This window comes from Rheinheimera maricola, assembly GCF_016918075.2.
GTDB classification, from domain to species: domain Bacteria; phylum Pseudomonadota; class Gammaproteobacteria; order Enterobacterales; family Alteromonadaceae; genus Alishewanella; species Alishewanella maricola_A.
The window spans coordinates 1-57,034 of record NZ_JAERPS020000008.1 but is presented as its reverse complement, the minus strand read 5'-3'; the positions used below and the strand labels follow the sequence as shown (position 1 = coordinate 57,034).

The window sequence follows — 57,034 nt, the reverse complement described above, 5'->3', positions numbered from 1 at the left end:
TTCTTTTTCTTTAGTAATTACGGCTTCAGACACGTTTGACGGACACGGTGAGTAGTGTGAGAACTCCATAGAGAACTGACCACGGCCTGACGTCATAGTACGCAGTGTACTGATGTAACCGAACATTTCTGAAAGTGGTACGTCAGCTTTGATACGTACACCAGTAACACCGGCTTCCTGACCAGAGATCATGCCGCGACGACGGTTTAAGTCACCGATAACATCACCTACGTGATCTTCCGGGGTAAACACGTCAACTTTCATGATTGGCTCAAGCAGTTGCGCGCCAGCTTTTGGAATTGACTGACGGAAAGCGCCTTTAGCCGCGATTTCGAAAGCGATAGCTGATGAGTCAACAGCGTGGAAACCACCGTCGAATACTTCAACTTCAACGTCTAATACCGGGAAGCCAGCCAGAGTACCGGTTGACATCATAGACTCGAAGCCTTTTTCGATTGCCGGCATAAATTCTTTTGGTACGCTACCACCAACAACAGTTGATTTGAACGTGAAGCCTGAGTTCTGCTCGCCCGGACGAATGCGGTAATCGATTTTACCGTACTGACCTGAACCACCAGATTGCTTCTTATGGGTGTAGCTGTCTTCGATTTCACGGGTAATAGTTTCGCGGTATGCAACCTGTGGCTGGCCTACAACTAACTCAACGCCGTAAGTACGTTTTAAGATGTCTACTTTGATATCTAAGTGTAATTCGCCCATACCTTTAAGGATGGTTTCACCTGAGTCAACATCAGTTTCAACACGGAAAGTTGGATCTTCAGCCACCATCTTACCGATAGCGATACCCATCTTCTCAACTGAACCTTTGTCTTTTGGCGTAACAGAGATAGAGATTACCGGCTCTGGGAATACCATTGGCTCAAGCGTACAAGGGTGCTTAGGATCACACAGCGTGTGGCCAGTCTGGGTGTTGTTCTTCATACCAACCAGAGCAATGATGTCACCGGCCTGAGCTGAAGTCAGGTCGATACGGTCATTGGCATACATTTCAACCATACGGCCGATACGCTCGGTTTTACCTGTGAAAGAGTTCAGGATGGTATCACCCTTGTTCAGTACACCTGAGTAAACACGTACGAAGGTCAGAGCGCCGAAACGGTCATCCATGATTTTGAACGCTAAAGCGCGGAATGGCTCGTCAGCAGAAACAACTGCAAACTGGCCGTTCTCGTTACCTTCTTCGTCAGTCAGTGGTTGAGGAATTACTTCAGTTGGGCTTGGCAGATAATCGACAACGGCGTCTAACAGTAACTGCATGCCTTTGTTTTTAAAGGCTGAACCACAGTATGTTGGGAAGAATGCCAGGTCACGTGTACCTTTACGGATACAACGCTTGATGTCTTCGATTGAAGGCTCTTCACCTTCCATGTATGCCATTAACAGGTCGTCGTCTTGCTCAACAGCAGTTTCGATCATCTGTTGACGATACATTTCAACGTCGTCAGCCATGTCAGCTGGTACGTCTGTTACGGTATAGTTTTCTGGCTGGCCAGTTTCATCCCACACGTAAGCTTTTTGGGTTAAAAGGTCAACAACACCAGAGAACGTATCTTCACGGCCGATAGGTAAGGTCATGATAAGTGGGTTAGCACCTAATACTTTCTTAACCTGTTCGGTTACGCGGATAAAGTCTGCACCGATACGGTCCAGCTTGTTTACGAAAATAAGACGTGATACTTCAGCGTCGTTCGCGTAGCGCCAGTTGGTTTCTGACTGAGGCTCAACACCGCCTGAACCACAGAATACGCCGATACCGCCATCTAATACTTTCAGTGAACGGTAAACTTCAACAGTAAAGTCAACGTGGCCCGGGGTATCAATAACGTTAAAACGGTAGCCTTTCCAGAAACAGCTAACCGCTGCTGATTGGATAGTAATACCGCGCTCTGCTTCCTGTTCCATGAAGTCGGTAGTTGATTCACCTTCGTGAACTTCACCTAACTTATGGATTTTACCGGTCAGTTTCAGGATACGCTCGGTAGTAGTAGTTTTGCCGGCATCAACGTGCGCGAAGATACCAATGTTTCTGTATAAGGATAAATCTGCTGACATAGTAGTCTCTATAAGCTAGGGTTTGAAAATAGTGCGGTAATATACAGGATTTCAAAACGTTTTGCAGGAAAAAAAATGTTGTTGTTAGCTAATTTTTTAGTCACGCTGTCAAAGCAGCGATACAGCCGCCTGTTAACAAATAGCAATTAGTTCCGAGCTGCAACATTTCGGCTGCTTTAGCGAGAAACCGAATAATATTTTTTATTTGATGTTGGCGGTCGCAACTCATCTTTCACTTAGACTATAGGCTAGTATGATGGAAAAAATGTCCATGCTAAGCTGCTGAGGTTTACCTAATATTGCCTGCTTTGCTTTAAGCTGGCAGTTAAAATACAAATAAAATGAAGGACCTGCGTAATGCTACTCTTCTTTATCAGTATCACGATACTTATTCTCGGTTACAAACTATATAGTCCATTTGTTGAAAAACAGGCCGGAATAGACATTCAGGCTGTAACACCACAAGAACGCCTGCACGATGGGGTTGATTATGTCCCGATTCATCCCGTAAAAGCTTTTTTAATACAGTTTCTGAACGTTGCCGGTGTTGGCCCTATTTTTGGTCCTATATTGGGTGCTGTGTATGGCCCGGTCGCGTTAGTTTGGATTGTTATTGGTAATGTTGTCGGTGGGGCAGTACACGACTATTTTTCGGGTGTGATGAGCCTGAAAGAAGATGGCAAAAGTTTACCTGAAATTGCCGGTCATTATTACAATGTTATTTTTAAAGGAGTTATGCTGGTATTTACCGCCATGCTGCTATTTTTTGTCGGCGTGGTATTTATTATGAGCCCGGCAGGGCTATTAAGTAATTTATCTTTTTTCGAAGGAACAATATTAGCTGGCAATACATTTTGGGTGTTAGTCATTTTAGCCTATTACTTTTTAGCAACCTTATTGCCAATAGATAAAATAATTACCAAGTTATACCCGGTGTTTGGTGCCCTAATGATTGTGATGACCAGCTTAATTGCTATTGCCATATTGATGGATGCGCCACATTTACCGCCGGTAAATGACGTTTTTGCCTATTTTGACGCGCATGAACATAGCGATTTTTTGCAGCCAAATCCAGACGGTGCACCTATTTGGCCATTGCTGTTTCTAACAATAACCTGTGGTGCCATAAGTGGTTTTCATTCTACCCAATCGCCGATGATTGCCCGTTGTTTGACCAACGAGAAATATGCCCGTCCGGTGTTCTACGGTGCAATGATGTGTGAAGGCATCGTGGCTTGTGTATGGGCATTAGCGGGCATGGCGGCATTTCCGGGTGGTTATGTAGAATTGAAAGCCATGTTAGCGCAAGGTGGACCAGGCCTAGTGGTTAACCATATTGCTAACAGCTATCTTGGCGTATTTGGTGGTGTAATGGCTATTCTTGCGGTGGCGATATTCCCGATTACCTCTGGTGATACAGCTTTTCGCTCATTACGTTTAACTATTATGGATGCGTTTAACATTTCACAAACTACCAAGCATCGGTTGGCCTTGGCAGTGCCGTTGTTGGGTATAGCGTATTTAATGACCTTCCTCGATTTCTCATTGATCTGGCGTTATTTCGCTTTCTCTAACATGTTGCTGTCAACCAGTGTGTTATGGCTGGCGACTAAGTACTTATTCGACAGAGGTACCTTCCATTGGATTACCAGTATCCCTGCCGTAATTGGTACGGCTATAACAGTGGCGTATATTGCAACTGCCGGTATTGGCTTAAACTTACCATCGACTTACAGCCAGCCAATAGGTGTGGTTATTGCTGTGTTGTGTTTAATTGGTTTGGCAACTGCACATAGCAAGCGCACTGTCATTGCGTAATATCATCATCTTAAAAATAGCAAAGCAGCTTAAAGCCGCTTTGCTATTTTAAGCCAGACAGATAAGGCTAATCTGACTCTGGGCTGACAACCACCCGGTTACGCCCTGCCGCTTTGGCCTGATATAACGCATCGTCGGCGCGTGCTAGGCTAGTATTTAGTGCTTCGTCCGGTAGAATTTGTGATACGCCCAGGCTGCAGGTGATATTAAGCGCTTGCGGTCCGTCGGCAAAGCGAATGGCTGCGATGGCCAGCCGCAGCCGCTCTGCAATGATTACCGCCTGCTCTGCGTCAGTATTGGGCAGGACAATTAAAAATTCCTCGCCGCCCGTGCGGCCAAAATGGTCTTGTTCGCGCAGCATTGCGGCGACTGTCATACACATTTGTTGCAACACGGTATCGCCGGTGTCATGGCCATAACGGTCGTTAATTTGTTTAAAATGGTCCAAATCCAGAATTAAAAAACACAGCGGCTCTAACGTGTCTATTGCTTTAACCCGTTCTTTATCTGCCTGCATCATAATGCGCCGACGGTTAGCAATCTGTGTCAGCTCATCGGTCATAGCTAATCGATGCAGTTTACGGTTGCGTTTTTTCAATGATACGGCAAAGGCTAGTAGAATAATCACCAGCAATACGATTAGTGTTAAGGCGGCATATTGCCAGCGCTGTGCCAACTGCAAGGTACTGACATGTTGCTGGGCCAATTGTTTCTCTGCTTCGAGTTGTTTGTTGCGTTCTTGCTGGCGGACGGAGTCAAACTGGAAGCGCAATACATTACTTTGCTGTTCGCGAGATAACTGCAGCTGTTGGTGATTAAGGCCAACATATTGACGTAACTGCTGATATGCCTGACGGTACTGTTCTGTTTCTGCCAGTGCGGTGGCTTTAGCGTTGTAAAGCAACAGCATATAGCGCGGGTTATTGTCTATCTGCAGTTGCTGCTCTGCTTCTGCTAATTTGTCCAGTGCTTGTTCTGCTTCGCCTGTCGCCACCAGTGCTTCAGCAGTGTATAGCGCCAGTAGGCCCTGATAAGTTGCCAGCGCAGATAGATCAGGTGCGTTAAGCTGGCTAAGTTCTGCTTTAGCTTCTGTTGCCAGTTGCAGGGCTTCAGGGTAGCGCTGCAGCAGATTGTAAATCCATACCATATTGACCTTGGAATAGGTGCGCCATAACGGTTCGTCTAGCTGTTGGTATACTGTCATTGCTTGTTCAAACAAGCTTAATGCCTGCTCGAATTGCCCAAGTTCGGCATATGAGTAGGCTTTTTCATGCATAATCAGCGCATTGCGAAACTTTTCATCTGGTTGGTTAAACTCCAGCTCGGCTTGCTCGATATAGCTCAGTGCATCCTGATACAGCCCCATCCGGCGATAGGTGGCTGCGATAGCCATGACTAAATCACTGATATAGGGTTTGTAACCCAGGCCACGTTGCAGCTGATAGGCCATGACATAGTGTTGCATGGCATCGGCATAATTACCGCGGTAGGAGGCAATATTGCCAAGTAAACTTAAACTAATAGCAATGCTAAGCGGATCTTCGCTGTCACTGGCAGCCTGATAGCTAAGCTGTACCTGTTGTTCGGCAAGCTGTGTCTGGCCTAACTGGCTGTAAAGGTAGTAGCGGCAAACATAGTAGTCTGATAGCGCTGCATGGTCATTGCGTTGTTTGGCTTGTTGTATTTTGGTATCGCTGTAGGCAATACCGGCTATCGCATCAGCAGAATAACCAAGCTGACAGCGTAAACGGTCTAACATATGCTGGCGCTCGGTGTCGCCGGGTGGCAAAGCGGCCTCTAATTCGAGCAGTGCTGTCTTATAATCGGCAATAGAAAAGAAGTAGCGTTGTCCGCTTTCTATTTCATGCACCATGATGTCAAACGGCTCTGGCTCAGCGGCCAGAGCCGTGTTGATCAAAAGCACCATACCTAACAGTTTATACAATGATATTTACCTGATAAAACAATGCCTTTATCAGCATAGCTGAAGCTGGCTACATTCGAGCGCTAAATAGCAACAGCGATCAGGGTTTTTTTACCCAGTTACCGTCCAGTAAAATAAAATGGCCAGCACTGGTGCGCTCCAGTGCTTTTTTGCCCGCCATGGCTTCAACATCGGCAACAGCGATATTATTTTGCTGTGCCAGCCGGGCATACTCCGCGCGTCGCGCATCATTAATCAGTTTTACAATGTCGGCGGTGTCGGCACTGTTTTGTACTACGCCGAGGTAGCCATTGGCTTGCTCACCTACCAATCCCTGGGCTTTAGCAGGGCCCAGGGCGGCCATCGCTTGTTGTAAATTCATCGCCAACACCGGCAGACTTAGTGCGAACAAGGCAGGTAATAGTAACAGCTTGATATGTTTGACCAGTTTCATAGTGTGCTCCTTAGAATAAACCACTGTCGTCACTGAATAACTCATCCAGCTGCTTATCGACCTTGATATAAATTTCATGCTGAATTTTTACGTTCAGATTGATGTTGATTGGCTCCGATGGCAATGCCACTTGTACCTTGGGCGTGCAAGCCGCAAGAAACAGTGTCAGCATGGCTGTACTGCCCAATTGTTTGATCATGGTTTCACTCCGTTAACGCGTTTTGCGCCTGACTGTTGTAGTTTCTGTTGCACTCGCTGTTTTATTTTGTCACTAATTTGGCTGCTAAGTTGCAAGCTGGTGATAAGTGCCGGTATATCTTCTTCCAGATTGATCGTTAAATTGATTGGTCGGCCGGCCTCCAGCGCCGGATTGCGCCCCTGCAGTTGCAACGCCAGTAATAATTTACCGTTAGTATCATAGCTAACATTACTGGACAGCACCGAGTAGTGAAAATCGTCCAGCGCGTCCAGTACTACCTTCATACCCGGATTAGTTGCAGCCATGCTTTGCGCAGTAGGCGGGCGGTATTGCAATTTACCGCCGGGACTTTCGGCTGCGATAAAACCTCGCTCTACACTGACGCCGTTGCGTGCCAATAATACCGGAATAGTACCTGAGATGCGGCCGTTACCACTGATATCGCTACTGGGGTGTTGTTGCAGTATTTGGCTGATGTCTATGCTGGTTAGCTCGAGTTGTATCTTTTGTTCCGCCAACGCCAGATCTAGTATTTGTGGTTGCAAGCGTACCTGCCCACCCATTGCTTGCAACTGCAGATGTTCAACCGTCAGTTTACCGGATGTGGTAGCATCGCGATTGGCTTTATACTCTGCACTGAGTGTTAATGGCCCAGCGACTATGCCATGGTTAATTTCTGCAATTTGCAGCTTTTCGGTGCTCAGCTGCAGGTTATCGTGATGATACTGCAGCTGCAGTGTGCCGGCTAAATCTTTAAACAAACTGCGATCATAAATACCATTTACACCCGATAGCACTAGCGTTGCATCAACAGTTACCGTCGGAAGCAGTGTCAGTTCGCCGTTTGCGCTCAGCCTGCCGCGGTTAAGTTCTAGTAGCGCTGGCCAGGCGGTGATAGTGCCTGCTAGCGGGTTGCCTGCCAGTAAAAACATGTCGTCTAACTGCCAGCTAAGCTTTGTGTTGTCCGGTTTATAACGCAGCTGGTGGTTAATAGTCAGGCTAGTGCTGTTGCTAAGTTTGCCATCTATACTCAATGCGTTTGTGGTGCCAGCTAGCTTACCTTGCCATTGCCAATTTAACGGCTTTAACTCTGAGTGTGTGAGCCCGCTTAGGCTAAGCTTTGGCTCAGAAGATAGCTGGATGTTAGTGAATGCCTTGTCGCCGCTGACACGGCTGCTGCCTAACGTCAGGTTTATATTCTGCGCTGAAATATCCGCGGCGTTTAGCTTGGCAATAGTGCTGTGGCCGTTTTGTAGATCCAGTTGCCAGCGATCAGCTAGCCAGTAAGCATTAAATTGGCTGCTAAGTGTTAGTTTATCCAGTCTGATGTCAGCGCTGGGCGTTAATTGTTGCTGTACTATGTCCAGTTTGGCATTGCGAAGCTGAGCGCTGAGTGGTGGCGTTAGATTTAGTGTGGCATCGCCAGATAAACTTAGCGTGGTCGCACCTTCAGTGGACATGGCTATACGCAGTGGCAGGGCAGTGAGCTGAGGCTGGTTTTGGCCATCAGCAGACAGCGTTATATTCACTACATTGCTATGAATGCCCAATTGCACTAATTCTGCCGGGAACTGCGGCTGGGCTAACTGTAATTTACTATCAAGCTGATAACGGCTGAGTTCGCCTTGCACTAAGCCCAGCTCTGCCTTGACACTGCCTTGTAGTTGACCTATGCCGGGCAGTGAAAGCGGTGACGGTAGCTCAACAAACAATTGCCAGTTGCCACTCGCCTGTGCGGCAATATTTGCCAGCGTAGGTTGCTTGGGCAGTTGCAGCTGCCAGTTGCTATGCGCAGTTACCGGTGTAGTAAAGCGTGCTAAAGCCGACTCGGGTATTGCAACTTGCCACAAGGAAAGTTGCTGTAGCAACCAAGGTGAGGGCGGTGCTATAACCAAGGTCAGCTCGCCGCTGGCGTTAATATCGTCCTGGCCGCTAAGCTGTTGATGCAATTCTATTTGACTGTTGTTATCAAACCTAAGGTTAGCGTTCAATTGCGGCAGCTGTTGCACGGTGCGGTAATCGCCGCTAAGGCTTATACGCGGTGTATCGGCCGTATTGCTGTCTACCAGTGTTAGCTGATATTGCAGTTGTTGCGCAGTATTGCCAAGTGCCGCCGACAATAGATAACGGCAACGTTGTTGGCCGCACGGCAGTTGTACGCTCAACGCGTCGAGATTTACGTTGTCAGGTAACGCAGCCGGCAGTTGCCAATTGCTGGGCAGTTTAAGCGTAGCTGGCGCTGAACTGTTATTTGTATTGTTATCGGTGGTCGTGGGCCAGGTGAGTACATTTATACTGCCGCTGCCCAAGTGTATTGCGGTCAATTTAGCTTCAGCAAAGCGCCAGTTAAGCCGGATATCGTTAAGCTGAACCTGCACATTGGGTTGCTCAAGGCTAAAACTTACCTGGCTAAGGTTTAGTTGACGCAGGCTAAAGCTGCTGATTTGGTATTGCAGGTTGTTCAGCGGCAGGGCGGCAAGCGTTTTTTGCAGATACCAATACGCGCTTGCTGTTAACAGCAATAACAAGGCTGAAGCTGTAAGCAGCACTTTTTGCCAGCGACGCATAGGTAATCCTTTAGGTTGTTAAGCCGACACTAAACCGAAGCTACTGAATATACAATGAATATATCACGTTGTTTAACGTGCTGTTGCGCGGCAAAATACGTTGCCATAAAAAAGGGCAGCCAACGCTGCCCTTGTATTATTTAGCACTGTTACGGCTGGCAAGTTATTGTTTGCGGGCACCTGCTGAGGCATCGCGCAGGGCGCGGAACTCATTGCCTTCGTTCCAGTTTGGCCAGCTGCGGCTGCTGGCCAGCTCGTTACCTACCTGATAGAACAGGAACAGGTCTTGCTGCGCGCCGCGTAAGTCCCAAGCGTCATTCCACTCATCGCCCACTTTGTGATAGCAGCACTTATTATATTCAGCACGCTGCGCTTTGCCCCAATCTGCACCGAGTTCAAAGTGGTCGTTACCGCCTTTAGCGTACAAAATAGGCACGCCTTTTTTCGACAGGTTAAAGTGATCTGACCGATAAGCAATACCCGCTTCCGGGTTGTGCTCGCGTACCGCATAGCGGCCTTGTTGTTCGGTGTATTTAATTAAAATGTCTTCGGCGTTGTTGTTACCCAGACCAACAATGACCATGTCTTTCATCGGGCCGTAAACGTTCATTACGTCCATATTGATACCGACGACGGTCTTTTCCAACGGGAACACCGGGTTAGCGGCATACCAGGCTGATCCTAGTAAGCCGCGCTCTTCGGCAGTAACTGCCACAAACACTACTGAACGCTCAGGCTTTGCTTGTTGCGTAAAGTATTCAGCCAGCGCCAGTAAACCACCGGTGCCGGAAGCATTGTCCTGGGCGCCGTTAAATACCTTGTTGTCCGGGTTGGAGAAATCCATGCCAAGGTGATCCCAGTGTGCCATATACAGCACATACTCATCCGGGTATTTGCTGCCTTCGATATAACCCACCACGTTGCTGGAGGTAAGCTCGCGCAAATTGTTTTGTACACTGACCGAGGCAGTGGCATTAAGCGCTATGGGTGCAAAATCTTTTTCCAGCGCTTTTTTATGCATAGCGGCTAAATCGGTGCCGATATTGGCAAACAGCTTTTCGGCCGATTCAGTGGTGATCCATCCTTCAACTTTGGCACGGTCCATGTTTTTGTTTTCGTTGATTAAATCAAATTTAATTGGCGAGCCATGCGCGACTACGCCCCAGCCATAACTGGCGGCATCGGTTTCATGAATAACAAGCGCCATAGCTGCGCCCTGACGGGCGGCTTCTTCATATTTGTAGGTCCAGCGGCCATAGTACGTCATTGCGTTGCCGTTAAATAACTCAGGATCTTGAGTGGCAAAGCCCGGATCGTTAACAAACATTACTACGGTTTTGCCTTTAACATCTAAGCCTTCGTAGTCGTTCCAGTTGTATTCCGGTGCGACAATGCCGTAGCCAACAAACACCATCTCACTGTCGGTCACCTCTACCTGTTCAGTTACCCGGGTCGTCCAGGCGGTCATATCGTCGCGGTAGTTAAACTGCGCCGGTAGCTTGTCGCCTTTTAAGCTCATGGCTGACACTTGTTTCGGGTCAATTTGTACCAGCGATACCGGCTGTTTGTAGCTGTCGCCATCTATTGGCTTTAAGCCGATGCGGCGAAAGTTGTCTTCTAAAAAGGCTACGGTTAACTCTTCGCCTTTAGTGGCGGGAGCGCGGCCCTGAAACTCGTCTGACGACAGCGTTTTAATGTATTCGCCCAAGCGTGGATTAACGTCGGCAAATTGCAATTCAGTATTTTTAATGGCAGTGTCAGCTAGCTCTGGTACTGTTACCTCAGCCGTTTTTACCGCTGCGGGTTGCTCTGAACACGCGCTTAGTAAAGTACCTGCAGCTAAGGCGCCGGCAAGTAGCGTAAACCTGGAAAGGGTAATCATAGTCACTCCGTGGTTTTTATCGTTATATATCGCTGTAGTCTCAGCGTTTAGTGTAAAAGCACGTTATCTTAACGCAGCAAAAAGTTTGCGGCCAGTTTAGTGGTCGCAGTAGCAGTGCGGTTAGTCTTTATAACCCCAAGGCGTCGGCGGTAATGCCACCGGTTTGGTTAAATCAAAGTCAACGCGAAACTCACGACCGTCGCGTACCAGCCGATAGCTAAAGGTTTTAGGATAAATATACATTTGCCAGGTATTGCCATTAGATTGTGGGTTGCCTAAACGGGCAAATAATTCTTTCGAGTATTGGTCGGCCGGAAAGCTCTGCACTGTCGGCCAGCCGGCATCCAGCGTATGGCCGCCATACATAGTGGAGGCATCATGGCTACCATCTTTATTACGATGGTCATGCTTTAAACTCAGGCCAGAGCCGGTTTTAGTGATGATCCAGGTGCGGGAATGATTGTCACCAACATGGAACGGGATCTGTAATTGACTGTCTGTACAGTGACGTACATGCATAACTAGCCGGGCGTCAAAGCCGTCACTTTTTGGGTTGTCCATTACCACTGTGCCCTCAAAGGCCTTACCGCAGAGTGCGCGCAAATTATCAAAATAGGCATCGTGGCTGGCAATTGACACCAGCGGTGCTGGCTGCACAACATCAGCGGCGGAAGTGGCTAAAGCAACCAGGGAGAAACTCAGTGCAATAGTGGTTGAGAGCAAGGTCGGTTGCATATATTTTCCTTATTGTTTTTATATAGCTGCGCCGGACTATAACCTTTGTACGTATTCGCTGCAAACCGGTGTTACGCACAGACTAATGAAACAGGAGCATGACAAATGCAGAACGAATTAGATGGTAAATTTCTCCTTAGCGTGTTTGGCAAAATAGAAAAACACGGCAACGCTGTTAACAATGAATTGGGTGCCGGCTTTGTGTTGGATGGCATAACGGTAAATTCCGGTTTTGACGGCTATGAAGTGTATTTCAGTGATGGCAAGGTGCAGTTAACACTGGGCTTTCACAATAAGTGGCACAGTGATGCGGCTAATGAAGCTGATATGGATGCCTTTGTGGCACAGCTTAAAAAAATTAACCGTAACTACTGATTTATTTCATAGTTGCTAAGGATTTGTTCAGCTTAAACCGCTACCATAGCGCAGTTTTATAAGCGCAGGCAGCGATTGCTGTTGGTGTCACCTAAATAAATAACTGTTTAGACGGCTAAAAGGCTATTGCCTGAGAGGCCAAAACAGGATAAGGTGTCGCCCGTCAATCATATCTGATAGACCAGAAGAGGTGCGTTAGCCAGGTAGTTCAGGATAGATGTCTATACATCGTAGCCTGAATAAGGGGGACTAACGCCGAGGGATAAACCAGTTATAGAGCTGCTTATCCCGGTCGTTAAGGCTGAATCCTTACGACTGTCACCTGAATTTCGGTGGAGAGCTTCTGGCCTTTGTTAACTACAGTTTACAGAAATTACAGAAGTAGTCTGTTTCATTCTCGTTTTGCTGTTAGCAAATGCCATGCTCTGCTTATTATGTTTTATAAGGAGAGGCACCCTTGTCCAATCTTATTGTTGCAAAATTCGGCGGCACCAGTGTCGCAGACTTCGATGCGATGTCGCGCTGTGCCGACATTATTCTCGCAGAACCCGCCATTCGTTTAGTAGTGGTAAGCGCCAGTTCCGGCGTTACTAATCTGTTGGTCGATATTACCAAACATACTGATGTTACCGAGCGCTATGCCTGCTATCAGGGCATTGAACGTATTACGCTGGCAGTATTAAACCGCTTGCAGCAGCCTGACATAGTAGCAGCGGATATCGCGCAGTTACTGGCGGCACTCAAAGCGCTGATAGAGCAAAGCGGTGCGGTGTATAGTGCGGCGCACAAAGATGAAATTCAATCCTTTGGCGAGCGTTTAAGCTCGGTGTTATTTGCGCAAGTGCTGCGTGAGCGCGGGGCGGCCGGTTTATGTTTTGATGCCCGCCGCGTTATGCGCACCGACAGTCGCTTTGGTAAAGGTGAGCCACACATCCAACAGATCAGCGAGTTGTGCGCGATACACTTACAGCCGTTACTGGCCGACAATGTCGTAGTAACCCAGGGCTTTATTGGTGCTGACGACGTGGGCCAAACCACGACCTTGGGCCGTGGGGGCTCAGATTACAGCGCTGCGCTGCTGGGCGAAGCGTTAAGCGCGTCGGTAGTCCAGATATGGACTGACGTGGTAGGCATTTTTACTACTGATCCGCGCTTAACTGAACAAGCACGCTGCATTAAAGAAATCAGCTTTGATGAAGCGGCCGAAATGGCTACCTTTGGCGCTAAAGTATTGCATCCTGCTACATTAATACCGGCAATGCGCTGCAATATCGGAGTCTTTGTCGGTTCCAGCCGTGAGCCACAAGCCGGTGGTACCTGGATTGCCAAAGAGGTAAAAGAACGGCCGCCGTACCGGGCTATTGCGCTGAGAAAGTCGCAAACGCTTATCACAGTAAAAAGCCCGGCCATGTTGCACGCTGCCGGTTTTTTAACCCGGGTGTTTGATATTTTAAGCCGGCATCAAATATCAGTAGATTTAGTGACTACCTCAGAAATCAGCGTGGCCTTAACCCTGGACGAAGGCGGCATGACCAGCGCCTTTAGTGCTTCGGTAGAACCGGCCCTGGCAGAACTGCGCAGTTTTTGTGAAGTAGCAGTAGAGCAGGGCTTAAGCCTGATTGCCGTTATCGGCAATCATTTACACAGCAGTAAAGGCATTACCGGCGATTTATTTAGTACGCTGGAGCGCATTAATATGCGGCTGATTTGCCACGGTGCCTCTAAGCATAACCTATGCTTTTTAGTGCAGGACGCCGATGCGCCAGGCGTAGTAAAACAGCTGCACCAAAGCTTGTTTAGTGCAGCATGAGTCGGTGCCGGCAGAAATCGGTTTGCTCACGTCAACGCGCCGTGAACCCATCCCTGGGGGCTCGACTATAAACTTCATCCATGAAGTTTATCCTGCGGACCAGCACAGCTGTTCAAATTCGATCCCGGCGAATTTGTCAGCATCCATGCCGTCAACGGTTGACTTAGAGCAAGCCGTTTCCTGCGCAGGAGTTACGCTGTAGCATAAAGTAACAAAAACGCCCTGATTTATCAGGGTGTTTTTGGATGGATAGCCGTTATTCGTAAGGTAGCGGGTCAGTGGTGTTATTCAGCGTAAAGGCTTCAAGGCGCTCCTGACAGGAACCGCATTTACCGCAGGCTTTTTCGCGGCCGTTGTAGCAAGTCCAGGTTTTGCTGTAATCCAGAGCCATGGCCAGGCCATCGGCGAGAATTTCAATTTTAGTTTGCGCTAAGTACGGGCTGATAATATCGACCGGCTCGTAGTTAGCTATTTGACAAACGTCATGCATTTTTTGCACAAATTCCGGCCGGCAATCGGGGTAAATAAAGTGATCGCCGCTGTGTGCGCCGTAATATACCTGATTGGCACCAATAGACACGGCATAGCCCACCGCTAATGACAATAGAATCATATTGCGGTTGGGTACCACGGTCGATTTCATATTTTCGGCGGCATAATGGCCTTCCGGGATATCGATATTGTCGGTAAGTGATGAGCCGGCTAACAGCTGGTTTATGGCGGAAATATCGACAATTTTATGCTTGATGCCCAGCTCCTGACACACCTGTGCGGCGCATTCGAGCTCTTTCACATGGCGCTGGCCGTAGTTAAACGACAGCGCATAAACATCATGACCGGCCTGCACCGCTTTGTGTAACACGGTGAAGGAGTCCATCCCACCGGAATAAATCACCACAACTTTGTTCGGCATAGCAGGCTCTCTCTTGTATAATACAGCTCAAATTTCGCGACATGGCCCGCTAAGCATTGCGGGGCGCGCATTGTACAGTAAATCAGCCGCGGGCTAAAGGGCAAAGCACAGAGTGTATAAAGTTAACGAGGTTTTCGAAACTATTCAGGGCGAGGGCAGTTTTACTGGCGCGCCAGCCATTTTTATTCGCTTGCAAGGCTGCCCGGTAGGCTGCAGCTGGTGTGATACCAAGCACACCTGGGAAATTAAAGACGAGCTGCGACAGCCGCTTGGCGATATCGTGATTAAAACCTCAGAGACAGAGCACTGGGCTGGTGTAAGCGCTGAGGATTTGATGGCATTGTTTAGCCGTGAAGGCTATCAGGCCAAACATGTGGTGATTACCGGTGGTGAGCCTTGTATGTATGATCTTAATCCGCTGTGTGAAGTGCTGCACAGTAAAGGCTACAGCACGCAAATTGAAACCAGTGGCACCTTTACCATTAAAGCCCCGGCGCAAACCTGGGTTACGGTATCACCGAAAGTGAATATGGCTGGAGGCTATAAAATGCTGCAAAGTGCACTGGACAGAGCGAATGAGATAAAACACCCGGTTGCCATGCAAAAGCATATCGACGAGCTGTTGCAGTTATTGCAACATACTGATACCACAGCTAAGCTAATTTACTTACAGCCAATAAGCCAGCAGCGCCGTGCCACCGAGTTGGCTATTGCCCTGTGCAAACAACATAACTGGCGTTTAAGTGTGCAGGTGCATAAATATTTAGGGATCAGCTAAATGCAAACAGTAGAGCGTTTTTTTCAGGACTATGCCCAGGCATATATTTCCGGCGACTTGGCTAGCTTTGAGCAGCTGGTTGCTACCCCCAGTTTATTGTTGGCTGGTGAACAAAAAACCTTACTGATAGATAGCGATAGTTTACGCCAGCATGTACTCACTACTGTAGAAAAGTATCGCGATTTAGGTGTTGTGAATGTCGATTTCGTACTACAACATCAGTTACGGTTGTCTGAACAGATGCAGTTTTCCAGCCTGTATTGGCGCTTTTATGCTGGCAATGGCAAAGTTTTGTTTACTTGCCATACCTCCTACACCTTACAGAAATGTGATACGCAGTGGCAGGTGGTGTCGATTATTATTGACGACGAACAAGCCGCCTATAACCGCGTAGCAGCTAGTCAGGCTTGATGTGACATCCAGGCTTGCAAACTGTCCAGACAGGGTGCTGGGCTACTCTGCAATGCCAGTTGCTGCCTTAGTGCCGGTTGCATTGGTAAAATCTCCAGATAGCGTGAGGCCAGCCAGGTTGCATTGCTGTATTTAGGGTAGGGATACAACTGCTGTAATGCGGGGTACTGCTGCAATAGCTTTTGAAGCTGCTGCACCAGCGGTTGATATTCCGCCGTTAGGTCGACATCTGGCCAGCTATCAAGCTGTTCGACGTCGGCAATATGTAATTGATCTGCTTCCTGCCAACGTTTAACAATTTTTACTTTCTCTACTCCGGCTATGGTAATGCCTAACAAGCCATGATCCAATTGCTCAAAATCTTCAATCTGCACCTTGGTTGCCAGCGGTAGTATGCGGTCGGGGTGTGTTTGGCTAACGTAGGGGTTAACCTGAGCCATGGCGAAATCGCGTTTGCCGGCACTTGCCTCTGTAACCAATCGTACATAGCGGGGTTCAAACACGCGCAACCGCATGCGCCCCTCAGGTAAGATAAAGCTGTTTAACGGAAATAATGCCAGTTGTTTCATTGTACTGCTGATAAAGTTGTATAGTTGGCTCTTTATACGCAGGGTGTCTGGCACTGGATTGCTGCCACAGGAGTTTTATGACGACAGAATATTGGTTTTTTTTGCTTACCGGTTTATTAGCGTTAAATGGGTTGCTATTAGTATGGTTACTGCTGCGTCGTGCAGACGTGGGCGCGCAACTGGCGCAGTTTAGATTAGAGCAAGTGCAGCAACAAGGGCAACTACAGCAGCAGTTGCTTGAACAGTTACATCAACAGCGCCAGCAGCTACAACAGCAACAACAGGAACATTTACTGCAGCTGCTACAAAAAATAACTGACACTCAGCAATCAGCTCGGTTTGAGCTAAGCAAGAATTTACAGCAGCAAGCAGCCATATTGGCTGAGCAGGTTAAACAGCTTACGGTGAGTATCGATCAGCGTTTAAAAGACATTGCCGGCCAGGTCGAGAAGCGTTTAAGTGAGGGGTTTGAAAAAACCAACCAAACCTTCACCGACATTGTAAAGCGGTTAGCGCTGATTGATGATGCGCAGAAAAAAATTACTGAGTTATCTACCAATGTCGTGAGTTTGCAGGAAGTTCTGGCCGATAAACGTTCTCGTGGTGCCTTTGGTGAGGTGCAGTTAACTGCACTTATCCGCAATGTGTTACCCGAACAGCACTTCTCTATACAGCACACGCTGAGCAATGGCCGCATTGCCGATTGTATGCTGTTTTTACCCAAACCCAGCGGTGATATTGCTATAGATGCTAAGTTTCCGCTGGAAAGCTATAAAAAGATGACAGATGTGCAGCTATCAACTGATGAGCGTAAACAGGCTCAGCGGCAATTTAAGCTGGATATTAAAAAGCATATTAATGATATTGCTGACAAATACATAATTGCCAACGAAACTGCTGATGGCGCCATTATGTTTTTGCCGGCTGAAGCTATTTTCGCTGAATTACATGCCTATCATGCCGATATTGTTGAAGAGGCATATCGGAGACGGGTGTGGTTAACGTCACCAACAACATTGATGGCAGTGCTGACTACAGCACGTAGTGTATTAAAAGATGATGCAACCCAGCGTCAGGTGCATTTAATTCAGCAACATCTGGTTAAGTTAGCCGAAGACTTCGACCGTTTTCGTGGTCGTTTTGACAACCTTGCCAAGCATATTGACCAGGCCGCCGTAGATGTAAAACAAATTCATACCTCGGCCACTAAGATAAGTAGTCGTTTTAGCCAGATAGAAAAGGTGGAATGGCTGGAAGAAAGTGACTAGGCTGTATTAGGGCTTGTTAAACTACATTGATGGGGTTCTGTGCTTAAAGGGCGATTATGCGAGTAGTTACGTTGATGTTGATGTTGTGCTCGGCGGCAGTTTTAGCGCAGGAGCCCAAGCCACTGCGGGCAATTGTCAGTGACAGCAACACAGCGCCTTATGCCATCTTTGCTGCCGATGCTTCGCTGCAAGCCGGTTTAAGTAAAGATATTATTGATGAGCTGGGCCGCCAGTTGGGCCGGCCTGTGCATTATTTAAATTTACCGCGTACCCGGGTCGAGCCCTGGTTGCTTGAGGGTAAAGCTGAACTCGGCTGTTTTTTAAATCCCGACTGGGTTACTGCAGCGGAACAGTTATTATGGACTGACGCGCTGTTTACCACACAACAATTACTCATACGCCGGCATGATAGTGCACCGCTAACGGGCATTCAATATCTTGCTGGTAAGCGGGTTGGAACGACCTGGGGTTTTACTTACCCGGAACTTGAGCAGGTATTTCGCTCCGGGGATGTGATACGTGATGATGCGCATTCACTGGAAAGTAATTTGCAACGGCTGCTGCAGGGACGTTTAGATGTGGTGATGACAGTAGATTTGTCTTATCACTTTTACCAGAAAACTGCCGGTGATCTGCAGTTAGCCGCGGATCCATTGTGGTCAGAGCCGCCGGCTGTATATTGTGCTTTAAGCCGATATGATATGGATGCTGCTGCTGAGTTAAAGCAGCAGTTCCGGCAGTTGGTGCAGTCAGGTTTTATTGCACGACAGTTAGCGTTTTATATGGGGCGCTCAGCCCGGGATTAAGGCCTGGGATCATCTTTAAGTTTAGGAATTTTCAGCCCAAGCTCCTGGCCTCGGTAGCGGGCATAGTAAGTGCAACCGATAAACATCATGCAAGCCAATACCAACTCGAGCAGCGATAACATTCTATGCGCACCAGTGCTTACCCAAAGATTAGTTAAGCTGTGCAAAAAATATATCATCACAATAAAATTAGCCCAGGCCATAGTGTAGGCGTGGCCTTTGACAATGCCATAAAACGGTAGCCATAACGGCAGCCACAATAAACCTAGCAAAACGTAAGGGCTACCCAGTTGCGGCGGCGCTAGCCAGAGGATCCAAAGTGGCTGCAGTAGCCACAAACCAAAAAAGCCCAATCGACCCAGTAATAGATAACGTACCGTATTTAACGCCATTGGAACTGAACTGCTGTGAACCATGGTTATACCTTGTGTTGTTTTAGTTTCTGGCTTAGAAGTGCCAGACGTTTACCAAAGCCGATAGCCAAACGCTGTTCGTCGACACTAAGCTTGGTGTCCGCGTGATGGCCACTGACATGACTGGGGCCATAAGGCGTGCCTCCAGTTTGAGTTTGGTGCAGTTCAGGCTCGCTATAAGGTATGCCCGTGAGCAACATGCCATGATGCAGTAACGGCAAGCTCATACTCAAGAGTGTGGTTTCATTACCGCCGTGCATACTACCGGATGAGGTAAAGACGCCGGCCGGCTTATCAATAAGCTCGCCTTTTAACCACAGGCTAGTGGTGCTATCCCAAAATGCTTTAGCATCGGCGACCATATTGCCAAACCGTACCGGGCTACCAAATGCCAGGCCATCACATTGGCTTAGTTCGTTGATGCTGACAATGCTGTGCCGGCTGCTATGTTGTTGCTCCAGTGGTGGGATACAGCGAACCCGGGCTTCGGCGCCAGCTTGCTGCACACCAATGGCGATTTTGTCTGCTAAGGCTGCCACCGCACCATGGCGGGAGTAATATAGCACCAGAATAGAGCAATTCATGACAACAGTGACATTATATTGCTAACCGGACGCCCGATAACCGCTTTGTCACCTTTTACGATAACCGGCCGTTCAATAAGTTTAGGCTGTGCCACCATAGCTTCAATCAGCTGTTGTTCGCTAAGTGTGGCATCATCAAGCCCAAGCTGGATAAACTCGCTTTCTTTTTCGCGTATTAGTGCGCGAGCTGGCACACCTAATTGTTGCAGCAGTATCGTCAGCTCGACAGCAGACAACGGCGTTTTCAGGTATTCAATAACGTCAATGTCATCATAATGTTGTTGCAGTAAAGCCAGCGCTTCGCGGCTTTTTGAGCAGCGCGGGTTATGTAGAATTTTAATCATCAGAGTGTTCCTATTGCTTATTTGCGCTTACATGCGTTGTAGGCGATTGAATTCAGACTGAAGTTGATTTTTTTTCGCTTCAAGCCGTCTGTTTTCCAGCTTATCTTCCTGTTTCAGCTGGTTTAGTGCTTCATTCAAATCGTCTATAGCCTTGGGGTAGTTTGCCAGCTGATAGCTAAGATCAGCTCTTGCCTCATAAAACTTGGCCAGGTCGCCCAACGCTTTATAAGCGTCAGAGAGCATGTCATAAGCAATAATGTTGTCATTTTTGTAAAACAGTAAACTTTTCAATAAATGCACCGCCAGTCGATGGGCGCCTGCCTTTAACGCTGCATTGGCATAATTTAATGTAACCACCTGATTATTAGGCCGCAATAGGTATTGTTTTTCTAACATTTCCAAGCACATTTTGTACTCTTTTTGCGCTAGTAAAATGTCGGTATACACATCTATGTAATACAGATTGTGTTGGTCTGTTTCCAGCAATTGCTCTGTTAGCTGGCGTGCTTGCTCCAAATTGCCATTGTCCAGCAGGGTAATGGCCAGACCATATTGGTTCGCCTTGGTGTTGCCACCCGGTTCGCGCAACATCCGCCGAAATACTTGTTCCGCGTCTTTGGCATTATATTGATAGCGGGCCAACACTCTGGCTTTGCTTAAGGTGAAGTCCTGGCTGTCCGGAATAAAGCGGCGTTGAAATTGCTCTGCTCGCAAACGGGTGTCGCTAACACGGCTTTGTGATAACGGGTGTGTTTGCAAGAATGACAGTTGTTGGTTAATAAAACGGTTTTGCTCAGTCAGCTTACGAAAGAAATCTGGCACGGCGTAGGGGTCAAAGCCAGCATCAGCCATTACTCTCATGCCAATACGATCGGCTTCTTGTTCATTGCTGCGGGTAAAATTTATCGAGCTTTGCTGGGCAGCGCCCTGCGTTGCCATCATTGCGGCCATGCCAGCTTCCGGGTTTACGGTCGCCAGCACAATAGCACCAAGAATACCGGCCAGTGTAAGAGGGGCTTTTTGGCTTTGAGCTTCGACAAAACGTGCGATATGGCGCTGCGTTACGTGCACTACCTCATGCGCCATTACAGATGCGAATTCACTTTCATTATCAGCAACGGCCAGCGTGCCGGTATGAGAGGCTACATTGCCGCCTAATGTTGCGAAGGCGTTGATGTTTTTATCCTGTACCCAATAAAACTTAAACGGAAACCGCACATCTGCAGCGTGCGCGACCAGACGGTTGCCGATAGAATTAATATACTCATCCAGTAATGGGTCGTACACCATAGGTAAGCTACCACGGGTTTGCCGCATCATTACATCACCAATTTGTTTCTCTTTTTCTGGTGTAATAACGCTAAAGCCGTTGCTGCCCAAATCGGGCAAGGTGCTATGCGATTTGACGGGTGTAACTAATAAAGCCAGAAACAGGCCATATACTAAAGGCTGGGTTACAGCTGAGAATTTCATGATTTAAAATACCCGGGCTTGTTTATGCTCGATAAGTAACGTGCAGACTTTGGCTGTAATTCTGCGGTTAAGTTCCATTGGAAATGCAGCGTTAATTTAGCATAAATTTTGTCTGCTCAGACAGTTAAGCGCCAAATTATCTGCTATCTCCGGTATACTCGGACAATAGATAAGCAGATCGCTGTTAATACGGAGCAGAAGATGCTGGACTGGTTGAAAAAATGGTATGTGCATAAGTTCTCTGATCCACAGGTAGTGACACTTTTTTTGTTACTGCTAATAGGGTTTATGTCGATATATTGGTTAAGTGGCATTCTGGCGCCCGTGTTGGTGGCCATTGCGTTTGCGTACCTACTGGAGTGGCCGGTAGTCAATCTAACCCGCTTAGGCTTGTCACGTGCCGTCAGTACCGTAGCGGTAGTGGCTGCTTTTGTCGGCATTGCAACGTTAACGTTAATGTGGATTATTCCTATTGTGTGGTATCAGGGTCGTAATTTGTTGCGCGACTTACCGCAAATGATAGAGCAGGGTAAAGCTTATTTGCTGGAATTGCCGGCCGCATTTCCTGGTGTAGTTAGCGTTGAACAGATTAATACTTTGATGCACTCTGTTGATGAGCGTTTAATGAGCTTTGGCCGCGACATGCTGCAACTGTCGCTGGCGTCTATTGTAGATTTGGTCGCACTGTTGATTTATTTGGTATTAGTGCCAATGATGGTGTTTTTTATGCTAAAGGATAAAGCCCAACTTAGCGCCAGTTTTGTGCAGTTGCTACCGACAGAGCGCAAACTGATAGGCCAGGTATGGCATGAAATGAATGCGCAAATTATGAATTACATTCGCGGCAAAATTCTTGAAATTTTGATTGTCGGTACGGCCAGTTATATCGTATTTGCCTTGTTTGGCCTTAACTACCCATTGTTACTGGGTGTGTTAGTGGGTTTGTCGGTTTTAATCCCCTATATCGGTGCGGCGGTAGTAACGTTGCCGGTGGCGCTGGTTGCGTTTTTCCAGTGGGGGCCCACAGCTGAGTTTGGCTATTTAATGCTGGCGTACGGCATTATTCAAGCGCTTGATGGTAACTTGCTGGTCCCGTTGCTGTTTTCTGAAGTAGTAGATTTAAACCCGGTATTTATCATTATTGCGGTGTTGTTTTTTGGTGGCCTGTTTGGTTTCTGGGGGATTTTCTTCGCTATTCCGTTGGCTTCATTGGTCAAAGCTACCGTTAACGCCTGGTCAGCCAGAGTGTACCCACAAGCGGGTGTCACACAGGACTGACCATGTGGTGTTAAAAGGAATAATGTGCTGCAATGCCGGCGCTAAGCTGCCGGCCCGGCGCGGGTTCAATAGCACGGCCATTGCTTTGGTTAACAATCACCGAGCCGACATAAGCTTTGTCCGTTATATTGTCCAGCGCCAGCCAGTAATCTAGTGTTAATTGCGTAAACTGTTGGCTATGTTTTGCGCTTAAAGCAAAGGTGATGGCGCCGGGTGAGTGGGCGCTATTGGCATCATCCAGATACACTTTGCTGCGATACTGACTATGCAAACTAATCTCACTGTTATGCTGCCATGGCAGGTAGGCCAGCTGCCAGTGTAATTGGGTGCTGGCAATGCCAGGTAAGCTATTGCCCTTTAAGCCGGCATCGGCAAACTCTGCGCTTAAGTAATGTCCATTAAACCGATGCCGAAGGTAAGGATTTTGTTGCCAGCTAAGTTGTATCTCCAAGCCATGCCGCTGAGTTTTAGCTGCATTACGGTAACTGGTTCGTCCTCCGGTGGCACTGTCTACCAATAGTTCATTTTCGGTGCTGACATTAAACAAACTGATACTGCCGTTACTGTTAGAGTCTGCGTTGTCATGGAGTTGCCATTTCAGACCAGTTTCCCACTGCGTGTTGGTACTGGCATCCAATGCCAGGTTGACACCACTGCCGTCACGTTGATAGGCAATCTCAGCCAGGGTGGGGGTTTCAAAGCCTCGGCCAGTGCTAAAGAACGTACTTAAACTATCACCGAGCCGATAACTTAGTCCTAATGCCACAGCGTGGTTATAAAAACGTTTGCTACCGCTATCATCGGGATTGACGGCGTTAATAAAACGGTCGTCAACTAACAAAGCCAAATCACTGTAGCGCCAGCCACCTTGCACCTGCCAGCGTGTTGCCGGTTGCCAGTTAAAGCGCAAAAAAGCATCTTTGTTTTCCGCGCTGTCGGTTTGGTTGCGCCGTAATTCGCCTCGTTGACCAAAGTCATTAACGTAACCTTGTCGGTCATCATCACTTTGTACCATAGTAGCGCCGATACGCAGCTGATAATTATTGCCTTGCAGCAGGCGAATATCGCCACTGATACCGCTAAATTGTCGCTGCAAGACGACCTCACCACCGGCCGATGTTAGTGCGCTTCCTGTGAAAGCCAGGCGCTGGCCGATATGCCGGTCGCCAAGCCAGGTATTTAGCTGCCACAGATCTGCCTGCTGGTAGTCACTCAGGCTTAGACTAAGCTGGCGCTGGCGGCTGTTTTTTTCCGTATCAAATCGTGTGGCTGCAGCATCGGTTTGGTTTGGCTGTGTTTGCCAGCTTTGCAGGCTTAATCCAAGTGGATCTTGTAATTGCGGATCTCGGGCGTAATCCAGCCGAGCTGTTAGCCGGGCGGTTTGCACCACTGGCGTACGATATAGAAATTGGGCTTGCTGCTTTTTTGCTGCAGAATGCTCGCGGTAACCTGCAGTATCGAAGTGTTTAAGGCTCGCACTTAAACTGTTATCACCCTCTACCCAGTCCGCATAAAGTCGGTATTGCCGGTGCTGTTCACTGCCGGCGATTGCTGCACCAGCGTTGCTTTGCAGTGGTGTTTTGCTGTAAAGCGAAATAACCCCACCAGATGCATTGCCGTACAAGGCGGCCAGCGGGCCTTTTAACACTTCAACTCTGTCGATATTATCCAGTAAAATACTGGATAGCTGGCCCTGTCCGTCAGGTGTTGATATTGGAATGCCGTCTTGCTGCAAGTACAACGACCGCACGCCAAAAGGACTGCGGCTGCCAAAACCACGAATGCTAACACGGGTGTCTTGAGCAAAGTTAGCCCGGCTGTCTGCCTGAACACCACTAATGCTGTTGAGCAATTGGGCGCTATCAATAATAAGGCCTTGCTCAGGGGCAAAGGCAAGTTCAGTAGACGTTGGACTGCTCAGCCAGGACTCACGTTGCTGAGCCGCACTAATGACAATAATTTCGGTTTCCGCGCTGCTGTTCTGGGTTTGCGCTATGACATTATGTTGGCAAAGTGGTAGCAGCACTACAAGGGCAGTGCTGCTGCGATTTATTGCGCGCGACAACGTATTATTGCACCGGCGTTAAGCGCAGTACCTGACCATCAGAGCTGTCGGTTAACAGATAAACCGCACCGTCTGGCCCTTGTTCCACATCGCGCACGCGCTGACCAATCATGATGCGCTCTTCATGGCTGACTTTATCGCCATTTACCTCAAGCCGCACCAGTTGGCCGAATTTCAATGAGCCAACCAAGATGTTGTTTTTCCAGCCGCTGAATACCTCAGCGCCGTAAAACAGCATGCCGCTAGGTGCGATAGACGGGACCCAGTAATGCAACGGTTGTTCCAGGCCATCCTGAGTGTTTTTACCTATGACACCACCGCCGTACTCTTCACCATAGGTAATCAGTGGCCAACCATAGTTTTTCCCTGGCTGGGCGATATTAATTTCATCGCCACCTTGTGGGCCGTGTTCATGGGTCCATAATGCGCCGGTTTGAGGGTGCAGTGCTGCACCCTGAATATTGCGATGGCCGTAAGACCAGATCTCAGCTTTGGCATTGGCCTGGCCGATAAAAGGGTTGCCTTGTGCTGGCGCACCGTCGCGGGTGATGCGTACTACACTGCCAACATGGTTCGCCAGGTTTTGTGCTTCCTGTCGCTGGCTGCCACGATCGCCTAAGGTAACAAATAAGTTACCATCGTTATCAAACACTAGCCTGCTGCCGAAATGGTGACGGCTATCAAATTTTGGCTGCTGGCTAAACACCAGTTGCACGTCTGTCAGTTGATCATTCTTCAATACGGCACTGGCAACTGCAGTGCTATTACCACCGTCGCCGGGCTCGCTAAAACTAACATACAGCTGTGCACTAATGGCAAAATCCGGTGCCAGTACAACATCAAGTAAGCCGCCCTGACCACGGGCGTCTATGTCTGGTAAACCGCTAAGCGGTGTTTTACTTTTGCCATCAGCACTAATTAACAGCAAGCCACCGTTACGCTCTGTCACTAACATTCTACCATCTGGCAAAAATGTCATTCCCCACGGATGCTTGAGGCCAGACACCAAGGTATCCATTTGCAGCGTGGCTTTTTCAGTTTTGACTGTATCCGCGATGGCAGGGAGGGACAAAGTCGCTGCTACTGCAGCGGCAACAACCAGATTTTTTGCAAGAAATTTTTGCATAGTAGACTCCGGATAATAATCAGTGGTTAACGATAACAGCAAGCTAGCACAGCTGCTTAGTGCAATAAGACAAGCTGCTGTTATATCACGTCGTGTGGTGTCGTTGGCCAAGCCCACATGACCCTGGTTCAGCGCCGCCTACGTAGCGTTAGTTCAGCTTATGTAGTTCAACTTAAATAGTTCAGCACAACCTGGTGATGATCTTTAGTTTTAAAGTCATCAAATACTTTTTCTACTGTGCCATCTTGTGCAATTAAAAAACTGATACGGTGCAAACCATCGTAGGTTTTGCCCATAAACTTTTTCTCTCCCCAGACACCAAACGCATCCGCGACCTTATGGTCTTCATCAGATAACAGCGTAAAATTTAATTGATCGCGCTGCGTGAACTTGTCCAGTCTTGCCGGCGAGTCAATGCTAATCCCTACAACGCTGACACCTTTAGCGGCGAGCTCGGCTTTCACATCACGCAAGTTGCAGGCTTGCACCGTACACCCCGGTGTCATAGCTTTGGGATAAAAATAAACCAGTACCCGGCTTTGCTTTAACAGTGCAGATAAGCGAACTGTATTGTTGTGCTGATCTTGCAATGTAAAATCGGGTGCGGCTTTGCCGGCCGGTAGATAAGTCATTATATTCTCCGTAGTCAATTTAAGTCTGTGCAGTAAAACTACCCGTTAAATTCATCTCAGCTAACAGCGCCATAATCGCCGCGTTAATTTTTTCAGGCTGTTCGCCAGCGGGCAGCTCCAATGTCATTAAAGTATGCATTTCACTTTGCTTGCCATCAGTTTCCGCCCGGGTTTGTGATTGCAAAGAGCCGATATATATCTGGTGGCTGGCTAGTAATCCTGTAATAGCGCCAAGTGTACCCACCCTGTCCTGGCCGGTGTATTCAAGCACATAATGTGCAGCGACCGGCTTTGGCTGGTGGGCTCTGGTACGCTTAGTCATGGTGGTTAGATCAAGTTCCAAGCCAAGACCCGGCAACAAGTGTTCGATGCGGCTGATAGCAGCAGGATCTCCGGAAAGCAACATGATAAACGTAAATTCACCACCGAAAATGGCCATCCGGCTGTCAGTAATATTGCAATTACAGTCGGTAACTAAACGCGCTAATTTACTCACAATACCGGTGCGGTCTGTGCCAATAGCGGTTACTACAAGTTGTTGTGGCATAATATAAAAATCCTGAAGACCAAGCGGAAATAACGGATGCTTAAAAGCTGATATTAAGTGTACCACACCAATAGAGGATGTCATCCGTCAGCCGTTACCCGTTAGAACAGCATAAGGATTCTTGTGTTTAGGTCAGTGTCTCTTTAACATAGGCGCCCTTAACGGTTAATGGGGCTGTATTAGAGATGTTCAGAGGAAGTTGGGTTGCGCTTATCACACCTATGACTGCCAGTGGCGAGATTGATTATAGCGGCCTGAAGTTACTGGTCGATTTCCACTTGCAAAATGGCACCACGGGCGTGGTGATTATGGGCACTACCGGTGAGGCGGCAACAATAAGTTTTGCTGAGCAACTGGAGGTGATTACTGCGGTGTGTGATCAGGTAAAAGGCCGTATTGGGGTCGTTGCTGGTAATGGCGCCAATGCCACAGCAGAAGCAGTTGAGCGCACTAAAACCTTATCTAAGTTGCCTGTTGATGGATTTTTAACCGTAACACCGTTTTATAACAAACCGATGCAAAAAGGCATGATTCTGCATTTTAATGCCGTTGCAGCAGCGACAAATAAGCCGGTACTGCTGTATAACGTGCCAGGACGAACCGGCGTAGATTTGTTGCCAGAAACTGTTGCTGAGTTGGCTAAAACAGCCAACATAGTCGGCATTAAAGAAGCGACGGGCTCTATGCAACGTCTGGCCGAGTTAAAGCAGCTGTGTCCAGCCGATTTTATGTTATTAAGTGGTGACGATGCCTCTGCGGCAGAATTTATGTTACAAGGTGGACATGGTGTCATTTCGGTGACGACTAATGTGGCGCCAAAACAGATGGCGTTATTATGTCAGGCCGCGCTATCAGGTGATAAGGCCGCAGCACAACAAATAGATGGCAATTTACAAGCATTGCATCACGATTTATTCATTGAGGCTAACCCGATACCAGCGAAATGGGCGCTATTTAAAATGGGCCTGATTGGATCTGATATGATGCGCTTGCCGCTAACACAGCTTGAACCAATTCATGGCGCCATAATCGAACAGGCATTGGCAACAGCCGGTATACAGATCTAATTGCGTAATGACATGCAATTGCATCGTGCAGCACCATATTTAGGAGTATTTACGTGCAACATTGGGTTAAAAGTAGTGTAGTAGCCAGCGTTTTGCTGACAGGATGTTCTGTATTTCAAGCCGAACCGGTAGCCGAAAACAGCAGGGGCAATAATGTTAGTGCGCTGAAAGTCCCTGCTGGGTTACAACAGCCTGCGGCACCGGGGCAATATGACATTCCTGCATCAGATGCGGCTGTAACCGCTGTTGAAATCCGCTCGCCAGCACTGGTTCTGGCAACGGCTTCAAGCAGTCGGGTAGAGGAAGGCGAGAAATTAGCACGGGTTTGGTTCGATCGTAATGATTATACTGGTGAGTTGCTGCCATTTTTGCAGCAAGTGCTGAGCAAGCAATTCGCTGAACAAGGTATCGAGCTTAATCAAACGGATACCGAAGGGCTGGAATATACCACTGGCTGGATCACGCGGTCTAATGAAACGGGTTTTTGGTTTTGGCAATCAACTGAGACCACAGAGCAAGCACGCTTTAAATTGAAATTTGAGCCGCGCCCGCACGGCCGTTCAGTGAGTTTAATGCTAACGATGCTGGAACATCAATATTTCACCTCGCAAGGTAAATTGGATGGCCGTGACGCCCAGCGCCAGGAAATCGCGTTGTTAAACCAAATTATTGACCGGGTAGGTAAAGAAGAAATCGTTGTAGCTATGGCAAACAAAGCCAAAGTCCCTGATGTATCACTGGAGCCGGGCTTTGACGCTGAAGGTAATCCTGTGCTGTTAAGTACTCAGTCTATTGACGTTGTTTGGTCGCAACTTGAACTGGTATTTGATGCATTAAACCTTGATGTTACCGATATGAACCGCTCTGTTTATACATACTATCTTCAGTATACTCAGCCAGAGCAAGGTTTCTGGAGTAGCTTGTGGGGCAATGCACCGCCAATTGCGTTGCCTTTGTCGGCAGGTGAGTATCAGTTGGTGTTGAAGCGCCAGGAAAGTGGCACGTCATTGAGTTTACGCGATAGCGCAGGCACTGCACTATCGCCACAGCAAGTGCTCGATAGTTACCAGCCTTTTGTTCAGGCAGTACAACGCGCCAGAGTTGAACTTTAAATCGAACGTAGCCACCGTTTGGTGGCTTTATGTTGTCTAGGGTGTTTATGTTCAAGCAGCTAATTAGCATTGTGTTTGTTGTGGTGTTGTGGCTTACCCCTCAAGCGGCAGCCAACCAAATTGATAATTTGTATCAGGCTGATGTTGAAACTACACCAGACAACAGCAGCTGGCAGCAACAAGCATTATTACAGGTGTTGGTAAGGGTGAGCGGCAATGCTGCTGTGATGGAAAATGACGCCGTAAAAGCCGAGCTGAGAAATGCTGCAGGCTATGTTAAACAGTTTGAAACTGTGCGACAAAATACTGGAGCTAATGTCCGACGAGTGTTGTTAGATGCCGGTAAAGTAAATCAATTGCTACAAAGCCAAGGCATGCCAGTGTGGGGTGCTCTGCGCCCACTAACCTTAGTTTGGCTGGTAGAGCAACACGCTAACGACAGGTTATTCGTGCGTCAGCCCGAGCACAAATTTAATCAGGCAATGCAACAGGCCTTTGCTTTTTATGGCTTGCCGCTACTTATGCCGCTTTATGATATTGACGACATCCTCAGCCTGAACGAAACAGATGTCTGGGCCGGGTTCTGGCAACCGATAGAACAAGCCAGTAACCGTTATTCTGCCGATGTACTGATAGCTGCAAGTGTGGTGTCTGAAACGCAAGAAAAGGACGTGACGTATCGGTTGACCTGGCAAATGCAACAAGACAGCCGTACATACAGGGCTGAAGTGAGTGCGGCAACTGAAATTGAGTTAATGCAGCAATTTGCGTTGGACTTGGCTCAACAGTTATCGCAGCGCTTTGCTAGTGTAGCTTCAGCTGAAGGCGAGATGAAGTTGTTGATAGATATACAACAACTTAGTGGTCTTGCTGATATCGTGTTAGTGCAGCGTGCACTGGCACAGGTTGTGGGTGTTTCTCAGGTTACGGTAAAACGCTACCAGCAAGGAACCGCCCGATATGAAGTTCTAACCAATATCAGTGCCGAGGGCTTAACCAATGCACTGCGTTTTAATCGACAGTTACAGCCTGTTGTTACCGATAACGACCAGCCGTTAACTATTAATAGCTCGCCGGTTCTGGCGACCTATCGTTACCGTTCGCGCTGATGCAACCACTGCAATACACGCTGGCTGTAACCTTACCAGAGGATGAGACCCTGGACAGCTTTTATGCTACCGGACAAACGGCAGCAGTGGCATTTTTGAAACAGTATCTGCATAATCCGGCACAGCAAAGTCCGGTGTATTTGTTTGGTGCCAGTGGCAGCGGCAAATCACATTTACTTTACGCTGCTTGTGTACAGGCACAAGAGCAAGGTTTTACCAGTCAATTGTTAACACTAGATGATTGGCGTTTACTAAGCCCACGCTTACTGGATGATTTAGAGCAGTTGGACTTGGTTTGTCTGGATAATATTCAGGCTATTGCTGGTGAACTGAGCTGGCAAACGGCGGTGTTTGACTTGTATAACCGCATGGCAGAGCAAGGCAAAGCGCTGATTATCGTTGGTAACCAGGCGCCACAGCAACTTGGGCTGCAATTGGCTGATCTGGTGTCGCGGCTGCAAGCCTGTACCGCATTTCAGCTGCGTTTACTAACCGATGATGATAAGCAAAAACTGCTGCAGCAAAAAGCCCGCTTGCGTGGCATGGATTTGCCTGACGAGGTTGCTCGTTACCTGTTAAATCATCAGGACCGTGATATCCGTGCGTTGGTTGCCATTTTAGATAAGCTGGATAAAGCCACTATCGTACATCAACGCAAGCTTACCATTCCATTTGTTAAAGAAATCCTCAATTAATCCATACTGTTTGACAGAAAAAGTGCGCTAAACGTCTGCGTTTACTTTAGGTTCTGGTGTATCATTAGCGGCTTTGACACCTATCAACGCTAGCTGCTTTGAGGACACGCATGAACCTGACAGCAATATTGGAAAACGCCTTACAGGCCGTTGCCGCCGCCGCCGATATTCCGGCATTAGAACAGATCCGGGTTGAATTTCTGGGTAAAAAGGGCAGCATCACAGAATTATTAAAATCGCTCGGTGCTATGGAGCCTGAGCAGCGTAAGCAAGCTGGCGCCGAAATCAACGAGCTAAAGCAGCAGGTACAGGATGTGTTAAACGCGCGTCGGGACCTATTGCAGCATGCCCAGCTGGCAGCTAAGTTAGCGCAAGAGCAAATCGATGTCACGTTGCCAGGCCGAACCCTGGAAACCGGCGGCTTTCACCCGGTTACCCGCACCATTGAACGTATTTCCGCTTTTTTCGCTGAGCTTGGCTTTGATGTAAAACATGGCCCGGAAATTGAAGATGACTTTCATAACTTTGATGCGTTAAACATACCTGATCACCACCCGGCTCGGGCTGATCATGATACCTTCTATTTTAACCCCAAGCTGATGTTGCGCACCCAGACGTCTGGTGTACAAATTCGTACTATGGAACAACAAAAGCCGCCGCTGCGGATCATTTCACCTGGCCGCGTGTACCGCAATGACTACGATCAGACCCATACGCCAATGTTCCACCAGGTAGAAGGTTTAATGGTAGATACCAAGGTTAGCTTTACCGAGCTAAAGGGTATATTGCACGATTTTTTAAACAACTTTTTTGAAGAAGACTTACAAATTCGGTTTCGGCCGTCTTTTTTTCCGTTCACTGAGCCTTCAGCTGAAGTCGATGTAATGGGAAAAAACGGCAAATGGTTAGAAGTGCTGGGCTGCGGCATGGTGCACCCAAATGTGCTGCGTTCAGTGGGTATTGATCCGGAAGTGTACAGCGGTTTCGCTTTTGGTATGGGCGTAGAGCGTTTAACTATGCTGCGTTATGGCGTAACAGACTTACGTGCCTTCTTTGAAAACGATTTACGTTTTTTAAAACAGTTCAGATAAGCGGAGTTAATTTAGATGAAATTCAGTGAAGCCTGGTTACGCGAATGGGTAAACCCAGCCATTGACACCAACACCTTATCTGAGCAGTTATCCATGGCTGGCCTCGAAGTAGACGGTATCGAGCCGGTTGCAGGTATGTTTAGCGGTGTGATGGTAGGTGAAGTGGTCGAGTGCGGCCCGCATCCAGACGCCGATAAATTACAGGTAACCAAAGTCAGCATTGGCGCTGACGAGCTGTTAGACATTGTTTGTGGTGCAAAAAACTGCCGTAAAGGCTTAAAAGTTGCGGTGGCGACTGTCGGCGCCGTACTGCCGGGTGATTTTGTTATCAAAAAGGCCAAGTTACGTGGCCAGCCATCTAACGGTATGTTGTGCTCTTTTTCTGAACTGGGTATGGCGGACGACTCGGATGGCATTATGGAGCTGCCACAAGATGCGCCTCTGGGCCAGGATATACGCCAATATCTGCAGTTAAATGACAATATTATTGAGGTGGATTTAACACCAAACCGTGCCGATTGCCTGGGTATTAAAGGTTTGGCGCGGGAAGTTGGGGTATTAAATAAGCTGGAAGTCTGTCAGAACGACATTTGCCCGATAACGCCAACAATAAGTGATAAAAAAAGCATCAGCTTAAGTGCGCCTGATGCTTGCCCGCGTTATTTGGGCCGAGTTGTGCGCAACATTAACGTAAAAGCAGCAAGCCCATTGTGGTTGACTGAAAAACTGCGCCGCTGCGGTGTGCGTAGTATTGATGCGGTAGTGGATATTACTAACTTTGTATTACTTGAGCTCGGCCACCCGATGCATGCCTTTGACTTGGCGCAAATTGACGGTGATATCGATGTACGTTTAGCTGTCGAAGGCGAGAAGCTGGTACTGCTGGATGAAAGTGAAGTAACGCTAAAAAGCAACACTCTGCTCATTGCTGATAATAGCAAAGCGTTGGCGATGGCAGGCGTGTTTGGTGGTTTACACAGTGGTGTTACTACCAATACAACAGATATATTCTTAGAAAGTGCTTTTTTTGCGCCGCTGGCTATTGCGGGGAAGGCACGGCAATATGGCTTACACACTGACGCTTCACACCGCTATGAGCGCGGTGTTGACCCACAGTTACAGCACGCTGCCATGGAGCGGGCGACCACTTTACTACTGCAAATTTGCGGCGGTGAAGCCGGTCCGGTAGTGGAGGCGGTATCGGACGCTCATTTACCTAAAGCTGCCCAGATAAGCCTTAGCGAAGCTAAGCTGGCACGTATTTTAGGTATTAGCATCAATAAAGCTGAAGTAACCGCCATTTTCGTGCGTTTAGGCTTGCAGGTTACTGACACGGCAGATGGCTGGCAGGTTGTGGTGCCGGGTTATCGGTTTGATATCAGCATCAGTGAAGATTTAATTGAAGAAGTGGCGCGGGTGTATGGTTACAACAATATCCCCAATGTGGCGCCGCAAGCTGCACTTAAGATGCGTAGCTTTAATGAAGCTGAGTTGAATGTACAGCGTCTTCGCACAGTGCTTGTTGACCGTGGTTACCAAGAAGCGATCACCTACAGTTTTGTTGACCCGAAAGTGCAGCAACAGTTGTTTCCGCAACAAAGCGCATTGGTGCTGCCAAATCCGATATCAGCAGATATGTCGGCGATGCGGCTTAACCTTTGGCCAGGTTTGTTGCAAACGGTGCAGTACAATCAGAACCGGCAACAAAATCGTATCCGCCTGTTTGAGTATGGTCTGAAATTTATTCCCGATGACGCTGCCGAAGGAGGGGTTAATCAGGTTGCGGTGCTGGGTGGTGTTATTGTCGGCTCGATGCATAACGAGCATTGGAACATGGAAAACCGTGCTGCAGACTTCTACGATGTTAAAGGTGATGTGGAAGCAATATTGGCACAAACGTCAGCCCCGGAGCAGTTCCGGTTTGTAACCGCTGAGCACAGTGCATTGCATCCTGGACAAACGGCAGCGATATATCGTGGCGACATATTGGTGGGTTATATTGGCGCACTACACCCAGAAGCTGAACGTAAACTGGGTATTAAAGGTAAGGCATACCTGTTTGAGCTTGAATTGGCAGGCCTTGGCCAGCGCGACATAGTACAAGCACGTGAGTTGTCTAAGTACCCGGCAAACCGCCGTGATTTAGCGGTTGTAGTGAAATCAGGGGTGCGTTTTGCTGATATTGCTGCTACTATAAAAAAAGTTGGCGGAAATCAACTAGTTGACCTAAAATTGTTTGACGTATATACAGGACCGGGTGTGGCAGAGGGTTTTAAATCGCTGGCCATTGCTCTGACCCTGCAGGATTTAGCGCGTACCCTGGAAGATAGAGATATCCAACAGTTGGTAAATCAAGTAGTTAACGCGCTTGGTGAAGAGTTCAACGCAACGTTGAGGGATTGAGAATGGCGCTTACCAAAGCCGATTTAGCAGAACGTCTGTTTACAAAATTTGGTGTTAGCAAACGCGATGCCAAATTAATAGTGGAAGCTTTTTTTGAAGAGATCCGCGCTGCCTTAGAGGCGGGTGATCAGGTAAAGTTATCCGGCTTTGGCAATTTTGACCTCCGGGTTAAAAATCAACGCCCAGGCCGAAATCCGAAAACGGGTGAAGATATACCGATATCTGCCCGCTGTGTGGTGACTTTCAGGCCGGGCCAAAAGCTCAAATCCCGGGTTGAGGTTGGCACCAGTAAGAAGTAGGTGTTAAAAGTCTGCTCAATAAAACGGCAAGTAGTGTAGGCTACTTGCCGTTTTTTTATGCAATCAGCACCAAGTCGACATTAATTTCCGATCGAGATCCCCGTAGCTACGTATTAACAATAGCTGCAGAATAGGGTTGAATTATGACGATTAAAATTGGTATCAGTGCCTGTGTACTTGGAGACAAAGTTCGCTATGACGGTGGTCACAAGGCGTCGATATTTTGTGTGCAGCAACTGGCTCCGCTAGTGCAATATGTCCCGGTATGCCCAGAGATGGCGATAGGTATGAGTGCACCTCGCCCAGCCATACGCTTACAGCTTGACGATGAGCACACCGTACGTCTGGTGCAAAGTAACAACACCACTATTGATCATACAAGTGCAATGTTGGCGTTTACCGAACGAAAGTTGCCGCAGTTATCCGAACTTAGCGGTTATGTGGTGTGTGCTAAGTCACCTAGTTGTGGCATGGAGCGTGTGCGCTTGTTTGATAAAAAAGGCCAGCAACTGGGCAAGCTTGGCGTTGGTTTGTACACTCATCAACTGATGCAAAAATACCCTTGGCTACCGGTAGAGGAAGATGGCCGGCTATTTGATGCGGTATTAAAAGAGAATTTTATCAGCCGCGTATTTAGTTGCTACGACTATCAGCAAAGCATGCAAGATGGCTTTACGGTGGGTAAGCTGGTGGCATTTCATAGCCGTTACAAATTTTTAGTGATGGCACACAGCCCAATGGCTTATCGTACTTTGGGGCGTCTGGTGGCGCAGGCTAAATTATTTTCTGCGGCTGAATTACAACAGCGGTATTTACTGGAGCTAATGCAAGCGCTTAAAAATATTGCTAGCCGTAAACAACATGCCAATGTATTACAACATTTACAGGGTTTTTTAAAACACGGTTTATCCGCTGAGGCTAAACAGGAGCTGGCTGACCTAATTCACCGCTACCGGCAAGGCTTCGTGCCGCTGATGGCGCCACTAACCTTGTTGCAGCATCATTTAAAGCAACAGCCAAACAGCTATGTTAGCGCACAACGTTATTTTTCGCCTTATCCGGAAGAGCTTGGGTTGAGGGCCTGATATGCAAAAATTGCATCTGGTGTGGCTACGCAATGATTTACGCTGTATGGACAACACGGTGTTGTATGCGGCGGCAGAGCAGGCACAAGCCCAAAGCGCTGCGTTGTTGGTGCTGTTTGTCGCGACTCCCGCAACGTGGTCTGCGCATGATATGGCGCCGATAAAGCAAGACTTAATTCGGCGACGCGTTATGCAGTTACAGACTGAATTATTGGCTCTGAATATTCCGCTACTGGCAATAGAAGGCAGTAGCTATAAACAGCTTCCAGCCTTGTTTAACCAACTGTGCCAACAGTTTGAGTTGAATGTGTTTGTGCAAACTGAATACGAGCTGCGAGAGCAACAGCGCGATGCAGCAGTTGAGCAAATAGTTTTGGCGCATCATGGGCAGTTCATCCGGTTTGATACGCAGTGCATTATGCCGCCAGGTACAGTATGCACTCAGCAGGGCGATGTTTATAAAGTGTTTACCCCATTTAAACGTACCTGGCTAAAACGCTTGCACGAAAACGGCTTACATTGTGTTGCTCGACCCAAAGCTTTGGCTAAACGAGCATTAAGTTTACCGGCTTTTCCTCTTATGCATGCTGGTGACGAGAGTTCTTCCGCTTGGCCGGTTGCAGAAACCGACGTGCTGGAGATGATGCGTAGTTTTTGTCGCGAAAAAGTAGCCGATTATCAGCAACAACGTGATTTCCCAGCAATTGACGGTACTTCTAAGTTGTCGGCTTATTTGGCAATCGGCGTGGTTTCAGCCGCACAATGTGTCGCGCGTTTGCAGCTGGAAGCTCAAGACAGTTGGGCGCGGGAGAAGAGCGGTGCTGAAGTGTGGTTATCTGAGTTGATATGGCGCGAGTTTTATAAACATGTTCTGGTAGCTTACCCCGGTTTGATAAAGCATCAGCCATTTCAGGCTGATACTGCGGCAATTCGCTGGTCAAACAATCCGCAGTTGTTTCAAGCTTGGTGTGATGGCAATACTGGTTATCCTATTGTAGATGCGGCGATGCGGCAACTTAATCAAACCGGCTGGATGCACAACCGCTTGCGGATGATAGTGGCGAGTTTTCTGGTAAAAGATTTACATATCGATTGGCGCTGGGGTGAGCGCTATTTTATGTCCAAGCTGATTGACGGTGAATTTGCCGCTAACAATGGCGGTTGGCAGTGGGCAGCATCGACTGGTACTGATGCTGCGCCGTATTTTCGTATTTTTAATCCGGTTAGCCAAAGTGAAAAGTTTGATCCACAAGGCGTTTTTATCCGTTTGTATGTACCAGAGCTGAGTAAACTGCAAGATAAGACTGTTCATTGGCCGCACAAGCTAGGTGGCGTTAAAGGCTACCCGTCTCCGGTGGTAGATCATGCAGTGGCACGCAAGCAGACATTGGCGCTTTTCGCAGAGGTAAAGAAACCCTTATGAACACTGCAGTCACTCCACGAATTACGCAATTTCTGAATTTTTACAACGCGTTATCCAGCGCAAATATGCAGTCGCTGGCTAACATATACCATAATGACGTGGTGTTTATTGATCCGGTGCATGAAATTCATGGTCGTGATGCTCTAAGCCAGTATTTTGCTAATGCTTACGCACGTTTGCAACATTGTGACTTTACTGCATTGGATAAAATGGAGCAGGAGCAGCAAGGCTTTATTAGCTGGCGGATGCAGTTTTGCCACCCTGCTATAGGTAATGGTAAAAGTATTCATGTTGACGGCTGCTCTGTACTGCGATGGCAAGACGGCTTGATAAAATACCACCGCGATTATTATGATTTAAACGAAATGGTTTACCAGCATTTACCGGTTATAGGCTGGCTAACAACTAAAGTTAAACAACGTATGGCAAAGAGCGCATAGTAGCAAGACAGGTTACAGCGGCTTAGGTAGTGTTGAAGGAGTAGTATGCGCATAGCAGTAGTAGGTGGTGGTATTTCAGGCATGATGTCATGGTATTTGTTGCAACAAAAACATGATGTTACTGTGATAGAGGCAAATGATTATCTGGGCGGACATACTGCCACTGTCGATGTTGAAGTGGCGGGTAAATCTTATGCTATAGACACTGGTTTTATCGTATTTAACAACTGGACCTATCCGGTTTTCAACCGCTTAATTGCCGAACTGGGTGTGGCATTTCAACATACCCAGATGAGTTTTTCTGTAAAAAACAGTGCGCAAAACCTGGAGTACAATGGCAACACGCTTACCAGTTTATTTGCCCAGCGACGCAACCTGATACGACCTTCATTTTGGTTTATGCTGTTTGAAATTATGCGTTTTAACAAATTGGGTAAGAAATTGCTTGTGCAAGATCACGCAGATTTGGACTTGGCGTTAGGTGATTTTTTACTAAAGTATGATTTTGGCGCGGCTATTCGCGATAATTATTTACTGCCTATGGGCGCGGCTATTTGGTCTGCCGGTTTGGCTGAGATGCCTGCTTTTCCACTGCGTTTTTTCCTACGCTTTTTCAACAATCATGGTTTACTCAATATCAGTGACCGGCCACAGTGGTCGGTAATAAAAGGCGGTTCGAAACGCTATGTTGAAGCGTTGCAAGCCAAGCTCGGCACAGATAAGGTTAAGTTAGCGCAGCACATTACCGCGATAGACCGCGATGCCAGCGGCGTAACGATAAGTTTTGCCGACGGCCGCGCAGAGCAATACGATAAGTTGGTATTGGCCTGTCACAGCGACCAGGCACTGGCTCTGCTGGGGGATGCGGCATCTGAAGATGAGGCTGCGGTGCTCGGCGGTATTGCTTATCAAATGAATGATGTGGTTTTGCACACTGATACGCGTTTATTGCCAGACCGAAAACGAGCCTGGGCAGCATGGAACTATAACCTCGATGCCAATATTCACCAGCGCGCTACGCTTACGTACAATATGAATTTGTTACAGGGGATCACTGCACCAGTAACTTTTTGCGTGACATTGAATAATACCCAGGCGATAGATCCAGCTAAGATTCTTGGCGTGTATCAATACGCTCACCCGGTCTACAACCACTACACTCTGGCAGCACAGCAACAGCGCAGCAAAATTAATGGCGTTAATCATACTTACTATTGCGGCGCTTATTGGTACAACGGTTTTCATGAAGATGGTGCCAAAAGTGCAGTTGATGTAGCCGCCTTGCTTGGAGTTATATACTGATGATTGCAGGCCATGCAGTGTATCAGGGGGAGGTCGGCCATTTGCGCTTGACCCCACGTGAGCATGGTTTTAATTACCCGTTGGCACAGTATTGGCTAGATTGCACCCAGTTACACCAGGTTGCATTGGCAGAAAAAGGTGTAAACTTTGAGCGCTTTGGTGCCTTAAGTTACCGGCGGCGTGATTATTTGCCCGGCGCTGACAACCTGTATCGCGCAGTATGTGACAAGGTTTCTGAGCTAGGAGGGCATACAGTACCCACCAGAGTTTTTGTACTGACACCGCTGGCAAACTGGGGGTTATATTTTAGTCCGTTGACACTTTATTACTGTTACGACGCTCAAGAGAAATTTAGCTATTTATTGGCTGAAGTGTCCAATACGCCCTGGAATGAGCGGCATTATTACCTACAGACCATAGTGGCTGAGCAACAGCGTTATCAGCATGCTAAAGCGTTTCACGTTTCGCCATTTAATCCGATTACCATGCAGTATCACTGGCAAATTACTGCGCCTGACAATACCCTGCGTTGTAGTATTGCGAATACGCAGGAGGATAAAAAAATCTTCAGCGCCTGGATACATTTAACCCGACATGAACTTAGCCCTGCGTGGCGAAAACATTGGCTGATCCGCCACCCATGGCAGAACGTACAGGTGATAGCGCGTATATATTGGCATGCACTGAAGTTGTTATTGAAACGTGTTCCCGTGCATGCCCATCCCAAGACAAAGGATACAAATGCATGACAATGAGTTTGATTGAAACCTCAGTTTTCGACAATTTGAGCTGGTTCGAGCGCTTATGCCGCAAGTTCGCACTGGACTTTATCAGCCAATTGAAACACGGCGATATTACCGTGGTAGAGGGCAACCAACGTCTGCGCTTCGGCGATGAACATGCAGCGCTGAAAACTGTGATTACCGTGGTTGATCCGGCATTTTATCAAAAGATGGTGATGGCAGGCTCCGTTGGCGGCGGCGAAGCCTATATTTATGGTTGGTGGCGCTGTGACAATCTGACCGCTTTGGTGCGAATTTTTGCCCTTAACTTAACCACTCTAGACAAGCTGGATTCTGCTATTACCCGCCTGGGCCGGCCACTGCTGAAACTTCTGAATTGGCGTAATCGTAATTCTAAAGCGCAAGCCAAAAAGAATATTGCAGCGCATTACGACTTGGGTAATGAAATGTACCGTTTGTTTTTAGATGACAGCATGATGTATTCCAGTGCGGTATACCCGGACGACACGGCTGATCTTACGGTGGCGCAGCAACACAAATTGCAATTGATTTGCCAGCGATTACAGCTCAAATCCAGTGATCATTTGCTGGAAATTGGCACCGGCTGGGGCAGCATGGCTATTTATGCAGCGCAGCATTATGGTTGTAGAGTTACCACTACCACCATTTCACAGCAACAGTACGATTATGCCAAAGCACGTATTCAGGCGCTGGGTTTACAGGATAATATCAGCTTGCTGTTAAACGATTATCGCGACCTGGATGGACAATACGACAAGCTGGTATCAATTGAGATGATTGAAGCCGTGGGTGAGGAGTATTTGGATACGTATTTTGCTAAGTGCGCCAGCCTGCTCAAGCCGGATGGTTTAATGGTGCTGCAAGCCATTACTATTGTCGATCAGCGCTACAGCCAATATGTGCGTGAAGTAGATTTTATCAAACGCTATGTGTTTCCTGGAGGTAGTCTGCCGTCGGTCAGTCGGATGACTGACGCCGTGAGCCGAAAGACAGATTTGGTAGTTCGACACTTGCAGGATATTGGCTTCGATTATGCCCGCACATTAAAGGATTGGTGTGACAACTTTATGCACGCCCGTGACAGAGTTCATCAGTTGGGTTACGACGATAATTTTGTCCGTCTATGGCAGTTTTATCTTTGTTATTGTGAAGGCGGATTTAGAGAGCGAGCGACCAGCGCTGTACATATGGTATTGGCAAAACCACATAACCGCAGCACTTAAGATTTTTTCGTGCTAACAGCAGACGCCGGGCTAAACCCGGCGTTGTTTTTCTAGTTTTGTGGCACCAGCATAATACCGTGTTCACTAATAACGATTTTTTTATCTTTATAAAGACTGCCAATAGCCTGTTTATAAGCTTTTTTACTGACACCAAAGCTAGCGTAAATCAATTCTGGCGAGCTTTTATCGGTCAGTGCCAGCTTACCGCCATTTTGCTGTAGCTTTTTAAGTACTTGTTCAGTCAACTCCAGTGCTTGTTTGTAGGTCGTGGCATTTAAACGCAAGTCAATCTTGCCATCATCACGTACTTTTACAATAAATGCTGGCATTTTGTCACCGCGGCGTAGCGGTTTAAATACCTCGTTCTTATACAACACGCCCCAGTGTTGGTGATTAACTACCGCTTTATAGCCAATATCGGTTTGATCGCTGATGATGATCTCAACTTTATCGCCAATATGGTACACCGGATCGGTTTTATGTAAGTGGCGGTCTAGTTTGCTGGATGCAACAATGCGGTTGCTATTATCAACATAACAGTACAGCAAATATTTTTGGCCTTCTTTTAACGGGATTTGTTGTTCGCTAAAGGGCACCAACAGATCTTTCTTTAAACCCCAATTTGCAAAAGCGCCCACTTTTGTGGTGGCGATTACCTGAAGTTGAGCAACTTCGCCAACTTTAATTTTGGGCTGCTCAGTGGTTGCTATTAGCTGATCTTCAGAGTCCAGATAGAGGAATACGTCCAGCTCCCGGCCAATCTCTAACCCGGCTGGGGCAACATTATTCGGTAGCAATATCTCGCCCCAACTTAAACCATCAAGATAAAAGCCAAACTTAACCTGCTTTTTTACAGTTAATCGATTAATTTTTCCAAGAGCCAGCATGCGACATCCATAAATTTGCCCATACGGGCGGTTTCAATGGCGCTATTGTAGCGGTTTTTTTGTTGTACTGCTTTATATTAGCCCTGACATGGTAAACTTAACGACATTAATATTTGTAAAGGCTAGTACTTACAGTGTCAGCACAACCATTACTGCATCCACGCAATATTCATCAGGGACGTTACGATTTTACGGCTCTAATTAAAGTGTTGCCGGCGCTGAAGGGATTTATTCTTAACAATCCTTCGGGCGAACCTACAATAGACTTTTCTGACAATAATGCGGTGTTTACGCTTAATCAGGCGTTATTGGCCTGCTATTACAACGTAAGGCTATGGCAACTACCGCCAGGTTATTTATGCCCGCCAGTGCCAGGGCGTGCAGACTATGTTCATTATGTGGCCGATTTGCTGGCAGCTGGCTTTGCTGGCGTGGTGCCGCTTGGCAAACAGATAGCACTGCTGGATGTCGGTACCGGAGCTAACGTGATTTACCCGATTATTGCCAGCCAAAGTTATGGCTGGCAGGTATGCGGCACGGAAACAGATCCGGTGGCGGTAAAATCAGCTAAGGTAATTGTTGCCAGTAACTCTGGTCTGCGCGCTAATGTAAGTATTGTGCAACAGTACGACAACGCGATGTTTAGCGGCGTGATTATGCCAGAGCGGCGTTTTCATCTAACTATGTGCAACCCACCGTTTTTTGCCTCACAAGCGGAGGCTGAAGCTGCCAGCAGTCGAAAATGGGCTAACCTGGGCAAAGCTACCCAGGGTCATCAGCGTAATTTCGCTGGCCAACAACATGAGCTGTGGTGCAACGGTGGTGAACTGGCGTTTATCAGCCAAATGATTACAGAGAGTCAGTTGTTTAAAACGCAAGTGTGTTGGTTTACCACTTTAGTATCGCAGCAAAAACATCTTGCGGTATTACAAAAACTGCTGCGAAGTGTTGGGGTGGCTCAAACCCAGATAATTGAAATGCGTCAGGGGCAAAAAGTCAGCCGTATTTTGGCTTGGAGTTTTTTAACAGCGGTGCAGCAACAAGGTTGGCAAGTTTCGCCAGACCTTAGTTAATCTATATTATAAATTAACGCATATAAGCAGCAGACCAACATAGGGGATAAGTTATGGACTGGAGGCAATGGCTTGATGTTAAGCAATATGAGTTTTTGCTGCACTGGTTTATGCGTCGGCAGCGTGAGTTAAAGCTGTCAGAGCTAAACGAGCCACTGGCTTACGATAACTTTAGTGTTTATGATCAGTTATGCCAGCAGATGTTAAAAGAAGCCGCCGTAGCGTATCTGGAGAGATTCTCTCAACCGGTAGCACCGATAGCGCTAACAAATATGTTGCACCTGGCTGAGTTGGAATTAGCTGGCCGGCCAGCAAAAAAACTAACCGGCCCGACACACTAGTTGGCCAAACTTTCTATACGTTTTAGCGCGTCGGTTAGCATTGGCAGATCAAGTTTTTCGTTCAAGGGTACCAAGGTGCCTGCAGACCAGACCCCGTAACTGCCATCTGCACGTAAAACCAGCATTTTATCTTTTTTAAAGCTGATCATTTCTTCACCACTAATGTTCAATTTGGGCAAATTGCGTGGCTTTTGCAGATTATCTCCAAGCCAACTGGCATGAAACTCACAACCAGCTTGTGCCAATAATGTTGGCAGCATATCAAGATGCTGCGTGACTAAATGCGGTTGTAATTGACGCAGCACTTGCCAGTTAGTCCAGGCTTCAACTGGTGTTAGACTAAACTGGCTATGACTGGCATTTAAAGTAAGTAGTACGATATTGGGATACTGACGGTACTGTGTCAGATGTTGTTCAGGGTTATTATCGAATACGATGGCAAAAGACGCTGCAGTGTTAACCGTTAGCCAGGGCAAGCTGGATACAGCCGTGTTTTCAGTGCGACCTATACTGACGAGACCCTCGGGTAACTGAGCCAGCCAGCCGGGCGGCTGTGCCAACAGCGTCAACATATCACTGCTACTTGTGCGAAATTTGCCGTACAGCAAATTCAGCAATGCTTCGTTAGCATTTTCAGGTGCAAAATGTTGTTCCAATTGCTTTAACCCCAAAGCTTGCATTAGGATTGTTTGCGGCTGCTCTAATGGTTCAGACACAATAATGACCGTGGCTGCGCTTTGCTGTGGGCTATGGCATTGCAAGGCGTTGGTATTATCTAACGCAGCCGGTAAGCTAAGTTTATCCAGTTGCAACTGAGCCCGGCTGTTTAAATCAACAAACTGGTAGCGTGCCAGAAAGGTTTTTGCCGTTGCAGGGTAAGATAGCGGTAACACATTATCTTGTTTAGTAACGTCGTACTTCAGGTTGGCGTCAGCATAGATGTGAACTAAATGACTAAGCATAAAGCTACCAATGAAGATACTTAGCAACAAACCGGTAATGCCAGCTTGTTTTAACCGCTCAACCTTCTTCCAGCAATAATTACTTAACGTCAGCTCTATAGCTAAAAGCAACGCACCTACGGTTAGCACTATTAATACAAAGTTGCGTAAATTAGTTACAATTTGCTGCCGCAATAAATCAATCGCCTGTTCAAATGAGGCGCTACCAATATGATATCCGAGGTTAGCGTAGACATAAGCGTCGAATATCAACACAACGAGGGCGCTACTGGCCAATATTGCTGCCATACCACGCACATGACGCTGATAGGGAAAGATCAGAGAGATAGGAAAAATAGTGAGGATAAAAAAAATAAAACACAAAAAAGCAGTGTGGCCAATCCAGTTTAATGGCAAATAAAGCCAACCAAGTAACGAAACAGGCAATGGCTCAGATAACCAATAAACGGATGTTACCATCAGAGCCAGCAATATATTGAAAAAGCTGAACCAATGGCCCCAATTAAGTAAACGGTTGACCTTTTTTACCAGTGATAGATTATTTTCCTGCACCATAATGGCTTAGCCAGCCTTGCCGTTTACGGCATCAGCTAGTGCCTGAGTAAAGTGGCTAACGACGGCCTCGCGCTGTGCAGCGGGTACGCTACTGTTAACTACATGGCTGATAGCGTTACCCAAACACATTAAACTTAGTTCTGTAGTGGCTTTTTCAGTATGTAAAACGTCCAGTAATTGATTTACCAGCTTTTCAATCTGCGCGGTGGAATACTTTGATACAATTGGCATGAATTATCCGCAAGTCATGTGGTTTAAACAGGTAGAATAGTAACAGAATTCATTTTAAACAGGAAAAATTATGTCAGTAGATGTACAACAGTTGGCGATAAATTACCTTGAACTGGACGAGCAGACACAGAGCAAAGCGCACTATCGGCCATCTTTAGTAGCACCTACTGCTGCCGTAGCACATTTGGTTGAGCAGTTACATCTTGCCTACAACGGCAAACCAGCTAAGGGCTACGCCGCTTTTAATACTGGTAAAGATCCCCAAGTGATGACCGCACTACACGACTGGCAAAAACAAACTTCGGATTTTCTGGAGCTAGCAAATACATCAACTGCGGCATTGGAGCAACAATTGCAGGCACACCAGCTACCTGAAAGCGGATATTTACTGGTGTGTCATTATCGCTATTTGGCCAGTGATTACCTGTTATTTTGTCTACTAGGCAGCAAAGATCATTTTTCACTATCCGAGGACCTGGAACTGGCAACATCACGTCATTTAGACATTGCTCGCATGCAACTGGCTGCGCGGATTGATTTAACAGAATATCAAAGCTCGCCGGAGCAGGGTAAGTACATCAGTTTCATCCGTGGCCGAGCCGGGCGCAAGGTAGCGGACTTTTTCCTTGATTTTCTTGGCTGTGAAGAAGGAACCGATGCTAAAGTGAACAGCAAAGTGGTTCTGGCTTCTGTAGAAGAGTATTTTACTGCAGCAGAATTTGATAACAACGAGAAAAATGACGCTCGTAAGCAGGTATTCAGCTACTGTGAAGAGCGAGCTAAAGCCGGCCAGGATGTGCGGCTCACCGAATTATCGGCCGTGATTGATGAGCAAGAACAACAGGGCTTTTTGCGCTATTGTCAGGAGCAGCAACTTGAGGTAGCAGAACAATTTCCGGTCGAAGTTAAAGAATTGAAAAAATTGATAAAATTCAGTGGGCAGGGCGCCGGCTTATCGTTAAGTTTTGAGCAAAAACTACTCGGCGACAGGGTACAGTATGATGCGCACAGCGACACTCTGTTGATTAAAGGCACGCCACCGAATTTACGTGATCAACTGCAACGTTTTATTCAGGGCTATTCGGCGTTTGACCGCGCTGAGGGCTCTGCTGAGTAGGACTATTCTGCCTGCTGGTATTGCCCTCTTGTTGTTTCGGCACAGAGGGCATTTTTAATTTTGCCGCATGCTTTAACAGCATAATATTTCCCAGCACCACGCCAAACGCCAGTGTCAATGCCCAAAACAGAGGCCAGTTCATGGCTCTGTACTGCATATGTTTTTAACATATTGCTGAAATATGCTGTCCAGATGCGCAAGCACCAATTGTTGCTCTGCAAGCGGATGCTGTGCAATGCATTGTTTAAGTGTGTCAGTATTAAAGGCTGCAAGATAGCGGCTGGCCAGCGGTTGATAGCTTATATGCCAGGGCTCGACAGCGACCCCGCCTTGAAATTGGCGGTATGGTTGAAAGAAGTCAAATTCAGCTGCGTGGATACTTAGCCACTGCTGTAAGCGGAAAAAAGGGCCGTTAGGGGCGTATTCTGCCGGGTTAAGTTGGGGTTTATAATCTGCTGCTACTGCGCCCGCATCATAGATGTCTAACTCTGTACCCCAATGGTGGCGACTGGCGCCTGGCAACGCTGAGTACAATAGTACAGCTTCAAGTTTTCTCCACCCAGTAAGGCAATTTATATCAACAAGTTCGCCGCTGCGTGTATATACCGGGCGTTGCCCAGTTAACTTTGCCTGCCAAATGGCGGCTTGACGTTGATAAGAACGAAAAGCAGACACCACTTTTATACAGATGCCATCGGCCTCTGCTGCCAGGCATAATGTATTGAACGGTGTTTCCACGTCTTTATGCAGCATAAATCCGTCCGGCCTCGTCAGCAAGTGACGTTCGCTCAGGCCGGTCAGAATATCACTACTTATAGCGGTCATAGGCTTTGTTCAAGTTGTTCCAAAACCGTTTCATACATTTTAGCCAGTTGTTCCAAATCAGTGATTGAAACACATTCGTTTATTTTATGAATGGTGGCATTGCATGGGCCTAGCTCAACTACCTGCGCTCCTGTCGGGGCGATAAAACGACCGTCTGATGTACCGCCAGTGGTTTCCAGCCGTGTTTCAAAGCCCTGTACCTGATAAATTGCTTTTACGGTTGCCGCTACCAAGCTGCCGCTGTCGGTCAGAAACGGTAGCCCGTTTAACGTCCATTTTAAATCATAAGTTAAGCCGTGTTTATCCAACAGGGCTATAACACGTTGCTGCAGCTGCTGGGCCGTGCTTTGTGTGCTATAGCGGAAGTTAAACATGACATTTAATTCACCCGGAATCACATTTGATGCCCCGGTGCCAGCATGAATATTAGCAATTTGGAAGCTGGTTGCCGGAAAGTAAGCATTGCCGTTATCCCATTGTTCAGCTGCGAGCTCGGCAAGTGCAGGCGCTGCATTGTGCACCGGGTTATCAGCTAACTGCGGGTAGGCAACATGCCCCTGAATACCTTTTACGGTTAAATGTCCGGTTAAAGAGCCGCGCCTGCCATTTTTCACCACATCGCCGGCTTTTTGGCTGCTGGAGGGCTCGCCGACAATACACCAGTTAATTTTTTCGTTTCGTGCTTCCAGGGTTTCGATAACTCTTTTGGTACCGTTGATAAAAGGGCCTTCCTCATCACTGGTGATAAGATAAGCTAAGTCGAATTTGGGGGTCGGGAAACGCTGCAAAAAACGTTCAGTGGCAACCATCATGGCAGCAAGGCTGCCTTTCATATCGGCCGCACCGCGGCCATATAGTGTATCGCCTACAATTGTCGGTTCAAATGGCGGGGTATGCCATTGTTCCATCGGGCCGGTTGGCACTACATCAGTGTGGCCAGCAAAACAGAACAACGGTTTGGTGTGACCGCGTCGGGCCCACATATTCAGTGTATCTTCAAATTGCATCACTTCTATATCAAAACCTACCGCAGACAGGCGTTGAGCCATTAATTGCTGGCAACCTGCATCTTCAGGTGTGATAGAGGGGCGAGAAATCAGATCTTTAGCTAACTCAATTACTTCACTTACGAGGCTCATACATTTTGTCCAAAAATTTGCTGATAGTTGCCAGGTTGAAATCCCAGAATATATTTACCATCGTGAAAGAGTAGTGGGCGCTTTATCATTGCCGGTTGCGCCAGCATAAGTGCCAGAGCTTTTTGTTCCGTCATATTGGCTTTGTCGCTATCGGGCAATTGTCGATAGGTTGTACCGCGAGTGTTGAGTAGGTTTTCCCAACCGCACGCCGCAGAAAATTGAGTAAGCTGCACTGCAGTCAGTCCATCGCTGCGATAGTCAACAAATTGATAGGGTAATTGGTGTTGTTCAAGCCAATTTTTGGCCTTTTTGATGGTGTCACAGTTTTTTATGCCGTAGATTATTGTCATGTTTTTGGCTTATTTCCGGTTTGAATAATTAACGCAGCATCGTTTAAAGCCTCGACATGTCGCCTGGCGCTAAATGCATGAGTAATGGCTGGGTGAGGCAGTATCATTAGCACAACATGGCAATTGCCATATGCTCGTATATCCAGAGACATTACAGACTCGCCGCTGCGAATCGTCGCGCCAGACTTTACAAGATGATTTACACTTTTACCGTTCGTCATATCAGCGTCAAGTGGGATATCTAACTGTATTACCAAGCCACTATTGTGTTTGAAGCGAAGCCTGCGGCCACCAAGTAACTGCCTGTCGAAGACGCCGCTAAAAGGAGCTTTGAGTGTACCGTGTTGAAGTTTTATACACAAAGCCAGCGTTAAGACATTTGAGTTATATAGCAGATCTGGATGTTCGGTTAACGGCATTACCATGCCAGTAACAGGGCTTTTAATTACAGAGCCATGAATACCGCTAAGTTGAGGCAGCCAAGTTAACAATGACGTTAATTCCAAAAGTGTAGGTTGAGTATTATGCTACGGTAAATTTGTGCTATTACTCAAGTAATAATCTTATTAATAACCTCATCTGGCAAGGTGGATTTACTCAGCTTTACAGTAGTAAATATGACAATTTGGTTCATTTGCGATGAAATATAGATGAAACCGTAATTACTATTGGTAAATTACCTGACAACGAGCACTGTTGGGTAGTGATATATGGGTTTATGTTGTCCACAGTTTTTGTGGATAACTTTGTGTGTAACAATGTTTAACAAGTGTAAGCTTTTGTATTTAAATGGGTATGTATATTGGCACATTTTTTGTTAGCCCATCTTTAGACTAAAGCGGTGTCAAAGGTACAAGTTTTTGACGTTTTCGTTGTTGCGAACAGTCATGTGTATGTCGTTCGACAGCCAACGGCTTGTAAAAGGGCTGCAGCGGCTTTGTTAAAGTGCTTTTCGATACAGAGCAATATGCCGGATTAACGCTAATAGACTAAGGTAAAGGCACAATATCTATGCTAATGTTTGGTGGTTACGATAAGAAGTTGGGGGTATTAATGCTGTATCCACTTTATAAAACCTTAATAGCTGGTCGTGAGTACAGCAAGCAATGGCCAGCAACTGCTGAATTGAATAGTTTGTTTGCTGAAAATAAAATTATTTTGATGACGAAGTTAGCCTGGCGATATCTGCCGTTGCTTTCTCTAGTTTGTGCCGCAATTCAGTTAGATTACTTTGGTTTGGCACACATGCCACAAATATTGGCGATGATGCTGTTTTTGATTAGTATTCCGTTACAAGGCTGGTATTGGCTTGGAATGCGATCTGCTACACCTTTACCTCCCACGATCGCAAGTTGGTGTAAACAGATCCGCCAGAAAATGCAGCAACAAGGTTTGGCTGTTGCTCCTGCACAACAACCTGATAGATATAAAGATTTGGCCTTAGTGTTACAACAAGCCTACCAGCAATTAGATAAAACGTTTGTCAAGCAATGGCTATAGCGCCGGGCTATTGCCATTCATCATTCACTTAAACACAGACCATACAGGAGCATGGTCTGATGGCTTTTCAATACCACGTAGCTCGTAATCTATACTGCTTTCGACACAGCGATTTGCTAATGCTGACGTTGCCATGACCACATCAATCCGCAGGCCGCGATTGTCATCAAATCCTTTAGAGCGGTAATCAAACCAACTATATTTAGCCACTTCTTCCGGGTGCAGCTGTCTGAATGTGTCAACTAACCCCCAGTCTTTCAGCTGCTGTAACCACGCTCTTTCCTCTGGCAGAAAAGACGTTTTACCCTCACGGAGCCAACGCTTAGCATTAGCATCGCCAATACCAATATCAACATCCAATGGCGATATATTGATGTCGCCAATCAGCGCCAAATTCTCTTCAGGCGAGTGATGATTAATAAGATATTGTTGCAAATCAGCATAGAATTTGGTTTTAGCAGGAAACTTAACCGGATGGCTGCGATTTTCGCCTTGTGGGAAATAGCCGTTAAGAACCGTTAGCGGCGACCCGTCAGACATAACAAAACTGCCTATCAGCATTCTTCGTTGAGCATCAGCATCATCAGTTGGAAAACCGTACTGCATCTTGCTTGCTGGCTGTTTACTTAAAATGGCAACGCCGTAGTGACCTTTCTGGCCGAAATGATAGACGTGATATCCCATTGCAAGCACATCGGTTAGTGGAAACTCATCGTCGTGCACTTTTATTTCCTGTAAGCCAATAATATCAGGCTGATGTTTGTCAATTAGAGCTTGTAACTGATGTAATCTAGCTCTTATACCATTAATATTAAAAGAAATAATTTTCATTATGTTACAGACCTTTAAGCTGATTTAAAGCGGCTAAGTGACGGGATCATAACACTTTAACCACTGTTATGGCACAATAGCATTCTGTTAACGGTGTTTAATTCCTGTGGTTGCGGAGTCGATATTGCCAGCTGTAGTTGTAAAAGCGGAGCATTTTAATTACTGCGTCTATTTCAGTGCCAAAAGACGAAGTATTGCGTTGCAAGTCAAACAAGGGCAACTGTCGGTGCGAGCACCATTAGGGTGCAGTCTTTTGGATGTCGAAGCGCTGGTTGTGAGTAAGCAGTCCTGGGTACTTAAACATTTGCAGCATAATAAAAGCCAAATTGCGCCTGATTGGCTAATGTTGCAGCAACTGCCGTATTTAGGTGACACATTAATGGTTAGTATCTTGTCAGGCAAACGTCAGTGGGTTGAGATGTCTGGTAACCAGATCTATTTATGGGTATCCAATAAATGCAAAGCTGACGATATGACAAAAAAAGCTGCTGAGCTGGCGCGTAAATGGTATCAACAACAAGCGCACATTTGGTTTGTTGAGCGTGTTAGTTACTGGCAACAGCTTATGAATCTGTATCCTGGAGTTATGGTTGTCGGTAATTGGAAGACTAAATGGGGATATTGTAAGTCTGATGCAGAGGTTGGTTTTAATTGGAGATTACTAATGGGGCCGGCCTGGGTTGCCGATTATGTAGTAATTCATGAACTAGCTCACCTTAAACATTTAAATCATTCAAGGGAGTTTTGGCGATTAGTCGAACAATACTGTCCCCAACGTCGTCTAGCAATTGAGTGGTTGAAACAAAATCAATATTGGATGACGATATAAAAAGACGCCGGCTTTAGGCCGGCGTATAAACTAGGACATCGGAGAGAAATGGTGTCACTTCACAACTACTCTTACTATGAGTACACCAATACTGATAAATTCAAAAATATTACAATTATTTTTCTGTAGTGATTTTTGCTTTTTAGTCGCCAGTTAGTTTAAGCTCCTCGCAATGCGAATAAGTACAATAAACACCGGTCAGCCATGCAGGCTACCAGGCTACTGGACTCTGAGTTATGACTAATCTACAACGCTTAAATCAACTGGCAAGTATACTCGATATTACCCGACTCCAAGATGATGACAATACACCAGCTTTTCAGCATTGGCTCAGCACTTTGCCACAATTAGATGTTGCAGCATTTTGTGTTTATCCACAGTATTTACCATTGCTGTTAAGCTGGCCACAACCCCAGGTTAATGCCGCAATAGCAACAGTAGTGAACTTTCCATCAGGTGATCTACCTACGGACTTGGTTTGTGAACAAATTCAACAGGCGATTTATGCTGGGGCGACAGAGATTGATTGTGTTTTACCTTATAAAGCATTGTTGCGCGGTGAAAATGGTTACGTGAAAAGTTTTCTTTATGATGTGCGTCAGGTGAGTGCGGGAGTCTGCCTGAAAGTTATTATTGAATCCGGAGAGCTGGTTACAGCACAACAAGTTGCTAAAGCGACAGAGCTTGTCATTGACGGTGGGGCAAACTTTGTCAAATCGTCAACAGGTAAGACAGCTGTTGGCATAACAGAAGAAGCGGCACGTATTATGTTGACTGTAATCGCAGCATCCGAACGCAATGTTGGTTTTAAAGCATCAGGTGGTGTACGCACCATAGAACAGGCGTTGGCGTTGCTGCAAATATTCGAGGATGTTACGGGTAGGGTAGCCAGCCGAGAGTGCATGCGTATAGGAGCCAGTACGTTAGCATTTGAACTGGCGCAACATTTAAGCACTGATTTATAGTAGGTTTATCGACGAAACTCGTCGCGTAAAACATCAAATTGTTGCAGTAGGTCATTATAACGCACACGATGATTATCTGGTAGCGGCATGTTATCAACGATACGAAACGTTTTTTTACAGCGCTCAAACAGTTCTCTGGATCTATTTTTTTTCTGGCTATTGAGTAATTGAATGGAAGCTTGGATCAAGTTAAGTGCACTACCAGTGTTCATTGGGGCAAGCTCAAGAGCCGATTCAAATTGTATTACTGCAGCGGCATAGTCGCCTTGCTTGTAACTTTTTATTCCAGCTTTGTTCAACTCACCAAATTGCTGTCGCTTCTGATCGATAAAGTTCTGCTGGTCACTAAACAAAGTGTTCAGCAGTTGATTCTTCATCAAATCTGCTGGCACTAATTTACTCATCGCATTGGCTTGCTCAAACTCACCAATCTGGTTCAACAAAAATATTGCATCAGGCATTATTTGATGCTGTTCAGGTAGTTGACTTGCAACAGCGGCAAAGGTTTTTTTAGCCTGGTACTGCGCGCCGCCAAGAGATTCTAAGCGGGCCTGACATATAGCTTCAAACAAATTAAAGTCTATTTCACGGATCATACTCTCGTCACGTCTAACACGCTGTATCGCTAAAGAGGCTTCCTGCTGGTAGCGGTTGCGTTGTGAGGGGTCTGTCTCTTTTACTGCAGCATCGATTGTTGTACGAATATAATTAAGTAAGTGCACAACATCTTGTTTAATTGAGCGACGAGTTATTTCGTATAGTTGTTTGCTGGCTTGTACTTGCTGTGAAACATTATCAATCTCGCGAGCTATGTCTATAACCAGATACTGCCTAGGCATGCTAAACGGGGCAATTTCAGCCGCAGCCAAAATACTACTATATGCCAGGTCATGCTCGCCTATGGCCCGGTAGTTTTGTGCCTGAATGTCATAAGCTTCGGCAAAATATCGGTTTTGCTCTATGGCTTCCTGGCACAATACGAGGCTTTCGTTATAATTTTTTTGCTCGAAGCAGCATCTAGCTTGTAACAACAACGCCCAGCCACTGCGATGCAGTGCTAACGAAGCGTCCAACACTTGTTCAGCTTCATCGTAACGTTTTAAGGCTAAGAGATTTTCAACCAAAACACGTTTACAAAATTGTTGGTATCGACTGTCTTTACTTATTTCTTGTTGGCACAAATTGACAACTAATTCAGGTTGGTCATCAAACAATGCTTGATACAACTCTGCCAACTGTAATTTCTTACGTTGTATTCGCTGTATTCGGCTTCGTAACACACTCTGTGAAAAAGGTTTTACCAGGTAATCATCCGGCTCCAGCTCTACCGCACTCATTACCATGGGGACGCTATTTTCTCCGGTAACTAACATAAAAATACTGTGTGGTGCCAACAGCTTTTTTTCGCGCAGATCTTCTAACAGTTGCTTACCATTTTTCCCAATGCCTAAATGATAATCTACGAACAAAATATCGAAATTTATGTTAGCGCACTTTGCCAGTGCCTGTTCACCTGTTGGAGCAAAAGCGACATTTGTTGCGCCTAAAGAGTACAACACACCTTTGAATATCAATTGAAATGCGCGTTGATCATCAACGATCAGTACTCGTTGATTTTCTAGCGTCTTGTTATCCATTAGCACCACGTAAATTAGTCGTAAACTTAAATCAGTGTCGGAAATAACCAAAGGATTAGCAAGATAAATACTGATAATACATCACTACAATCAGATTTGATAAAAGGTGTTGAATGAAGGAGATGTAAGAAATGGTGGAGGGGGAAGGATTCGAACCTTCGAAGGCAGTGCCGGCAGATTTACAGTCTGATCCCTTTGGCCACTCGGGAACCCCTCCACGAGTGAGCGGCATATTATCAAACTGACTTTTGATGTAAAGCCATTTACTAAACTTTTTTGTCTGACTGCCGATAATTCAAACAGAAGAACGTTTTTGCTGAAGAATAAATAGAAGAATGACAATGGTTATCAACGAATGGCAACTTAATGGCAAGTTAAACCGAGCGCTGCAAAGTTCGCAGCGGGCAGACTTCGCTATGTATCTTGCCTGGCTAACCCCTGCAGTTGATGAAGCTGCGGAGTTCTATACGCCTGAAGCATTTACAGAAGGTACAGAGAAAAACATACGGCGACAGTTCGATGTGCCACAAGCCAGGGCTTTTTGCCAAACAGAAACTGATATTGATTTAATGCAGCAACACAGTGTTGCGTTGCAGCTGGGGGGATTAGCGCAACTAAAGCTAACAAGTTATTTGAAACAGCCGCCGTTAACACAATTTGACGATAAAAGCAGACTAGCCACTGAAGTATGGCAAAACTTGAGCCTACATAGTCGCAGGCGTTTGCAGCAATCGACACCAGAGCGACCTGATACTAACCCTGCAGGTCTCTATGAAGTGCTGCAACAACTACATGAGATTAATGCGGCTTAGTACGATGAGATTAATTGCCGGAAAGTCTGTGCCGATGGCACTGTTTAAACTTCTTCCCGCTGTTACAGGGACAGAGAATGTTGCGTTGCAATTTAACCGGCGTCTTATCTGTCATAACACCATCAACATAATACCAAGCATCTTCAAACACAAATCTTGAGCGTTCAGTAAACTCATACAGCACATTCTGCTGTATGTAGCGGACATTGAAACTGACATAGCCTTGTTGACTGCTTTGCTCACAAGACAGCACTTTAAGTGAGATGAAATGACTATTTTCAGCAAAAGCAGCCAAAGTCGGTTTGGGGTTGTCAGCACGACAGGACGTATGATAGGTACGGTATATATAATCAACATCATGCAGGCAGTATGCGCTGTAGCGTGATCTCATCAATTGTTCGCAACTGTCTGCGTTGGCCATCCCGGCTAAAAAAGGTTGGCAGCAAAACTCAAACGCTTGTGCTGAACCGCAATAACATCGCATGTTGAAACTTACTTTACCAGTATAAAACCGTCATTTTAACTTAAGTTGTTAGCTTTGTCGTCTGAGCATAGAAGCTGGTTAATGTGCCACTTGTGGCTGCTGGATCTGTTCACATTGATAAAACCAGGTGTTATTGCCTACTGCCAATTTACGACAAGCGTCCAATTGTAGAGCATCTAACTGGCTGGCAAAGTTAATAACAACCTTACAGCTGGCGGAATTCAATGCTTGTTTAATTGTTGCACCCAGATCGCTGATTTGCTTTTGGTGAACGACCAAAACATTGTGTAATGACAATTGATAGTGTTCTGCCCACTCTTTATCAGGTATATAAGTGGGGGCTATCAGTAGGATCCAACCTTGCTGGTGTTGATGCTGCTGAATAAGCTGCAACAAGCTGTGGTGCGAGTCATCAGAAGCAACCGTATTGCTATCGGCCACAGAATGTATTTTTAGTAAGCTGCTATCGCTATATGTGGTTTTGGTTAAACGCTTGTATTGGGCGCTGGGTAAACGATGGTACATATCACTCTCTGCATGTTTATTTGTACAGTGTATGTATATACAGTAGTTTGCTGGTGTACATAAAGCAAGCATATTTTTGCTTTGATAAGTAATTTTTTACTGGCTGGACCATTGCTGCTGTAAATTTGGGTAGAATGACCGGCTTATACAGAAAGAGAGTCAACGATCGATGTTGTTAGAAAAGTACGTTAACCAAAGCGACGAAGGTTTTAGTTTCAGCCGCAAACAGGCATGTGAGTTTGCCAAACAGGTGGCGACAGATTTCAATCCGATCCATGACGAAGACGCGAAGCGCTTTTGTGTTCCCGGCGATTTACTGTTTTCCTACTTACTTACCCGTTATGGCGTTACGGAGCAACTGAGTTGTCAGTTTGCCGGTATGGTTGCGGCTGACGTTTTGCTGCAATGCAAAGAGCAGGATAACCTTATTTCCATTTGTGATAGTCAGGGGAAGGTATATCTGTCGTTGCAACATAGCGGGGCTTGTCAGCATGATCTTGCGGTAATCGAACCCTTAATCCGTGATTATGTGAAGTTTTCCGGCCAGAACTTTCCACATATATTGCAACCCCTGATGCAACAGCACCAGGTAATGATTAATCCGACCCGGCCATTGGTTATCTATGAGAGCATGGCATTGAGTTTTACCCGCCTTCCGCAGCAGGAAGTTGGCTTAAGCCTGACGAACTCGTCTTTATTGGTTGATGGCAAGCGTGGTAATGCATTACTGGAGTTCTCTTTAACAGAGCGGGGAGAGCAAATCGGTAAAGGTGAGAAACGTATGATACTAAGTAACCTGATGCCATACGACGAAGCGCAAATGCAGCAGATGGTTGCTGAGTATAATAGCCGTAAAGCCGTGGTTAGATAAAAACGGCTTTTGTTCATTTAAGCAGCGGTTAAACAATTTAATC

Annotated in this window: 58 protein-coding genes, 1 tRNA gene and 1 riboswitch (1 of these 60 cut by a window edge); of the genes, 29 read left to right on the top strand and 30 right to left on the bottom strand. The window is 46.8% G+C overall.

What is annotated here, in order from left to right:
* A protein-coding gene (gene fusA, locus I4W93_RS18605) for an elongation factor G (protein ID WP_205313065.1) crosses the window boundary here: on the bottom strand, positions 1-2,073 show its 5' portion. It extends 27 nt beyond the left edge of the window; 2,073 of the gene's 2,100 nt are visible here — the first part of the coding sequence; its start codon is at positions 2,071-2,073; its stop codon lies beyond the left edge, outside the window.
* 357 nt (positions 2,074-2,430) lie between these two features.
* On the opposite strand from fusA, the gene I4W93_RS18600 reads away from it, so the two are divergent.
* Positions 2,431-3,891: a carbon starvation CstA family protein gene (locus tag I4W93_RS18600; RefSeq protein WP_205313063.1), complete on the top strand. Its 1,461-nt coding sequence runs from the start codon at positions 2,431-2,433 to the stop codon at positions 3,889-3,891.
* A 67-nt stretch (positions 3,892-3,958) separates the two neighbouring features.
* Here I4W93_RS18600 and I4W93_RS18595 read toward each other — a convergent pair whose 3' ends face one another.
* The 6 genes from I4W93_RS18595 to I4W93_RS18570 form a co-directional block, all read right to left on the bottom strand.
* The gene (locus I4W93_RS18595) at positions 3,959-5,836 is read right to left on the bottom strand and encodes a tetratricopeptide repeat-containing diguanylate cyclase (protein WP_205313061.1); all 1,878 of its coding nucleotides are present in this window, start codon (positions 5,834-5,836) and stop codon (positions 3,959-3,961) included.
* A gap of 79 nt (positions 5,837-5,915) precedes the next feature.
* A complete protein-coding gene (locus I4W93_RS18590; protein WP_205313058.1) occupies positions 5,916-6,269 on the bottom strand; it encodes a YdbL family probable chaperone protein in 354 nt (117 codons plus the stop codon).
* Between the two features lie 10 nt (positions 6,270-6,279).
* Positions 6,280-6,468: a YnbE family lipoprotein gene (locus I4W93_RS18585; RefSeq protein WP_205313056.1), complete on the bottom strand. Its 189-nt coding sequence runs from the start codon at positions 6,466-6,468 to the stop codon at positions 6,280-6,282.
* A complete protein-coding gene (locus I4W93_RS18580; RefSeq protein ID WP_205313053.1) occupies positions 6,465-9,035 on the bottom strand; it encodes an intermembrane phospholipid transport YdbH family protein in 2,571 nt (856 codons plus the stop codon). The genes I4W93_RS18585 and I4W93_RS18580 overlap by 4 nt, the downstream gene beginning before the upstream one ends.
* A gap of 163 nt (positions 9,036-9,198) precedes the next feature.
* A complete protein-coding gene (locus I4W93_RS18575) occupies positions 9,199-10,917 on the bottom strand; it encodes a M28 family metallopeptidase (protein ID WP_205313051.1) in 1,719 nt (572 codons plus the stop codon).
* A gap of 120 nt (positions 10,918-11,037) precedes the next feature.
* The gene (locus I4W93_RS18570; RefSeq protein WP_205313049.1) at positions 11,038-11,652 is read right to left on the bottom strand and encodes a hypothetical protein; all 615 of its coding nucleotides are present in this window, start codon (positions 11,650-11,652) and stop codon (positions 11,038-11,040) included.
* A gap of 105 nt (positions 11,653-11,757) precedes the next feature.
* Between I4W93_RS18570 and I4W93_RS18565 the strand changes: the two genes are divergently transcribed.
* The gene (locus tag I4W93_RS18565; RefSeq protein ID WP_205313047.1) at positions 11,758-12,027 is read left to right on the top strand and encodes a DUF3081 family protein; all 270 of its coding nucleotides are present in this window, start codon (positions 11,758-11,760) and stop codon (positions 12,025-12,027) included.
* Between the two features lie 177 nt (positions 12,028-12,204).
* A riboswitch (Lysine riboswitch) is annotated at positions 12,205-12,378 on the top strand.
* 106 nt (positions 12,379-12,484) lie between these two features.
* The gene (gene lysC / locus I4W93_RS18560) at positions 12,485-13,837 is read left to right on the top strand and encodes a lysine-sensitive aspartokinase 3 (RefSeq protein WP_205313045.1); all 1,353 of its coding nucleotides are present in this window, start codon (positions 12,485-12,487) and stop codon (positions 13,835-13,837) included.
* A 256-nt stretch (positions 13,838-14,093) separates the two neighbouring features.
* Here the strand turns inward: lysC and queC are convergent, their stop codons facing one another.
* A complete protein-coding gene (gene queC / locus I4W93_RS18555) occupies positions 14,094-14,750 on the bottom strand; it encodes a 7-cyano-7-deazaguanine synthase QueC (protein WP_205313036.1) in 657 nt (218 codons plus the stop codon).
* Between the two features lie 112 nt (positions 14,751-14,862).
* Between queC and queE the strand changes: the two genes are divergently transcribed.
* Positions 14,863-15,528, top strand: coding sequence for a 7-carboxy-7-deazaguanine synthase QueE (queE, locus tag I4W93_RS18550; protein ID WP_205313025.1), 666 nt, complete (start codon positions 14,863-14,865; stop codon positions 15,526-15,528).
* Positions 15,529-15,939: a DUF6841 family protein gene (locus I4W93_RS18545; protein ID WP_205313022.1), complete on the top strand. Its 411-nt coding sequence runs from the start codon at positions 15,529-15,531 to the stop codon at positions 15,937-15,939.
* Here I4W93_RS18545 and I4W93_RS18540 read toward each other — a convergent pair.
* The gene (locus I4W93_RS18540) at positions 15,930-16,508 is read right to left on the bottom strand and encodes an LON peptidase substrate-binding domain-containing protein (protein ID WP_205313019.1); all 579 of its coding nucleotides are present in this window, start codon (positions 16,506-16,508) and stop codon (positions 15,930-15,932) included. The genes I4W93_RS18545 and I4W93_RS18540 overlap by 10 nt on opposite strands.
* Positions 16,509-16,585: 77 nt before the next feature.
* On the opposite strand from I4W93_RS18540, the gene I4W93_RS18535 reads away from it, so the two are divergent.
* A complete protein-coding gene (locus I4W93_RS18535; protein WP_205313011.1) occupies positions 16,586-17,776 on the top strand; it encodes a DNA recombination protein RmuC in 1,191 nt (396 codons plus the stop codon).
* Between the two features lie 56 nt (positions 17,777-17,832).
* Positions 17,833-18,582: a substrate-binding periplasmic protein gene (locus I4W93_RS18530; RefSeq protein WP_224673551.1), complete on the top strand. Its 750-nt coding sequence runs from the start codon at positions 17,833-17,835 to the stop codon at positions 18,580-18,582.
* On the opposite strand, the gene I4W93_RS18525 is transcribed toward I4W93_RS18530, so the two are convergent.
* The 4 genes from I4W93_RS18525 to bepA are packed head-to-tail and all read right to left on the bottom strand — an operon-like array spanning position 18,579 to position 21,396.
* Complete coding sequence (locus I4W93_RS18525; protein WP_224673549.1) at positions 18,579-18,998, bottom strand: DUF2069 domain-containing protein; 420 nt, start codon at positions 18,996-18,998, stop codon at positions 18,579-18,581. The two genes, I4W93_RS18530 and I4W93_RS18525, sit on opposite strands and share 4 nt — an antisense overlap.
* A gap of 2 nt (positions 18,999-19,000) precedes the next feature.
* The gene (gene wrbA / locus I4W93_RS18520; protein WP_205313009.1) at positions 19,001-19,579 is read right to left on the bottom strand and encodes an NAD(P)H:quinone oxidoreductase; all 579 of its coding nucleotides are present in this window, start codon (positions 19,577-19,579) and stop codon (positions 19,001-19,003) included.
* Complete coding sequence (gene arsC / locus I4W93_RS18515) at positions 19,576-19,923, bottom strand: arsenate reductase (glutaredoxin) (RefSeq protein WP_205313007.1); 348 nt, start codon at positions 19,921-19,923, stop codon at positions 19,576-19,578. Before arsC ends, wrbA begins: the two co-directional genes overlap by 4 nt.
* A gap of 27 nt (positions 19,924-19,950) precedes the next feature.
* Complete coding sequence (bepA, locus tag I4W93_RS18510) at positions 19,951-21,396, bottom strand: beta-barrel assembly-enhancing protease (RefSeq protein ID WP_205313004.1); 1,446 nt, start codon at positions 21,394-21,396, stop codon at positions 19,951-19,953.
* Between the two features lie 201 nt (positions 21,397-21,597).
* On the opposite strand from bepA, the gene I4W93_RS18505 reads away from it, so the two are divergent.
* The gene (locus I4W93_RS18505; RefSeq protein ID WP_205313002.1) at positions 21,598-22,674 is read left to right on the top strand and encodes an AI-2E family transporter; all 1,077 of its coding nucleotides are present in this window, start codon (positions 21,598-21,600) and stop codon (positions 22,672-22,674) included.
* Positions 22,675-22,684: 10 nt separating this feature from the next.
* On the opposite strand, the gene I4W93_RS18500 is transcribed toward I4W93_RS18505, so the two are convergent.
* The 4 genes from I4W93_RS18500 to I4W93_RS18485 all read right to left on the bottom strand — a co-directional run bounded on the left by I4W93_RS18500 (position 22,685) and on the right by I4W93_RS18485 (position 27,044).
* A complete protein-coding gene (locus I4W93_RS18500) occupies positions 22,685-24,739 on the bottom strand; it encodes a TonB-dependent receptor family protein (protein ID WP_224673548.1) in 2,055 nt (684 codons plus the stop codon).
* Positions 24,740-24,743: 4 nt separating this feature from the next.
* A complete protein-coding gene (locus I4W93_RS18495) occupies positions 24,744-25,865 on the bottom strand; it encodes a PQQ-dependent sugar dehydrogenase (RefSeq protein WP_205312998.1) in 1,122 nt (373 codons plus the stop codon).
* 167 nt (positions 25,866-26,032) lie between these two features.
* Entirely contained in the window at positions 26,033-26,497 is a 465-nt protein-coding gene (gene bcp / locus I4W93_RS18490; protein WP_205312996.1) for a thioredoxin-dependent thiol peroxidase, read from the bottom strand.
* Positions 26,498-26,516: 19 nt separating this feature from the next.
* Complete coding sequence (locus tag I4W93_RS18485) at positions 26,517-27,044, bottom strand: glycine cleavage system transcriptional repressor (RefSeq protein ID WP_205312994.1); 528 nt, start codon at positions 27,042-27,044, stop codon at positions 26,517-26,519.
* Positions 27,045-27,229: 185 nt separating this feature from the next.
* Between I4W93_RS18485 and dapA the strand changes: the two genes are divergently transcribed.
* From dapA to I4W93_RS18420, 13 genes are all read left to right on the top strand, one after another.
* The gene (dapA, locus tag I4W93_RS18480; protein WP_205312991.1) at positions 27,230-28,111 is read left to right on the top strand and encodes a 4-hydroxy-tetrahydrodipicolinate synthase; all 882 of its coding nucleotides are present in this window, start codon (positions 27,230-27,232) and stop codon (positions 28,109-28,111) included.
* 53 nt (positions 28,112-28,164) lie between these two features.
* Positions 28,165-29,223, top strand: coding sequence for an NlpB/DapX family lipoprotein (gene bamC, locus I4W93_RS18475; protein WP_205312989.1), 1,059 nt, complete (start codon positions 28,165-28,167; stop codon positions 29,221-29,223).
* 47 nt (positions 29,224-29,270) lie between these two features.
* Complete coding sequence (locus I4W93_RS18470; RefSeq protein WP_205312987.1) at positions 29,271-30,332, top strand: DUF2066 domain-containing protein; 1,062 nt, start codon at positions 29,271-29,273, stop codon at positions 30,330-30,332.
* Positions 30,332-31,027 carry a DnaA regulatory inactivator Hda gene (gene hda, locus I4W93_RS18465; protein ID WP_205312985.1) on the top strand — a complete coding sequence of 232 codons (696 nt, stop codon included), beginning with the start codon at positions 30,332-30,334 and terminating at the stop codon, positions 31,025-31,027. Before I4W93_RS18470 ends, hda begins: the two co-directional genes overlap by 1 nt.
* Before the next feature lie 110 nt (positions 31,028-31,137).
* Positions 31,138-32,118, top strand: coding sequence for a phenylalanine--tRNA ligase subunit alpha (pheS, locus tag I4W93_RS18460; RefSeq protein WP_205312976.1), 981 nt, complete (start codon positions 31,138-31,140; stop codon positions 32,116-32,118).
* Positions 32,119-32,133: 15 nt separating this feature from the next.
* On the top strand, positions 32,134-34,521 hold the full coding sequence (gene pheT, locus I4W93_RS18455; protein WP_205312974.1) for a phenylalanine--tRNA ligase subunit beta: 2,388 nt from the start codon (positions 32,134-32,136) through the stop codon (positions 34,519-34,521).
* A gap of 2 nt (positions 34,522-34,523) precedes the next feature.
* Positions 34,524-34,820, top strand: coding sequence for an integration host factor subunit alpha (ihfA, locus tag I4W93_RS18450; protein WP_068235786.1), 297 nt, complete (start codon positions 34,524-34,526; stop codon positions 34,818-34,820).
* Positions 34,821-34,963: 143 nt separating this feature from the next.
* On the top strand, positions 34,964-35,905 hold the full coding sequence (locus tag I4W93_RS18445) for a YbgA family protein (RefSeq protein ID WP_205312972.1): 942 nt from the start codon (positions 34,964-34,966) through the stop codon (positions 35,903-35,905).
* A gap of 1 nt (position 35,906) precedes the next feature.
* Positions 35,907-37,328: a deoxyribodipyrimidine photo-lyase gene (phrB, locus tag I4W93_RS18440; RefSeq protein ID WP_205312969.1), complete on the top strand. Its 1,422-nt coding sequence runs from the start codon at positions 35,907-35,909 to the stop codon at positions 37,326-37,328.
* Positions 37,325-37,768, top strand: a complete 444-nt coding sequence (locus tag I4W93_RS18435; RefSeq protein WP_205312966.1) for a nuclear transport factor 2 family protein — start codon at positions 37,325-37,327, stop codon at positions 37,766-37,768. Before phrB ends, I4W93_RS18435 begins: the two co-directional genes overlap by 4 nt.
* Before the next feature lie 45 nt (positions 37,769-37,813).
* Entirely contained in the window at positions 37,814-39,070 is a 1,257-nt protein-coding gene (locus tag I4W93_RS18430) for an NAD(P)/FAD-dependent oxidoreductase (protein ID WP_205312963.1), read from the top strand.
* Entirely contained in the window at positions 39,070-39,819 is a 750-nt protein-coding gene (locus tag I4W93_RS18425) for a DUF1365 domain-containing protein (RefSeq protein ID WP_205312961.1), read from the top strand. Before I4W93_RS18430 ends, I4W93_RS18425 begins: the two co-directional genes overlap by 1 nt.
* Complete coding sequence (locus tag I4W93_RS18420) at positions 39,816-41,057, top strand: SAM-dependent methyltransferase (protein ID WP_205312958.1); 1,242 nt, start codon at positions 39,816-39,818, stop codon at positions 41,055-41,057. The genes I4W93_RS18425 and I4W93_RS18420 overlap by 4 nt, the downstream gene beginning before the upstream one ends.
* A 50-nt stretch (positions 41,058-41,107) precedes the next feature.
* On the opposite strand, the gene I4W93_RS18415 is transcribed toward I4W93_RS18420, so the two are convergent.
* Positions 41,108-41,944 (bottom strand): CvfB family protein, encoded by an 837-nt coding sequence (locus tag I4W93_RS18415; protein ID WP_205312956.1) that lies wholly within the window; start codon positions 41,942-41,944, stop codon positions 41,108-41,110.
* Positions 41,945-42,078: 134 nt separating this feature from the next.
* Between I4W93_RS18415 and rlmF the strand changes: the two genes are divergently transcribed.
* On the top strand, positions 42,079-43,017 hold the full coding sequence (gene rlmF, locus I4W93_RS18410; protein WP_205312954.1) for a 23S rRNA (adenine(1618)-N(6))-methyltransferase RlmF: 939 nt from the start codon (positions 42,079-42,081) through the stop codon (positions 43,015-43,017).
* A gap of 53 nt (positions 43,018-43,070) precedes the next feature.
* Positions 43,071-43,358, top strand: a complete 288-nt coding sequence (locus I4W93_RS18405) for a hypothetical protein (protein ID WP_205312952.1) — start codon at positions 43,071-43,073, stop codon at positions 43,356-43,358.
* Here I4W93_RS18405 and I4W93_RS18400 read toward each other — a convergent pair.
* Together I4W93_RS18400 and I4W93_RS18395 are read right to left on the bottom strand one after the other, a co-directional pair.
* Complete coding sequence (locus I4W93_RS18400; protein WP_205312950.1) at positions 43,355-44,875, bottom strand: DUF3413 domain-containing protein; 1,521 nt, start codon at positions 44,873-44,875, stop codon at positions 43,355-43,357. The genes I4W93_RS18405 and I4W93_RS18400 overlap by 4 nt on opposite strands.
* A 6-nt stretch (positions 44,876-44,881) precedes the next feature.
* Positions 44,882-45,106 carry a YejL family protein gene (locus tag I4W93_RS18395; RefSeq protein WP_205312948.1) on the bottom strand — a complete coding sequence of 75 codons (225 nt, stop codon included), beginning with the start codon at positions 45,104-45,106 and terminating at the stop codon, positions 44,882-44,884.
* A gap of 70 nt (positions 45,107-45,176) precedes the next feature.
* Here I4W93_RS18395 and yejK point away from each other — a divergent pair, with 70 nt between their 5' ends.
* The gene (yejK, locus tag I4W93_RS18390) at positions 45,177-46,223 is read left to right on the top strand and encodes a nucleoid-associated protein YejK (RefSeq protein WP_205312945.1); all 1,047 of its coding nucleotides are present in this window, start codon (positions 45,177-45,179) and stop codon (positions 46,221-46,223) included.
* Here yejK and I4W93_RS20570 read toward each other — a convergent pair.
* The 5 genes from I4W93_RS20570 to I4W93_RS18365 are packed head-to-tail and all read right to left on the bottom strand — an operon-like array spanning position 46,174 to position 49,028.
* On the bottom strand, positions 46,174-46,305 hold the full coding sequence (locus tag I4W93_RS20570) for a hypothetical protein (RefSeq protein ID WP_497848968.1): 132 nt from the start codon (positions 46,303-46,305) through the stop codon (positions 46,174-46,176). The two genes, yejK and I4W93_RS20570, sit on opposite strands and share 50 nt — an antisense overlap.
* A 56-nt stretch (positions 46,306-46,361) precedes the next feature.
* The gene (locus tag I4W93_RS18380; RefSeq protein ID WP_205312941.1) at positions 46,362-47,048 is read right to left on the bottom strand and encodes a M15 family metallopeptidase; all 687 of its coding nucleotides are present in this window, start codon (positions 47,046-47,048) and stop codon (positions 46,362-46,364) included.
* Positions 47,045-48,187, bottom strand: a complete 1,143-nt coding sequence (gene dapE, locus I4W93_RS18375) for a succinyl-diaminopimelate desuccinylase (RefSeq protein WP_205312938.1) — start codon at positions 48,185-48,187, stop codon at positions 47,045-47,047. The genes I4W93_RS18380 and dapE overlap by 4 nt, the downstream gene beginning before the upstream one ends.
* Positions 48,184-48,537, bottom strand: coding sequence for an ArsC family reductase (locus tag I4W93_RS18370; protein ID WP_205312931.1), 354 nt, complete (start codon positions 48,535-48,537; stop codon positions 48,184-48,186). Before I4W93_RS18370 ends, dapE begins: the two co-directional genes overlap by 4 nt.
* Positions 48,534-49,028, bottom strand: coding sequence for a PTS glucose transporter subunit IIA (locus I4W93_RS18365; protein ID WP_224673558.1), 495 nt, complete (start codon positions 49,026-49,028; stop codon positions 48,534-48,536). Before I4W93_RS18365 ends, I4W93_RS18370 begins: the two co-directional genes overlap by 4 nt.
* A gap of 520 nt (positions 49,029-49,548) precedes the next feature.
* On the opposite strand from I4W93_RS18365, the gene yfbV reads away from it, so the two are divergent.
* Positions 49,549-50,037: a terminus macrodomain insulation protein YfbV gene (gene yfbV / locus I4W93_RS18360; RefSeq protein ID WP_306660305.1), complete on the top strand. Its 489-nt coding sequence runs from the start codon at positions 49,549-49,551 to the stop codon at positions 50,035-50,037.
* 24 nt (positions 50,038-50,061) lie between these two features.
* Here the strand turns inward: yfbV and xthA are convergent, their stop codons facing one another.
* On the bottom strand, positions 50,062-50,868 hold the full coding sequence (xthA, locus tag I4W93_RS18355) for an exodeoxyribonuclease III (protein WP_205312926.1): 807 nt from the start codon (positions 50,866-50,868) through the stop codon (positions 50,062-50,064).
* Between the two features lie 124 nt (positions 50,869-50,992).
* Here xthA and I4W93_RS18350 point away from each other — a divergent pair, with 124 nt between their 5' ends.
* On the top strand, positions 50,993-51,697 hold the full coding sequence (locus I4W93_RS18350) for a M48 family metallopeptidase (protein ID WP_205312924.1): 705 nt from the start codon (positions 50,993-50,995) through the stop codon (positions 51,695-51,697).
* Between the two features lie 236 nt (positions 51,698-51,933).
* A complete protein-coding gene (gene deoC, locus I4W93_RS18345) occupies positions 51,934-52,662 on the top strand; it encodes a deoxyribose-phosphate aldolase (protein ID WP_205312921.1) in 729 nt (242 codons plus the stop codon).
* Positions 52,663-52,667: 5 nt separating this feature from the next.
* On the opposite strand, the gene I4W93_RS18340 is transcribed toward deoC, so the two are convergent.
* Positions 52,668-54,299 carry a response regulator gene (locus I4W93_RS18340; RefSeq protein ID WP_205312919.1) on the bottom strand — a complete coding sequence of 544 codons (1,632 nt, stop codon included), beginning with the start codon at positions 54,297-54,299 and terminating at the stop codon, positions 52,668-52,670.
* Positions 54,300-54,431: 132 nt separating this feature from the next.
* A tRNA-Tyr gene (locus I4W93_RS18335) sits at positions 54,432-54,516 on the bottom strand.
* Positions 54,517-54,634: 118 nt separating this feature from the next.
* On the opposite strand from I4W93_RS18335, the gene I4W93_RS18330 reads away from it, so the two are divergent.
* Entirely contained in the window at positions 54,635-55,111 is a 477-nt protein-coding gene (locus tag I4W93_RS18330; RefSeq protein ID WP_205312910.1) for a VC2046/SO_2500 family protein, read from the top strand.
* 10 nt (positions 55,112-55,121) lie between these two features.
* On the opposite strand, the gene I4W93_RS18325 is transcribed toward I4W93_RS18330, so the two are convergent.
* Both I4W93_RS18325 and I4W93_RS18320 read right to left on the bottom strand, forming a co-directional pair.
* The gene (locus I4W93_RS18325; RefSeq protein WP_224673547.1) at positions 55,122-55,502 is read right to left on the bottom strand and encodes a YchJ family protein; all 381 of its coding nucleotides are present in this window, start codon (positions 55,500-55,502) and stop codon (positions 55,122-55,124) included.
* Between the two features lie 171 nt (positions 55,503-55,673).
* Positions 55,674-56,120 (bottom strand): SulA-like leucine-rich domain-containing protein, encoded by a 447-nt coding sequence (locus tag I4W93_RS18320; RefSeq protein WP_205312904.1) that lies wholly within the window; start codon positions 56,118-56,120, stop codon positions 55,674-55,676.
* A 169-nt stretch (positions 56,121-56,289) separates the two neighbouring features.
* Here I4W93_RS18320 and I4W93_RS18315 point away from each other — a divergent pair, with 169 nt between their 5' ends.
* A complete protein-coding gene (locus I4W93_RS18315) occupies positions 56,290-56,991 on the top strand; it encodes a DUF3581 family protein (protein ID WP_205312901.1) in 702 nt (233 codons plus the stop codon).
* Positions 56,992-57,034: the final 43 nt, after the last annotated feature.

Coding starts and splice junctions, on each gene's coding strand:
- I4W93_RS18395 (WP_205312948.1), bottom strand. CDS start 45,106: ATGCCAATTGTATCAAAGTATTCCACCGCGCAGATTGAAAAGCTGGTA.
- I4W93_RS18370 (WP_205312931.1), bottom strand. CDS start 48,537: ATGACAATAATCTACGGCATAAAAAACTGTGACACCATCAAAAAGGCC.
- wrbA (WP_205313009.1), bottom strand. CDS start 19,579: ATGAATTGCTCTATTCTGGTGCTATATTACTCCCGCCATGGTGCGGTG.
- I4W93_RS18405 (WP_205312952.1), top strand. CDS start 43,071: ATGGACTGGAGGCAATGGCTTGATGTTAAGCAATATGAGTTTTTGCTG.
- I4W93_RS18330 (WP_205312910.1), top strand. CDS start 54,635: ATGACAATGGTTATCAACGAATGGCAACTTAATGGCAAGTTAAACCGA.
- hda (WP_205312985.1), top strand. CDS start 30,332: ATGCAACCACTGCAATACACGCTGGCTGTAACCTTACCAGAGGATGAG.
- yejK (WP_205312945.1), top strand. CDS start 45,177: ATGTCAGTAGATGTACAACAGTTGGCGATAAATTACCTTGAACTGGAC.
- pheS (WP_205312976.1), top strand. CDS start 31,138: ATGAACCTGACAGCAATATTGGAAAACGCCTTACAGGCCGTTGCCGCC.
- I4W93_RS18495 (WP_205312998.1), bottom strand. CDS start 25,865: ATGCAAAAATTTCTTGCAAAAAATCTGGTTGTTGCCGCTGCAGTAGCA.
- I4W93_RS18430 (WP_205312963.1), top strand. CDS start 37,814: ATGCGCATAGCAGTAGTAGGTGGTGGTATTTCAGGCATGATGTCATGG.
- dapA (WP_205312991.1), top strand. CDS start 27,230: ATGTTCAGAGGAAGTTGGGTTGCGCTTATCACACCTATGACTGCCAGT.
- bcp (WP_205312996.1), bottom strand. CDS start 26,497: ATGACTTATCTACCGGCCGGCAAAGCCGCACCCGATTTTACATTGCAA.
- I4W93_RS18540 (WP_205313019.1), bottom strand. CDS start 16,508: ATGAAACAACTGGCATTATTTCCGTTAAACAGCTTTATCTTACCTGAG.
- I4W93_RS18320 (WP_205312904.1), bottom strand. CDS start 56,120: ATGTACCATCGTTTACCCAGCGCCCAATACAAGCGTTTAACCAAAACC.
- I4W93_RS18590 (WP_205313058.1), bottom strand. CDS start 6,269: ATGAAACTGGTCAAACATATCAAGCTGTTACTATTACCTGCCTTGTTC.
- I4W93_RS18420 (WP_205312958.1), top strand. CDS start 39,816: ATGACAATGAGTTTGATTGAAACCTCAGTTTTCGACAATTTGAGCTGG.
- I4W93_RS18485 (WP_205312994.1), bottom strand. CDS start 27,044: ATGCCACAACAACTTGTAGTAACCGCTATTGGCACAGACCGCACCGGT.
- I4W93_RS18585 (WP_205313056.1), bottom strand. CDS start 6,468: ATGATCAAACAATTGGGCAGTACAGCCATGCTGACACTGTTTCTTGCG.
- phrB (WP_205312969.1), top strand. CDS start 35,907: ATGCAAAAATTGCATCTGGTGTGGCTACGCAATGATTTACGCTGTATG.
- I4W93_RS18325 (WP_224673547.1), bottom strand. CDS start 55,502: ATGAGATCACGCTACAGCGCATACTGCCTGCATGATGTTGATTATATA.
- I4W93_RS18315 (WP_205312901.1), top strand. CDS start 56,290: ATGTTGTTAGAAAAGTACGTTAACCAAAGCGACGAAGGTTTTAGTTTC.
- ihfA (WP_068235786.1), top strand. CDS start 34,524: ATGGCGCTTACCAAAGCCGATTTAGCAGAACGTCTGTTTACAAAATTT.
- I4W93_RS18435 (WP_205312966.1), top strand. CDS start 37,325: ATGAACACTGCAGTCACTCCACGAATTACGCAATTTCTGAATTTTTAC.
- I4W93_RS18600 (WP_205313063.1), top strand. CDS start 2,431: ATGCTACTCTTCTTTATCAGTATCACGATACTTATTCTCGGTTACAAA.
- I4W93_RS18505 (WP_205313002.1), top strand. CDS start 21,598: ATGCTGGACTGGTTGAAAAAATGGTATGTGCATAAGTTCTCTGATCCA.
- deoC (WP_205312921.1), top strand. CDS start 51,934: ATGACTAATCTACAACGCTTAAATCAACTGGCAAGTATACTCGATATT.
- I4W93_RS18570 (WP_205313049.1), bottom strand. CDS start 11,652: ATGCAACCGACCTTGCTCTCAACCACTATTGCACTGAGTTTCTCCCTG.
- I4W93_RS18535 (WP_205313011.1), top strand. CDS start 16,586: ATGACGACAGAATATTGGTTTTTTTTGCTTACCGGTTTATTAGCGTTA.
- I4W93_RS18525 (WP_224673549.1), bottom strand. CDS start 18,998: ATGGTTCACAGCAGTTCAGTTCCAATGGCGTTAAATACGGTACGTTAT.
- I4W93_RS20570 (WP_497848968.1), bottom strand. CDS start 46,305: ATGCTGTTAAAGCATGCGGCAAAATTAAAAATGCCCTCTGTGCCGAAA.
- xthA (WP_205312926.1), bottom strand. CDS start 50,868: ATGAAAATTATTTCTTTTAATATTAATGGTATAAGAGCTAGATTACAT.
- arsC (WP_205313007.1), bottom strand. CDS start 19,923: ATGATTAAAATTCTACATAACCCGCGCTGCTCAAAAAGCCGCGAAGCG.
- pheT (WP_205312974.1), top strand. CDS start 32,134: ATGAAATTCAGTGAAGCCTGGTTACGCGAATGGGTAAACCCAGCCATT.
- I4W93_RS18400 (WP_205312950.1), bottom strand. CDS start 44,875: ATGGTGCAGGAAAATAATCTATCACTGGTAAAAAAGGTCAACCGTTTA.
- I4W93_RS18470 (WP_205312987.1), top strand. CDS start 29,271: ATGTTCAAGCAGCTAATTAGCATTGTGTTTGTTGTGGTGTTGTGGCTT.
- queC (WP_205313036.1), bottom strand. CDS start 14,750: ATGCCGAACAAAGTTGTGGTGATTTATTCCGGTGGGATGGACTCCTTC.
- dapE (WP_205312938.1), bottom strand. CDS start 48,187: ATGAGCCTCGTAAGTGAAGTAATTGAGTTAGCTAAAGATCTGATTTCT.
- I4W93_RS18565 (WP_205313047.1), top strand. CDS start 11,758: ATGCAGAACGAATTAGATGGTAAATTTCTCCTTAGCGTGTTTGGCAAA.
- yfbV (WP_306660305.1), top strand. CDS start 49,549: ATGCTAATGTTTGGTGGTTACGATAAGAAGTTGGGGGTATTAATGCTG.
- I4W93_RS18575 (WP_205313051.1), bottom strand. CDS start 10,917: ATGATTACCCTTTCCAGGTTTACGCTACTTGCCGGCGCCTTAGCTGCA.
- I4W93_RS18445 (WP_205312972.1), top strand. CDS start 34,964: ATGACGATTAAAATTGGTATCAGTGCCTGTGTACTTGGAGACAAAGTT.
- I4W93_RS18380 (WP_205312941.1), bottom strand. CDS start 47,048: ATGACCGCTATAAGTAGTGATATTCTGACCGGCCTGAGCGAACGTCAC.
- I4W93_RS18340 (WP_205312919.1), bottom strand. CDS start 54,299: ATGGATAACAAGACGCTAGAAAATCAACGAGTACTGATCGTTGATGAT.
- I4W93_RS18530 (WP_224673551.1), top strand. CDS start 17,833: ATGCGAGTAGTTACGTTGATGTTGATGTTGTGCTCGGCGGCAGTTTTA.
- I4W93_RS18580 (WP_205313053.1), bottom strand. CDS start 9,035: ATGCGTCGCTGGCAAAAAGTGCTGCTTACAGCTTCAGCCTTGTTATTG.
- bepA (WP_205313004.1), bottom strand. CDS start 21,396: ATGAAATTCTCAGCTGTAACCCAGCCTTTAGTATATGGCCTGTTTCTG.
- I4W93_RS18425 (WP_205312961.1), top strand. CDS start 39,070: ATGATTGCAGGCCATGCAGTGTATCAGGGGGAGGTCGGCCATTTGCGC.
- I4W93_RS18545 (WP_205313022.1), top strand. CDS start 15,529: ATGCAAACAGTAGAGCGTTTTTTTCAGGACTATGCCCAGGCATATATT.
- I4W93_RS18415 (WP_205312956.1), bottom strand. CDS start 41,944: ATGCTGGCTCTTGGAAAAATTAATCGATTAACTGTAAAAAAGCAGGTT.